Annotated in this window: 57 protein-coding genes (1 of these 57 running past the window's edge); 30 read left to right on the top strand and 27 right to left on the bottom strand. The window is 68.7% G+C overall.

The genetic code is table 11. From position 1 onward, the window contains the following. Window positions 1–1,027: the 3' portion of a sodium:proton antiporter gene (locus tag CXQ96_RS04875; RefSeq protein WP_104116909.1), read on the top strand. It extends 275 nt beyond the left edge of the window; only the last 1,027 of its 1,302 coding nucleotides appear in the window; its start codon lies off the left edge, out of view; the stop codon is at window positions 1,025–1,027. Window positions 1,028–1,031: 4 nt separating this feature from the next. Here CXQ96_RS04875 and CXQ96_RS04870 read toward each other — a convergent pair whose 3' ends face one another. Continuing rightward, on the bottom strand, window positions 1,032–2,219 hold the full coding sequence (locus CXQ96_RS04870; RefSeq protein WP_258058873.1) for a benzoate/H(+) symporter BenE family transporter: 1,188 nt from the start codon (window positions 2,217–2,219) through the stop codon (window positions 1,032–1,034). A gap of 77 nt (window positions 2,220–2,296) precedes the next feature. Here CXQ96_RS04870 and CXQ96_RS04865 point away from each other — a divergent pair, with 77 nt between their 5' ends. Further along, window positions 2,297–2,887: a helix-turn-helix transcriptional regulator gene (locus tag CXQ96_RS04865; protein WP_258058872.1), complete on the top strand. Its 591-nt coding sequence runs from the start codon at window positions 2,297–2,299 to the stop codon at window positions 2,885–2,887. On the opposite strand, the gene CXQ96_RS18330 is transcribed toward CXQ96_RS04865, so the two are convergent. Next, on the bottom strand, window positions 2,888–3,049 hold the full coding sequence (locus tag CXQ96_RS18330; protein ID WP_181036357.1) for a hypothetical protein: 162 nt from the start codon (window positions 3,047–3,049) through the stop codon (window positions 2,888–2,890). A 156-nt stretch (window positions 3,050–3,205) separates the two neighbouring features. On the opposite strand from CXQ96_RS18330, the gene CXQ96_RS04860 reads away from it, so the two are divergent. Continuing rightward, complete coding sequence (locus CXQ96_RS04860) at window positions 3,206–4,195, top strand: LLM class flavin-dependent oxidoreductase (protein WP_104116908.1); 990 nt, start codon at window positions 3,206–3,208, stop codon at window positions 4,193–4,195. A gap of 211 nt (window positions 4,196–4,406) precedes the next feature. Continuing rightward, window positions 4,407–4,610, top strand: coding sequence for a cold-shock protein (locus tag CXQ96_RS04855; RefSeq protein ID WP_026533290.1), 204 nt, complete (start codon window positions 4,407–4,409; stop codon window positions 4,608–4,610). A gap of 130 nt (window positions 4,611–4,740) precedes the next feature. Here CXQ96_RS04855 and CXQ96_RS04850 read toward each other — a convergent pair whose 3' ends face one another. Next, window positions 4,741–8,355: a bifunctional RecB family nuclease/DEAD/DEAH box helicase gene (locus CXQ96_RS04850; RefSeq protein ID WP_104117042.1), complete on the bottom strand. Its 3,615-nt coding sequence runs from the start codon at window positions 8,353–8,355 to the stop codon at window positions 4,741–4,743. 158 nt (window positions 8,356–8,513) lie between these two features. Here CXQ96_RS04850 and CXQ96_RS04845 point away from each other — a divergent pair, with 158 nt between their 5' ends. From CXQ96_RS04845 to CXQ96_RS18975, 3 genes are read left to right on the top strand one after another with little or no spacing between them, the layout of a single operon-like run. Next, window positions 8,514–8,972 carry a DUF3817 domain-containing protein gene (locus tag CXQ96_RS04845; protein WP_104116907.1) on the top strand — a complete coding sequence of 153 codons (459 nt, stop codon included), beginning with the start codon at window positions 8,514–8,516 and terminating at the stop codon, window positions 8,970–8,972. A gap of 10 nt (window positions 8,973–8,982) precedes the next feature. Continuing rightward, the gene (locus CXQ96_RS04840; RefSeq protein WP_258058870.1) at window positions 8,983–9,375 is read left to right on the top strand and encodes a 2-polyprenylphenol hydroxylase; all 393 of its coding nucleotides are present in this window, start codon (window positions 8,983–8,985) and stop codon (window positions 9,373–9,375) included. Next, complete coding sequence (locus CXQ96_RS18975; RefSeq protein ID WP_308662507.1) at window positions 9,368–10,093, top strand: DUF3253 domain-containing protein; 726 nt, start codon at window positions 9,368–9,370, stop codon at window positions 10,091–10,093. The genes CXQ96_RS04840 and CXQ96_RS18975 overlap by 8 nt, the downstream gene beginning before the upstream one ends. A gap of 149 nt (window positions 10,094–10,242) precedes the next feature. Here the strand turns inward: CXQ96_RS18975 and CXQ96_RS04830 are convergent, their stop codons facing one another. From CXQ96_RS04830 to CXQ96_RS04815, 4 genes are all read right to left on the bottom strand, one after another. Beyond that, a complete protein-coding gene (locus tag CXQ96_RS04830) occupies window positions 10,243–11,271 on the bottom strand; it encodes an isopenicillin N synthase family oxygenase (RefSeq protein WP_104116906.1) in 1,029 nt (342 codons plus the stop codon). Between the two features lie 44 nt (window positions 11,272–11,315). Further along, window positions 11,316–11,759, bottom strand: a complete 444-nt coding sequence (locus tag CXQ96_RS04825; protein ID WP_104116905.1) for a YkvA family protein — start codon at window positions 11,757–11,759, stop codon at window positions 11,316–11,318. Between the two features lie 110 nt (window positions 11,760–11,869). After that, on the bottom strand, window positions 11,870–12,508 hold the full coding sequence (gene sigK / locus CXQ96_RS04820) for an ECF RNA polymerase sigma factor SigK (protein WP_104116904.1): 639 nt from the start codon (window positions 12,506–12,508) through the stop codon (window positions 11,870–11,872). Between the two features lie 226 nt (window positions 12,509–12,734). Further along, window positions 12,735–13,037 (bottom strand): helix-turn-helix transcriptional regulator, encoded by a 303-nt coding sequence (locus tag CXQ96_RS04815; RefSeq protein WP_104116903.1) that lies wholly within the window; start codon window positions 13,035–13,037, stop codon window positions 12,735–12,737. 66 nt (window positions 13,038–13,103) lie between these two features. Here CXQ96_RS04815 and map point away from each other — a divergent pair, with 66 nt between their 5' ends. Together map and CXQ96_RS04805 are read left to right on the top strand one after the other, a co-directional pair. Then, window positions 13,104–13,874: a type I methionyl aminopeptidase gene (gene map, locus CXQ96_RS04810; protein WP_104116902.1), complete on the top strand. Its 771-nt coding sequence runs from the start codon at window positions 13,104–13,106 to the stop codon at window positions 13,872–13,874. A gap of 92 nt (window positions 13,875–13,966) precedes the next feature. Further along, window positions 13,967–14,287 carry a putative quinol monooxygenase gene (locus CXQ96_RS04805; RefSeq protein WP_104116901.1) on the top strand — a complete coding sequence of 107 codons (321 nt, stop codon included), beginning with the start codon at window positions 13,967–13,969 and terminating at the stop codon, window positions 14,285–14,287. Here the strand turns inward: CXQ96_RS04805 and CXQ96_RS04800 are convergent. Continuing rightward, complete coding sequence (locus CXQ96_RS04800) at window positions 14,284–14,832, bottom strand: GNAT family N-acetyltransferase (RefSeq protein WP_104116900.1); 549 nt, start codon at window positions 14,830–14,832, stop codon at window positions 14,284–14,286. The genes CXQ96_RS04805 and CXQ96_RS04800 overlap by 4 nt on opposite strands. A 94-nt stretch (window positions 14,833–14,926) precedes the next feature. Beyond that, window positions 14,927–16,726, bottom strand: coding sequence for a bifunctional UDP-sugar hydrolase/5'-nucleotidase (locus CXQ96_RS04795; protein ID WP_104116899.1), 1,800 nt, complete (start codon window positions 16,724–16,726; stop codon window positions 14,927–14,929). Window positions 16,727–16,887: 161 nt separating this feature from the next. Here CXQ96_RS04795 and CXQ96_RS04790 point away from each other — a divergent pair, with 161 nt between their 5' ends. Then, window positions 16,888–17,892 (top strand): alpha/beta hydrolase, encoded by a 1,005-nt coding sequence (locus CXQ96_RS04790; RefSeq protein WP_104116898.1) that lies wholly within the window; start codon window positions 16,888–16,890, stop codon window positions 17,890–17,892. Between the two features lie 59 nt (window positions 17,893–17,951). Beyond that, window positions 17,952–18,341: a tautomerase family protein gene (locus CXQ96_RS04785; protein ID WP_104116897.1), complete on the top strand. Its 390-nt coding sequence runs from the start codon at window positions 17,952–17,954 to the stop codon at window positions 18,339–18,341. A gap of 53 nt (window positions 18,342–18,394) precedes the next feature. On the opposite strand, the gene CXQ96_RS04780 is transcribed toward CXQ96_RS04785, so the two are convergent. The 3 genes from CXQ96_RS04780 to CXQ96_RS04770 all read right to left on the bottom strand — a co-directional run bounded on the left by CXQ96_RS04780 (window position 18,395) and on the right by CXQ96_RS04770 (window position 21,373). After that, window positions 18,395–18,781 carry a hypothetical protein gene (locus CXQ96_RS04780; RefSeq protein WP_104116896.1) on the bottom strand — a complete coding sequence of 129 codons (387 nt, stop codon included), beginning with the start codon at window positions 18,779–18,781 and terminating at the stop codon, window positions 18,395–18,397. Window positions 18,782–18,986: 205 nt separating this feature from the next. After that, on the bottom strand, window positions 18,987–19,859 hold the full coding sequence (locus CXQ96_RS04775; RefSeq protein WP_104116895.1) for an SDR family oxidoreductase: 873 nt from the start codon (window positions 19,857–19,859) through the stop codon (window positions 18,987–18,989). Beyond that, entirely contained in the window at window positions 19,856–21,373 is a 1,518-nt protein-coding gene (locus CXQ96_RS04770) for an NAD(P)/FAD-dependent oxidoreductase (protein WP_104117040.1), read from the bottom strand. Before CXQ96_RS04770 ends, CXQ96_RS04775 begins: the two co-directional genes overlap by 4 nt. On the opposite strand from CXQ96_RS04770, the gene CXQ96_RS18780 reads away from it, so the two are divergent. Next, on the top strand, window positions 21,372–21,500 hold the full coding sequence (locus tag CXQ96_RS18780; RefSeq protein WP_258058868.1) for a hypothetical protein: 129 nt from the start codon (window positions 21,372–21,374) through the stop codon (window positions 21,498–21,500). The genes CXQ96_RS04770 and CXQ96_RS18780 overlap by 2 nt on opposite strands. A gap of 48 nt (window positions 21,501–21,548) precedes the next feature. On the opposite strand, the gene CXQ96_RS04765 is transcribed toward CXQ96_RS18780, so the two are convergent. The 4 genes from CXQ96_RS04765 to CXQ96_RS04750 all read right to left on the bottom strand — a co-directional run bounded on the left by CXQ96_RS04765 (window position 21,549) and on the right by CXQ96_RS04750 (window position 24,754). Further along, window positions 21,549–22,289: a hypothetical protein gene (locus CXQ96_RS04765; protein ID WP_104116894.1), complete on the bottom strand. Its 741-nt coding sequence runs from the start codon at window positions 22,287–22,289 to the stop codon at window positions 21,549–21,551. Further along, complete coding sequence (locus tag CXQ96_RS04760) at window positions 22,286–23,212, bottom strand: ABC transporter ATP-binding protein (protein ID WP_104116893.1); 927 nt, start codon at window positions 23,210–23,212, stop codon at window positions 22,286–22,288. Before CXQ96_RS04760 ends, CXQ96_RS04765 begins: the two co-directional genes overlap by 4 nt. Then, window positions 23,209–23,637: a GntR family transcriptional regulator gene (locus CXQ96_RS04755; RefSeq protein ID WP_104116892.1), complete on the bottom strand. Its 429-nt coding sequence runs from the start codon at window positions 23,635–23,637 to the stop codon at window positions 23,209–23,211. Before CXQ96_RS04755 ends, CXQ96_RS04760 begins: the two co-directional genes overlap by 4 nt. 91 nt (window positions 23,638–23,728) lie before the next feature. After that, complete coding sequence (locus CXQ96_RS04750; RefSeq protein ID WP_104116891.1) at window positions 23,729–24,754, bottom strand: NADP-dependent oxidoreductase; 1,026 nt, start codon at window positions 24,752–24,754, stop codon at window positions 23,729–23,731. A gap of 103 nt (window positions 24,755–24,857) precedes the next feature. Here CXQ96_RS04750 and CXQ96_RS04745 point away from each other — a divergent pair, with 103 nt between their 5' ends. Together CXQ96_RS04745 and CXQ96_RS04740 are read left to right on the top strand one after the other, a co-directional pair. Then, window positions 24,858–25,835, top strand: coding sequence for a YafY family protein (locus tag CXQ96_RS04745; RefSeq protein WP_181036356.1), 978 nt, complete (start codon window positions 24,858–24,860; stop codon window positions 25,833–25,835). Window positions 25,836–25,900: 65 nt separating this feature from the next. Further along, a complete protein-coding gene (locus CXQ96_RS04740; protein ID WP_258058867.1) occupies window positions 25,901–26,881 on the top strand; it encodes a LacI family DNA-binding transcriptional regulator in 981 nt (326 codons plus the stop codon). A gap of 149 nt (window positions 26,882–27,030) precedes the next feature. On the opposite strand, the gene CXQ96_RS04735 is transcribed toward CXQ96_RS04740, so the two are convergent. Continuing rightward, entirely contained in the window at window positions 27,031–28,926 is a 1,896-nt protein-coding gene (locus CXQ96_RS04735) for an adenylyl cyclase (RefSeq protein ID WP_258058866.1), read from the bottom strand. Window positions 28,927–29,151: 225 nt separating this feature from the next. Here CXQ96_RS04735 and CXQ96_RS04730 point away from each other — a divergent pair, with 225 nt between their 5' ends. Further along, complete coding sequence (locus CXQ96_RS04730) at window positions 29,152–29,463, top strand: DUF6457 domain-containing protein (protein ID WP_181036355.1); 312 nt, start codon at window positions 29,152–29,154, stop codon at window positions 29,461–29,463. A gap of 10 nt (window positions 29,464–29,473) precedes the next feature. Here the strand turns inward: CXQ96_RS04730 and CXQ96_RS04725 are convergent, their stop codons facing one another. Together CXQ96_RS04725 and CXQ96_RS04720 are read right to left on the bottom strand one after the other, a co-directional pair. Continuing rightward, window positions 29,474–30,724: an MFS transporter gene (locus CXQ96_RS04725; RefSeq protein WP_104116888.1), complete on the bottom strand. Its 1,251-nt coding sequence runs from the start codon at window positions 30,722–30,724 to the stop codon at window positions 29,474–29,476. Window positions 30,725–30,862: 138 nt separating this feature from the next. Next, the gene (locus tag CXQ96_RS04720; protein ID WP_104116887.1) at window positions 30,863–33,280 is read right to left on the bottom strand and encodes an FdhF/YdeP family oxidoreductase; all 2,418 of its coding nucleotides are present in this window, start codon (window positions 33,278–33,280) and stop codon (window positions 30,863–30,865) included. Between the two features lie 252 nt (window positions 33,281–33,532). Between CXQ96_RS04720 and CXQ96_RS04715 the strand changes: the two genes are divergently transcribed. The 7 genes from CXQ96_RS04715 (at window position 33,533) to CXQ96_RS04685 (ending at window position 41,244) form a co-directional block, all read left to right on the top strand. Next, window positions 33,533–34,102 (top strand): MarR family winged helix-turn-helix transcriptional regulator, encoded by a 570-nt coding sequence (locus tag CXQ96_RS04715; RefSeq protein ID WP_104116886.1) that lies wholly within the window; start codon window positions 33,533–33,535, stop codon window positions 34,100–34,102. An 89-nt stretch (window positions 34,103–34,191) separates the two neighbouring features. Then, a complete protein-coding gene (locus CXQ96_RS04710; RefSeq protein ID WP_104117038.1) occupies window positions 34,192–35,964 on the top strand; it encodes an MFS transporter in 1,773 nt (590 codons plus the stop codon). 131 nt (window positions 35,965–36,095) lie between these two features. Next, window positions 36,096–36,830, top strand: coding sequence for a glutamine amidotransferase (locus CXQ96_RS04705; RefSeq protein WP_104116885.1), 735 nt, complete (start codon window positions 36,096–36,098; stop codon window positions 36,828–36,830). An 87-nt stretch (window positions 36,831–36,917) separates the two neighbouring features. Beyond that, entirely contained in the window at window positions 36,918–37,280 is a 363-nt protein-coding gene (locus tag CXQ96_RS04700) for a hypothetical protein (RefSeq protein ID WP_104116884.1), read from the top strand. 180 nt (window positions 37,281–37,460) lie between these two features. Next, window positions 37,461–38,675, top strand: a complete 1,215-nt coding sequence (locus CXQ96_RS04695) for an NAD(P)/FAD-dependent oxidoreductase (protein WP_104117037.1) — start codon at window positions 37,461–37,463, stop codon at window positions 38,673–38,675. A gap of 126 nt (window positions 38,676–38,801) precedes the next feature. Continuing rightward, complete coding sequence (locus CXQ96_RS04690) at window positions 38,802–40,082, top strand: glycerophosphodiester phosphodiesterase family protein (RefSeq protein WP_104116883.1); 1,281 nt, start codon at window positions 38,802–38,804, stop codon at window positions 40,080–40,082. A gap of 160 nt (window positions 40,083–40,242) precedes the next feature. Further along, window positions 40,243–41,244 carry an acetamidase/formamidase family protein gene (locus CXQ96_RS04685; protein WP_104116882.1) on the top strand — a complete coding sequence of 334 codons (1,002 nt, stop codon included), beginning with the start codon at window positions 40,243–40,245 and terminating at the stop codon, window positions 41,242–41,244. 151 nt (window positions 41,245–41,395) lie between these two features. Here the strand turns inward: CXQ96_RS04685 and CXQ96_RS04680 are convergent, their stop codons facing one another. Continuing rightward, on the bottom strand, window positions 41,396–42,229 hold the full coding sequence (locus CXQ96_RS04680; protein ID WP_104116881.1) for an alpha/beta fold hydrolase: 834 nt from the start codon (window positions 42,227–42,229) through the stop codon (window positions 41,396–41,398). A 95-nt stretch (window positions 42,230–42,324) separates the two neighbouring features. Here CXQ96_RS04680 and CXQ96_RS04675 point away from each other — a divergent pair, with 95 nt between their 5' ends. Then, a complete protein-coding gene (locus CXQ96_RS04675) occupies window positions 42,325–42,903 on the top strand; it encodes a TetR/AcrR family transcriptional regulator (protein WP_104116880.1) in 579 nt (192 codons plus the stop codon). Here CXQ96_RS04675 and CXQ96_RS04670 read toward each other — a convergent pair. Together CXQ96_RS04670 and CXQ96_RS04665 are read right to left on the bottom strand one after the other, a co-directional pair. Next, complete coding sequence (locus CXQ96_RS04670; protein WP_104116879.1) at window positions 42,900–43,229, bottom strand: GNAT family N-acetyltransferase; 330 nt, start codon at window positions 43,227–43,229, stop codon at window positions 42,900–42,902. The two genes, CXQ96_RS04675 and CXQ96_RS04670, sit on opposite strands and share 4 nt — an antisense overlap. Window positions 43,230–43,334: 105 nt before the next feature. After that, window positions 43,335–43,715: an STAS/SEC14 domain-containing protein gene (locus CXQ96_RS04665; protein WP_104116878.1), complete on the bottom strand. Its 381-nt coding sequence runs from the start codon at window positions 43,713–43,715 to the stop codon at window positions 43,335–43,337. Window positions 43,716–43,845: 130 nt separating this feature from the next. On the opposite strand from CXQ96_RS04665, the gene CXQ96_RS04660 reads away from it, so the two are divergent. Continuing rightward, window positions 43,846–44,604, top strand: coding sequence for an SDR family NAD(P)-dependent oxidoreductase (locus CXQ96_RS04660; protein ID WP_104116877.1), 759 nt, complete (start codon window positions 43,846–43,848; stop codon window positions 44,602–44,604). Between the two features lie 126 nt (window positions 44,605–44,730). On the opposite strand, the gene ykgO is transcribed toward CXQ96_RS04660, so the two are convergent. Together ykgO and CXQ96_RS04650 are read right to left on the bottom strand one after the other, a co-directional pair. Further along, a complete protein-coding gene (gene ykgO, locus CXQ96_RS04655; protein WP_058931424.1) occupies window positions 44,731–44,853 on the bottom strand; it encodes a type B 50S ribosomal protein L36 in 123 nt (40 codons plus the stop codon). A gap of 9 nt (window positions 44,854–44,862) precedes the next feature. After that, on the bottom strand, window positions 44,863–45,906 hold the full coding sequence (locus CXQ96_RS04650) for a GTP-binding protein (RefSeq protein ID WP_104116876.1): 1,044 nt from the start codon (window positions 45,904–45,906) through the stop codon (window positions 44,863–44,865). A gap of 173 nt (window positions 45,907–46,079) precedes the next feature. On the opposite strand from CXQ96_RS04650, the gene CXQ96_RS04645 reads away from it, so the two are divergent. Continuing rightward, window positions 46,080–46,733 carry an SDR family oxidoreductase gene (locus CXQ96_RS04645; RefSeq protein WP_104116875.1) on the top strand — a complete coding sequence of 218 codons (654 nt, stop codon included), beginning with the start codon at window positions 46,080–46,082 and terminating at the stop codon, window positions 46,731–46,733. Window positions 46,734–46,829: 96 nt separating this feature from the next. Here CXQ96_RS04645 and CXQ96_RS04640 read toward each other — a convergent pair whose 3' ends face one another. After that, on the bottom strand, window positions 46,830–47,513 hold the full coding sequence (locus tag CXQ96_RS04640) for a DUF2848 domain-containing protein (protein ID WP_104116874.1): 684 nt from the start codon (window positions 47,511–47,513) through the stop codon (window positions 46,830–46,832). 134 nt (window positions 47,514–47,647) lie between these two features. Here CXQ96_RS04640 and CXQ96_RS04635 point away from each other — a divergent pair, with 134 nt between their 5' ends. Further along, a complete protein-coding gene (locus tag CXQ96_RS04635) occupies window positions 47,648–49,006 on the top strand; it encodes an MFS transporter (RefSeq protein WP_104116873.1) in 1,359 nt (452 codons plus the stop codon). A gap of 32 nt (window positions 49,007–49,038) precedes the next feature. On the opposite strand, the gene CXQ96_RS04630 is transcribed toward CXQ96_RS04635, so the two are convergent. Next, window positions 49,039–49,686: a GntR family transcriptional regulator gene (locus tag CXQ96_RS04630; RefSeq protein WP_104116872.1), complete on the bottom strand. Its 648-nt coding sequence runs from the start codon at window positions 49,684–49,686 to the stop codon at window positions 49,039–49,041. 31 nt (window positions 49,687–49,717) lie between these two features. Between CXQ96_RS04630 and CXQ96_RS04625 the strand changes: the two genes are divergently transcribed. After that, window positions 49,718–50,512: a carbon-nitrogen hydrolase family protein gene (locus tag CXQ96_RS04625; protein WP_104116871.1), complete on the top strand. Its 795-nt coding sequence runs from the start codon at window positions 49,718–49,720 to the stop codon at window positions 50,510–50,512. A 31-nt stretch (window positions 50,513–50,543) separates the two neighbouring features. Here CXQ96_RS04625 and CXQ96_RS04620 read toward each other — a convergent pair whose 3' ends face one another. Continuing rightward, on the bottom strand, window positions 50,544–51,281 hold the full coding sequence (locus tag CXQ96_RS04620; protein ID WP_104116870.1) for a FadR/GntR family transcriptional regulator: 738 nt from the start codon (window positions 51,279–51,281) through the stop codon (window positions 50,544–50,546). Between the two features lie 88 nt (window positions 51,282–51,369). Between CXQ96_RS04620 and CXQ96_RS04615 the strand changes: the two genes are divergently transcribed. The 3 genes from CXQ96_RS04615 to CXQ96_RS04605 are packed head-to-tail and all read left to right on the top strand — an operon-like array spanning window position 51,370 to window position 54,388. Continuing rightward, window positions 51,370–52,254, top strand: a complete 885-nt coding sequence (locus CXQ96_RS04615) for a carbon-nitrogen hydrolase family protein (RefSeq protein WP_104116869.1) — start codon at window positions 51,370–51,372, stop codon at window positions 52,252–52,254. A 2-nt stretch (window positions 52,255–52,256) separates the two neighbouring features. Further along, on the top strand, window positions 52,257–53,600 hold the full coding sequence (locus CXQ96_RS04610; protein ID WP_104116868.1) for an APC family permease: 1,344 nt from the start codon (window positions 52,257–52,259) through the stop codon (window positions 53,598–53,600). 8 nt (window positions 53,601–53,608) lie between these two features. Then, window positions 53,609–54,388 (top strand): carbon-nitrogen hydrolase family protein, encoded by a 780-nt coding sequence (locus CXQ96_RS04605; RefSeq protein WP_104116867.1) that lies wholly within the window; start codon window positions 53,609–53,611, stop codon window positions 54,386–54,388. The last annotated feature ends 116 nt before the right edge of the window (window positions 54,389–54,504 follow it).

Raw genomic sequence — 54,504 nt, 5'->3', positions numbered from 1 at the left:
CACCACCTGGCGGCTGCTCGGCATCGCCATGCCGCTCTGCATCCTCGCCCTGACCCTCATGGGGATGTGGATCCTCGGGCTCGGACTCGCATCCGCCCTCCTGGTAGCGGCCGCGCTGGCGCCGACGGACCCCGTGCTGGCGTCGGAGGTCCAGGTGGGCGAGCCCTCCGAATCGGAGGAGGACCTCGAAGCCGAGGACGAGGTACGCTTCGGACTCACCTCCGAGGCCGGCCTGAACGACGGGCTGGCGTTCCCCTTCGTCTACCTTGCGATCCTGCTCAGCACGGTGGGTCTCGCGCCGTCGGCCTGGTTCCCGGAATGGATCCTCCTGGACGTGCTGTGGCGCATGACCATCGGCTGTGCGCTCGGGTTCGGCATCGGCAAGTTCCTGGGCCGCGTGTTCTTCCGCACTCCGCTGAAAAGCGTCCGCCTGGCCAACCACTCGGAGGGCTTCGTCGCGCTTGCGGCCACGTTCCTGACCTACGGGGTGACCGAGGCCATCGAGGGTTACGGCTTCATCGCCGTCTTCGTCTGCGCCGTCACCATCCGCGCAGCCGAGCAGACCCACGGTTACCACGGCGTCCTCCACAGCTACATCGAGCAACTCGAACGCCTGCTGACCGTCGTCGTGCTCGTCCTGCTGGGCGGCGCCGTCGCGCGCGGTCTGTTCGAAGGACTGCAGCCCCTCGAGGTGGTGGTCGCCGTCGCGTTCATCCTGCTGGTGCGGCCGATCACCGCGTGGCTCAGTCTGGCGCGCGGCAAGACGGGCCCCCGGGAGCGCGGGGTACTCGCCTTCTTCGGCGTGCGCGGCATCGGATCCATCTACTACCTCAGCTACGCGCTGTCCAAGGGCGATTTCGCCGCGGACGAGAGTGCGCTGTGGCGCATCGGCGGGCTCGTCGTCGTCCTGTCCATCGTCGTGCACGGCATCACCGCAGCGCCGGTCATCAACGCTCTGGACCGCGCCCGCCAGCGCAAGGCGCGCGAGCAGGGGGACGAGGCACAGGCCCCCAACACGCCGGTCTAGGGCGTCACAGCGCGGATCTGCGCTCGAGCGCGGCCCGAACGGCGAGCCCGCCGACAAGAGCCCAGAACGCTCCGCCGATGCCGGCGATCGACAGGCCCGACGCCGCCAGGAGGAACGTCACGGCGCCACTCATGCGACCGGTCGGGTCGCTGAAGGACGCCGTCGCGGCCGTCGCCATGGTGCTGATCAGGGCGAGTCCTGCCACGGCCTCGACGAGCCCGGCCGGCGCGGCACCCACGACGACGACGAGCGCACCCGACGCCCCGGCCAGGACCAGGTAGGTCAGCCCCGCCGTCAATGCCGCGATCCAGCGGCGATCCCGGTCCCGTCCGGCGCCGTCGCCGGCGGACAGCGCCGCGGACAGTGCCGCGAGATTGACGGCATGGCCCCCGAACGGGGCCGCAATGGCCGTGCCGGCGCCCGTCACCGCCATCGCGGGCCGCCAGGGCGCCCGGTACCCGAACGAAGAGAGGACGGCGACGCCCGGCAGGTTCTGCGATGCCATCGTCACGACGTACAGCGGCAGGGCGATGCCCACGAGCGCGGCCGGCTCCAGCGCGGGAAGGGTGAGGGTGAGCGTCGGGGCGAGGGTGGACGCTTCGATCCTCGTGCCGTCCACTGCGAACTGGAGGGCGATCACGGCCAGGGCGGCGGCGAGTGCGAGCGGGACGGCCCACTTCGGAACGACGGCCGACGCGGCCAGCCAGATCACGATCACCGGGAGCACCAGGAGGGGGATGGTGCCGAGGGCCTGGAACGGAGCCAGGCACAGGGGCAGCAGTACCCCGGCGAGCATCGCCTGCGCGAGGTGCTGCGGAATCCGGGCGACGAGGTGCCCGAGCCAGGGCACCGCGCCGGTGAGGGCGATCATGGCGCCGGTGACGAGGAACGCGCCCACCGCTGCCGGCCAGCCCCCGGCCGGGATGCTCGCTCCTGCCAGCAGCGCGGCCCCGGGGGTCGACCACGAGAGCGTCACGGGGATGCGGTAGCGCAGCGACAGCAGGACGATGCCGAGCCCGACGACGGCGGTCAGGGCGAGCAGTCCCGAAGCTGCCTGTTCCGGCGTCGCGCCGGTGGCGCGGAGCCCGGCGAGCACGACGGCGAACGAGGACGTGAATCCCACGAGCGCCGTGACCACGCCGGCCAGCACGGGTTCGAGCAGGCTGTGCCGCGCGGCCTGATGGGTGTGCACTGCAGCTCTCCGATCCGCAGGGGCCACTGCACCTCGCGTACGTTCTGTTTATGGAACGGCAAGTGTAGGATGCAGGAGTGCCCGAGGACAAGCCTGATCGCAATGCGTCGCTGCGGCTCACCGTGGCACGGCGCATCACGGCGCTGCGCCGGGCACGGGAACTGTCGCTGAGCGCACTCGCCGTGCAGGCCGGTATCGGGAAAGGCACACTGTCCGAGCTCGAGGCGGGGGCTCGCAATCCGACCCTCGAGACGCTCTACGCACTCGCGGGACCGCTGGGCGTCCCCCTGAGCCGACTCCTGGGTGAGGAGACGGGACACAGTGTCTCGGACGGCGTCGTCGATGCCCGGCTGCTGACGGTACAGCGGCACGACGACGGCGGGACCACGGAGGTCTTCTGGCTCACCATCGCCGAGCAGGGTACGCGGGTCTCGCCGGCGCACCAGCCCGGGACCGTCGAGCATCTCCGCGTGGTACGAGGCCTGGCGCGGGTAGGGCCGCTGCACGCCGAACGGCTCGTGCCCGCGGGCGAGGCACACTCCTGGAGCGGCGGCACCGCGCACAGCTACCGCTCGACGAGCGGCATCACGGAGGGGATCCTCACGATCGAGACGCCCCCGAGCGGGATGCAGCCGGACGGTTCGGCGGCGCCGACCGGCGAGCCCTGATCAGGCGTTGCGGACCTGCTCCAGGAACCGCTGCACGGCTTCCAGCTCGTCGCTGAAGGACTGCAGGCGCGCCGTGTTCTGCTCGACGGCGAGTTGGCGGACGAGGTAGTCCTGGCGCTCGCGGAGTTCGGCCTCGGTGGGTTGCTGTTCGCTGATGGGCATGGTTCCAGTCTCGCAGAGGCAGGCGGGCGTCGGCGTGAGATCCGCCACGACCGGTCCGGTCCGTCCCCCTGAGGAAATAGATGCGCTCAGGCAACCGTTCCCTTGAGAGGTCCGCGGCACACCCCGCAGTGGTTCCCGAATCGGAAGGCATACCCCATGACTGTTCCCCTGTCCATCCTGGATCTGGCGCACGTCGCCGAAGGCTCCACGCCCGCGGAGACCTTCGCCGCCAGCGTCTCGCTCGCGCAACACGCCGAGAAGTGGGGGTACCGGAGGATCTGGTACGCGGAGCACCACAACATGGGCAGCATCGCGTCCTCGGCCACGAGCGTGCTGATCGCTCACATCGCCGCTCACACCTCCACCATCCGGCTCGGTTCGGGCGGCGTCATGCTGCCCAACCACTCGCCGCTGACGATCGCCGAGCAGTTCGGCACGCTGGAGAGCCTGCATCCCGGACGGATCGACCTGGGCCTCGGGCGGGCGCCGGGAAGCGACCAGACGACGGCACGTGCCCTGCGGCGGGATCCCATGGCGGCCGACAGCTTCCCGCAGGACGTACTCGAGCTGCAGGGCTACCTCACCGGGGAGACCCGCGTGCCCGGTGTCCAGGCCACGCCCGGCAGGGGCACCAACGTTCCCCTGTACATCCTGGGATCCTCACTCTTCGGGGCGCAGCTCGCTGCAGCCCTCGGACTGCCGTTCGCCTTCGCGTCCCACTTCGCGCCGCAGGCACTGCAGGACGCCGCGAGCATCTACCGCAGGGAGTTCACGCCGTCGGCGCAGCTCGAGAAGCCCCACTTCATCGCCGGCGTCAACGTGATCGCCGCCGACAGTGCCAATGATGCCCATCACGAGTTCCACGAGGCGATGCTGCGCCGCGTGACGCTCCTCCTCGGACGCGGTCAGACCTTCACCAGGGAGGAGTCCGAGGCGATCCTCGCCTCACCCGGTGGACGGCAGATGGCCGATATGGCGCGCTACAGCGCGGTCGGCACGCCGGAGGTCGTCCGGGACTACCTCGAACGCTTCGCGGCGCAGACCGAGGCGGATGAACTCATCGTCGCGACGCAGGCCGGCACCACCGAAACGTGGCTGCGATCGTTCGAATTGCTCGCCGGCGCGATGCTGCCGGTGGCGGCCTGAAGGTTACGGAAACAAGAACCTTTGCGTTCCTGCTTGCCATAACCCTCCAAGGTTTGGTTAAGTGGGTGTCGGTTGTAGTGTTGCGCATTTGTATTTCGCGCGGTTTAGCCCTCGCGGGATAGGCCGCGTCTCTGAAAAAGCGGACAAGCACGCCGCGACTGGGGCGTTCCGAAAGTCGGAATGCGTCTGAGTTTCAGAAGGATAAACAAAAATGGCAACAGGTACCGTGAAGTGGTTCAACGCTGAAAAGGGCTTTGGATTCATTGCTCCCGACGACGGAAGCGCAGACGTGTTCGCACACTTCTCCGCCATCAATGCAAGCGGCTACCGCTCGCTCGATGAGAACCAGAAGGTCAGCTTCGACACCGAGCAGGGCCCCAAGGGTCCCCAGGCGTCGAACATCCAGCCCCTCTAAGGCTCGGATCTTCAACTAGATCTTTTCGTAGGAAGCAGGTCGGACTCCGGTCCGGCCTGCTTCTTCGTTTAACCCTCTGCCTCCGGTCCTGTGGATGCAGGCTGACGTCGGAGCGGTGCCCGGCGCTGGCTCAGGATGAGCCGCCGCACAACCCGATGAAGGCGCCGAGCTCCTCGAGCGCGGCGGGCGTAGCAGGCATGTGGTGCGTCAGCCGGGGCGACCGGACGATGACCGCGCGCCACTGCCCGCGGGAGACCGCGACGTTCATCCGATTGCGGTTGAGGAGGAACCCGATGCCCCGCGGTGCCTGCGCCGCGGAGGAGGCGGCCATGCTGACGATCACGACGGCGGCCTGCTGGCCCTGGAACCTGTCCACAGTCCCCACGCGGACATGCGGGTAGCCGGCGCGGGCCAGCGCCCGGCGGATCAGGTGCACGTGCGCGTTGTAGGCCGCCACCACCAGGATGTCGGCCTGTGCGAGCGGGCGCGGCGCCGCACCTGCCGCATCGACCCAGGGAATGCCCAGATGGCGGGCGACCTGCGTGACGACCTCCGACGCCTCCTCGGGCGAGGACGTGGAATTGTCCGCATGAACGACGCTCACACATTCGATCCCTGGCCGGAGACTCTCCAGCCGTCGCCCGCGGGCGGCGGGAGCGGTGGTCAGGCGTCCGTCGTAGGCGAACAGGGATACCGGGGCACAGAGGTCCGGGTGCATCCGCCAGGTGTCCGCAAGGAAGTACCCGAGTGTCGGAGGCAGGGTCGCACGGCCGTCGGAGAGCCAGCCCAGTGCTGACTCGTCGACAGGCTCGGGGTGGGTGCCCTGGGTGACCTGGGGGAGTTGCTGCGGATCACCCAGGAGCAGGAGCCGCCGTGCTGCCTGCGCCACCGCCATCGTGTTGGCGAGCGAGAACTGGCCAGCTTCGTCGATCACCAGCAGGTCGAGCGAGCCGGCCGCCACCCTGCTGCCGGTCATCGTCCATGCTGTGCCTCCGATCAGGCAGCCGCCGTCCGCGCTGACCAGGCGGGCGACGTCATCATCCGATCTCTGGCTCCACGGTGAGCCGGGGTCCTCCGTCCGTTTCGCTACCTGATGCTCCGGCGCCCCCGCCTCGATCGCCCTGCACAGCAGGTTGTCGACGACGGCGTGGGACTGCGCGACGACGCCCACCTTCCAGCCGAGGCGGACCAGCCGCTCGATCACGTCCGCGCCGACGTGTGTCTTGCCGGTTCCGGGAGGACCCTGGACCGCCAGGTAGGAGTCCGTCAGGAGGTGCAGGGCAGCCGTGATCGCCACCGCATACCCGTCATCCCCTGGAGGGACGGCGGGCAGGGGAACGCCGCCGGCGAGCCGGGGCGGTATTCGTCGGAGCAGGTCGAGCGCCGGACCGGCGGGTACCTCCGGCAGGGAGCGGCCGACGCGGTCGGCGAGATGCACCAATGCCTCCTGCATGGATTTCGTCATGAGGGGTTGGTCGGGAGCGAGAGCCACGGGGAGTTCGGGCCGGGGCGCGGCCCCGCGCTTGAGTTTTTCCCTGAGGAGCACGGTCGTGACTCCGTCGTCGTCCTCCGACAGCTCCGTCACCTCGACGCCGAACCAACCGCCGCGTCCCGTGCCGCTGCTGTCCGTGATGTCGGCACCCTCGGGGACCGGGACGTCGTAGATGGCGAAGTAGGACGAGCCTTCGCGGAAGTCCGCGCCCGGCTGCAGGCGGGCCGTCGCCTTCAGCGTACGCGCGGGGTTGGAGCGTGGTGTCGGTCTGGCCCAGTCCTGCACCACCTCGAGCGTGCGGAACACCAGGACGTCGCGGGACTGCTCCCACTCGTCATCGCCCGCCGAGAGTCGGTCGAAGTGCGACCACCAGAACTGCTTCCGTTCGCGGCGGTGGTACCCGACCGCGGCGGCAACGAGTGCGACGGCCTGCTCGTCAGGGTGCTTCGACCCCTCGGGCGGCAGGGCGGCGAGGTATTCCAGCAGGCGCGCCTCCTCGGGAGCGGGCCCGTAGGACGGAGCAGCACGCTCCCCAGCGGCGGACGGTCCGGCCAGGTTTTCGGCGGTGACCCCGCCGGCAGGGTCTTCCGCCGGTGGGGCGCCCCCTGCAGGAGAGCCTGCCGGCGGGCGACCTTCGGCGAGCCCCAGCAGCCAGTCCCGCAGCCTCAGTGTCGAGAGGCAGTCGTAGCGGTTGTAGCCGCTGATCCCGCCGAGGATCTCCTCGGCAGCGAATGCCTCCCCGGCGTCGCGCGCGGCACAGTAGGCGGCGTATGCCACCACGGAAGCGCCGGCATCCATGACGTCGCCCGAGCGGAGGTCGGTGCCCATGTACAGGGGCTCGAGCTTCTTGATGCTGTAGGAGCGTTCGGAGATGCGCAAGCTCTGCCGCACCGTCTCGTACAGGTCGACGAGGACGCCCTCGCGCAGCAGGGTGTCCACGGCATCCTCGCCGATGACGTGCACCAGGGACAGGCGACGCAGCGCACTCTTCTCGTAGGCCGCGTAGTGGTAGATGTGGAGATCCGGGTATTGCCGGCGGCGCTGCGCCACGTAGTCGAGGAAGCGGATGAACGCCCTGCGCTCCTCCGCGCGGCTGTGCGCCCAGAAAGGGCGGAAGGGCGGCTCCGCCGCATCGTCGTCGGGCTGCTCCACGACGCCGAAGAGGTACTCGATGCCCCAACTGCCATCCACGGGGTCCTGCCACAGCGGGTCCCCCTCGAAGTCGAAGAAGATGTCACCCGGACTCGGCGTGGGCAGCGATGCAAGTGTGTGCTGCGGCAGGACGCGGTAGGACACCGTGTGCTCCCTGCCCTCGGGGTCCACGTAGCCGACACCACCGTCGACCTCCGCCGTGCCCACCTGCAGCCGCGCCTGCTCCTGCAGACGTGCGAGAGTCGGATCTTCCGGGCGTGCCGGCATCGCCGCGAGCTCGTCGATGGTGGTGACGCCCTCGCTCCTCAGCCTCGCCCTGCGTTCACGCGTCATCGAGGCGACGAGCAGGAGATCCCGGGTGAGCTCGACCTGCTCGGCGCAGTAGCCGCACCGTCCGCACGCCTCGAGGCCTTTGGTGTTCCACGCGACGGGCTCTGGCTGACGGCGGTGGGAGTTCACCAGCTCCAGGAAGCGTCCGCGCCGCTCGCGGAACACCGGTAGGAGGTCGGTCAGGCTGTGGGTGCTGCGCGTGCGGTCGCCGAGCACGAGGGTGACAGTCGGCGAGGTGGGAATTCCGGCGGCCAGCAGCTGGTCCCCGTACGCGGCGAGCTGCAGCAGGGCGCCGACCTTGGCATGGCGGGCGAGCTTGGTGTCCCAGACCGCGTAGGAGCCGTCCGCCTGGCGCACGAGGAAGTCCGAGCGGCCGTGGAAGGTCCCGTCGAAGAAGGCCGCCTGGAAGACCACGGAGGCACCGGACCGCAGCGCGCCGAGCGATTCCTCGTGCTTGGCCGCCAGCGTGCCGCGGTCCATGGAGGCAGCCGGTTCGACGTCGTACACGCCGGCGGTGCCGGCCGGCGACCACCGGCCGTACTCGGACACCAGGTCGTCCAGCACGCGGCGCTCGTGCACGTCCCCGAGCACGGCAGCTCGCTCGAGCATCTCGTCCGCGGGGAACTCCGCCCGGGGGGAACGGCCCAGCTTCTCGTCGAGGATGCGCAGGAGCCTGTACCCGCACTCGGACGCCGTGACCAGATCCGTCGCGGAGAAGACGAGGTCCGCGCCGTCAGGGTCAGAGGTGCCGTCGGCGTCGAGCAGGAACATGTGCAGCGGACCTTTCGTCGTACCGGGCGGTCGGTGCCAGTCCATCACGTTTCGCCGACCTTCGTGCACCGGGACGAAGCGTGAGCAGCACGGCCAGACGGCCCCGATGCCGATGGATGGAAGAATTGGGTTCACCGACCACCCGACCAGGAGCGCCCATGAACCCCCGCACGCTATTCCGCACCGTCGCTGTCGCGGAGGCGGTGACGTGGGCCTTCCTGCTGGCGGGCATGTTCCTCAAGTACGTCACCCGGACCACCGAAGCGCTCGTGCCGCCTGCCGGGGCCGTGCACGGATTCGTGTTCCTGTGCTTCGTCGCCACGACCGCCTTCGTCTGGATCAACCAGCGCTGGTCGGTCGTGACAGGCATCCTCGGGCTCGCCTCGGCCATCGTCCCCTTCGCCACGGTCCCGTACGAGCGCTGGATCGAACGGCGTGGCCAGTTGACCGGCGCGTGGCGCCTCGCGCCGGGCGCGGAGTCGCCGCGGAACCCCCTCGAGCAGCTCCAGGCGTGGGTCCTGCGCAGTCCGCTCGTGGCCCTGCTCGTCGCCATCGCCGGAATCTCCGTCGTCTTCACCGTCCTGCTGATCGTCGGCCCCCCTGGGTCCCGGAGCTGACGGAGGTCCCATGGACGACCTGCGGAACACACCTGACGACGAGCGCTTCTTCCTTCACAACGGGCGCCGCTGGCGCACGACCGATCCGTCGCTGCCCGCCGACGTGAAGGCCCGCCTGATGTCCCACCTCGGGCGCGGACGATCCGGTGTGCGCAACAGCGCCAAGGGCGACGACGGCGGTGCGCTGCCCCGTGCGCGACGCATGGTGCAGCTCGCGAAGGAAGGCCTCGGTGAACGGGGTACGCCGTGGTGGGAGCAGTCCGCGGACGAGCGCACGGCACGGTGGACCGCGGCGCTGCAGGAACTCGACGCACTGCACTCCGAGCGGCCGGGCGACGCTACCGGTGAGCGGCCGGCAGGCGCGGTCCGCAGGCGCCCGGACGGCGGGCCGACAGGTGGATGAGCCGGCACCAGAGCACGGCGCGGACGACGAGCTCAGGGCGGAGATCCTGCGGATCGCCGAGCAGCGGGGGAGCGCGAAGACCCTGTGCCCCTCAGATGCTGCCCGCAGCGTCGGAGGGGAGCAATGGCGGGACCTCATGCCGGCGTCGCGCCGCATCGCTTTCGAGCTGGCGGGCGAAGGCCGGGTCGACGTCACCCAGCGCGGAGAACGCGTCGAGCCCGACGCCCGTGGACCGATCCGGATTCGATGGATCGACGCGCCGGCCTGGAGCGGGGGTGTGGACACGACCGCGCGGACGTCGTCTTCTGGCCTTGCTCCGGTGCCCTATGCGTACGCTGCTTCGGTGGATGCAGCATCCCGTCTCGTCTTCGCAGCGGGTGCATGCCCCCTCACCGCCGACGGCGTCGTTGCCGGCGACTCGTTCGCCGCACAGGCGACACGTGCCCTCGAAAACCTGAGCCGTGCCCTCGGGGAAAGCGGCGCGGTGCTTGCCGACGTCGTCCACCTGCGGGTCCTGGTGGCGTCCGCCGATCGCGCGCACCTCGTCGAGGCGTGGAACGCGCTCGCGGCGGTGCTCGGCACCCCCGCTCCGCCGAGCACCCTCATGGGGGTGACCGTGCTCGGCTACCCGGGGCAACTCGTGGAGCTCGAGGCAGTCGCTGCCGTCGGTACGGCGGCTGAGGCGTCGCGGACGCAGGGGCCTATCCTCCGGCCGTGAATCCGGTGATCGGGTCGCGATCCCGGCCTCGCCCGCGGGCCGACGACGCCCCGCGAACCCGCGACGCCCGCTCGCACCACGGCGGCGGTCCGTGCTGACCGCCACCGTCCGGGCGCACCGCACGCCGTCGTCGTTCCTGCTGTTCGCCGCTACTTCGCGAGGAGTTCGGGGTGGTGGAGTTCGGTGACGTCCGGGTGGGCCCGGAGCCGGCCCTTCAGGACGTTCGAGCCGTAGGAGGACAGCATGGGGTTGTCGGGGTCGTCCGAGATCCCGCGCGCCGCTGCCCTGAGGTCGTCGGTGAGTGGCACCGGCTCGATCACGGCGTCGAGGCGCGGCGACCAGAAGAACGGGATGGCGTAGCGGTCGACGCCCGGGGCGGGCGCGGTGACGCGGTGGATGGTGGCGGCGAGGTACCCCTCGGTGGCGACCTCGAGCATCTCGCCGAGGTTCACCACGAGCGCACCGGGGACCGGCGTGACGGGCACCCATTCGCTGGCGCTGTGGGGGAGTACCTCGAGGCCGCCCACCTCGTCCTGCAGCAGGAGGGTGACGAAGCCGTAGTCCGCGTGCGAGCCGACGCCCTGCGAGCCGGCACCTTCGACGACGCCCCCGACGTAGTGGACGAGCTTCGCCATCCATGCCGGTGTCCGCTCGAAGGGCTCGGCGAAATAGTCCTCCGGCAGGTGGAGCGCGACGGCGATGGCAGAGAGCAGCTCCGCTCCGACCGTGGACATCAGGGCGGCCCATTCCATGGCCTCGTGCTCGAGTTCGGGAAGGGCTTCCCGCGGCCACAGGTTGGGCCCCTGGAGCAGCCAGTACGGCTCGTCGGCCGGGTAGTCCGTGATCGGGGCGCGCTCGGGGGAGAAGTCGATCTGCTCCCGGGAATCGGGGCGTCCCCGCGTGATCTCGGTGCCGAGGCCGGCGTAACCGCGGAAGTGCGGCGAGGTGCGGTTGTGGATCTTCAGGCGCTCCTCGAGAGGCAGGTCGAAGAAACGACGGGTGACGTCGAAGAGGTCGTCCACCTGCGTGGGGGCGGCGCCGTAGTTGATGACGTGGAAGAAGCCGACGGTGTGCGCGGCATTGCGCAGTTCCTCGATGAAGCCGGGGTTGAAGGAGCCATCTGCGGAACGTGCGGTGCTGAGGTCAAGGGTGGGGATCGATCCCGTGGAGTGCTGCATGCGGTGGAGATTACGCCCGTTCGAAAGCGCTGTCGGCGTTTCCGTTACGCCGTATTGCGGTCCGGACCGTCAGGATCCGGCCCGCGGACTCCCGCGAGCGCGTGCACGGCTCGGAGACCACCGGCGGAGCCCGGCCAATGCCGCACCAGTGCGTCCGCTCCCGCACTCCGGACGGCCACCCGCAGGACGACGGCGAGCAGCACGACGTCGTCGGCGTAGCCGATCACGGGCAGGAAATCGGGGACGAGGTCGATCGGAAGGATGAGGTAGACCGCGAGCGCCGCGAGCATGAGGCGTGCGCGCAGGGGAACGGCCCGGTCCGTCGCAAGGCGGCGGATCAGCCGCAGGAGATCCGGTCCGAGGCGCAGTGCGTCGCGCAGCGAGACGACCTCGGGGTGCCGCCTGGCGTAGATCGCCAGCCCGCCCAGAAGGAGTAGGTAGGCGCCCAGGGCGATGATGGCGACCTGCAGTACTGCTTCCCACGCCATGCCAGCTCCTTCCCGTTCGTGCCATCCGCGGATATCGTCCCCCTGCGGAACGGGCGTGACCGCCGCGGACCCCGTCGCGGCCCTGGCGGAGGCGGGCGCCGACCCTCAGGCTAGCCGAGCCCCTGATCCGTCAGGCAGGTCCCGAGCTTCCTGATGCCATCCCTGATGCGGGTCTTGGCGGTCGGGATGGGGATCGCGAGGTGCTGGGCGACGTCGGTATAGGTGAGGCCGGTGAAATAAGCGAGCTGGATAGCTTCCCGCTGAGCCGGTGACAGGATGGCCAGGCATGCGGTGACCGAGGCGGCTTCTTCCCGATGGAGGACTGCCTCCGAGACCTGGTCGTACTCGGTTCCGTGGTGGCGTACACCCCAGGCGAGGTCCCGGATACGGCGGGACTGCTCCGACCGGACCCTGTCGACCGCCTTGCGGTGGGCGAGGGTCATGAGCCATGCCATCGGGGTCCCCTTCGCCGGATCGTAAAGGGCGGCATTCGATTGCCAGAGCGCAAGGAACACCTCCTGGGTGACCTCGACGCTCAACTCCGCGTCGACGAGTACCCGGCGTACCAGGCCGTACACGCGGCGGTGGGTGAGTGCATAGAGTTCCTCGAACGCCCTTTCGTCCCTGCCACCGACAGCGCTCAGCAGGACAGAGAGGTCAACCGGCGCGTCGGTTGCAGGAGCCAGCACCGTGGTGTCATGGGCCGGACGGCTCGGGCTGTCAGGGGTGGGTGGGAGTGCGTGGGGCATAGGAGGAGACCTTCAGCGGGAGACGGTTGGAACATCCGCGGTTGCCGTGGTGGCGGGTGTAGGCCTGCTGAGGATGCCACGACCTGTCTAGCAGAGTCCGGACGAATTAGCTAAACAATCTAAGTAAATGACGGTGCTGCACTCTGTCCTCACCGTGGCCGGCGGCGCGCGGCCGCCAGGCGCGGAACAGGGTTGCCTGGCTCTCGGGTTCGCCCTCGGGTCGGGGCTAGGAGGCCAGTTGTCCGCTTTCGTCGACGACGGCGCTTCCTGGTCCGGTCCCGATGTCCGACCGGTTGATCTCTGCCCACACGGCATCGAGGGACAGGTCGAGCACCTCGGCGATCGCCGCAATCGTCGAGAACGCGGGCGTGGCAACCCTGCCGGACTCGATTTTCCGCAGGGTCTCCGGCGAGACCCCTGCGTCGAGCGCGGCGTGGAGCATCGAGCGCTCTCCCCGGGCGGAACGCAGGAGGGCGCCGAGGCGCTGACCGCGTTCGATGTCCGCGGACGTGAGGGGTAGTCGGACCATGATCCCGATTCTAGTACCGGGATACAATTACCGGGATAGTTATTGGAGCACCACGGGAGGCGCCACATGATCGAGATTCTGAGCCCCAAGGAACTGAGGCGAGCGAGGGATACAGGGGCGCTCGTCGGAACCATCCTCCAGACGCTGAAGGATCGCAGCACTGCCGGCACCAACCTCCTCGATATCGACCGTTGGGCGAAGGCCATGATCATTGAAGCCGGAGCGTCGTCCTGCTACGTCGACTACGCACCGTCCTTCGGGCGCGGGCCGTTCGGCCACTACATCTGCACAGCGGTCAACGACGCCGTGCTGCATGGACTGCCCCACGACTATGCGCTCGCCGACGGCGACCTGCTCACGCTCGACCTCGCCGTGTCCATGGCCGGTGTCGCCGCCGATGCCGCGATCAGCTTCGTCGTGGGCGGCGGGCCGTCGCCCGAGAGCGACGCGATGATCGACGCGACCCAGCGCGCACTGAGTGCCGGGATCGCGGTCGCCGGGCCCGGAGCGCGCATCGGTGACATCTCGCATGCCATCGGGTCCGTCCTCAGCGCGGCGGGGTATCCGATCAATACGCAGTTCGGGGGTCACGGCATCGGATCGACGATGCATCAGGACCCCCACATCGCGAATACCGGACGGCCCGGCCGCGGCTACACCCTGCGCCCCGGGCTGATGCTGGCCCTGGAGCCATGGGTCATGGCCGATACGGCGGAACTCGTCACCGACGCCGACGGATGGACGCTGCGCAGTGCGACAGGTTGCCGGACAGCACACACCGAGCACACGATCGCCATCACCGGCGAGGGAGCCGAGATCCTGACGCTGCCTCGGTGATCGCCGTGGCAGCACGGCGCATGCGCCGGATCGCGGGAGCTTATAGGTTGGGAACGTACCCAAGCGCAGCATGTAACGAAAGGCACCATCCCATGATCTTCATCGTCGTCAAGTTCAACGTGAAGCCCGAGTGGAGCGACCGCTGGATCGACCTGACGCGGGACTTCACCGAGGCGACGCGCCAGGAGCCGGGGAACCTCTGGTTCGATTGGTCGCGCAGCGTCGAGGACCCCAACCGCTTCGTGCTCGTCGAGGCGTTCCAGGACGACGCCGCGGAGGCCCACGTGAACAGCGCCCACTTCTCGCAGGCGATGCAGGACATGCCGCAGGCGCTCGTCGAAACCCCGGAGATCATCAGCGAGCGCATCAGCGCCGAGGGCTGGGGCCGGATGGGCGAATTGACGGTCGGCTAGGTCGCCACGCGCACCTGAAGGGACCGCTCGAGGATGAAATCGTCCTCGAAACGGTCACCGAGGCGGAAGCGCTTCGCCCCCACCCTGCGAAAGCCGCTCTTGCCGTAGAAGCGGATGGCTCGGGTGTTCTCCTGGTTGACCCCGAGCCAGACGCCGGGCAGCCCGGACCGGGCGGCGAGTTCCAGGGTCCGCTGCATCAGGGCGGCAGCGGCTCCCCGGCCGTGGTGGTCGGGATGGACGTAGAACTTGCTGAGTTCGACGGCAGGCGCGATGGACAGCGCAGCCAGCACGTCCGCGTCCGAGGGCTGGTCAAGGACGATCATGCTGTACCCCATGATCGTCCCGCCGTCGCGGATGCACAGGATCGTGTGGCCCGGGGCGCTGATCCAGGCGGCGAACCGCTCGGCCGAAAGCTCCGTCTCGAGGTGGTGCTGGATATCCGCGGGCAGCGAGTCCGGAGGGCAGGCCAGCGGAAAGGTGACGGCCGCGCAGGCGGCCAGTGCGACGGCGTCGGTGGCCGACGCCGTCGAGATGTCGATCGTCATGGATCCAATCTAGGACGAACAGCAGCAGGGCGCGGACCGTAGGGTTCGCGCCCTGCTGCTGTAACTGCCGGGTCGGCCCGTGGAGGGCTACCGTTTACTCGACGACGGGCTCGCCGTTGCGGGTGAGCTGCCAGTTCTCCTCGAAGAACGTCGCCGGGTCGATCGTGCCTTCCGCGATCAGGTAGTCGATCAGCAGCTGACGGATCTCCGTGGTCTGGTTGACGAGCACCGGAGCGGTGGCGATGTGCGGGAAGTTGCCGCCGCCTGACTGGCGGTAGTTGTTCGTGGCCACCGCGAAACGCTGGGCCGTGTCGATCGGCGCTCCGTTGTAGCTCAGGTTCGTGATGCGCTGGCCCACCGGCTTGCTGATGTCGATGTCATAGGAGACGCCGGACATCATGTCGTAGTTGTAATCGGGCGTCCCCGCGGCATTGGTGAGCGCCGTTGGGTCCACCGGAGCGCCCGGGGCGCTCTGGTAGAAGTACTTCGCCGAATACTCGAGGTAGTCCTTGACCTGCCCGCCGGTCATCTCGACCCCGAAGAGCGTGTTCGGGAAGACGTAGAGGCCGGCCATGTCACGGATGGTCACGGGACCCTGCGGGATGACCGCTGCACGGTTGAACGGAGCCACGATCGACAGGACGGGCAGGTCTGCGTTGGCCGTTCCCTCGAGTGCCTTGTCGACGGCCTCCGCCTGAACCGTGTTGACGAAGTCCATGACGGCGGTGTCGCGGATGCGGGACTCGGCAGCGGACATCGTCTCGGTCGCCGTGCCGATCGGGGTGTTCACGTAGTCGATGACGCGCTGGTGCTGCTCGGCCGCGATCGCGGAGATCTTCGGATCCGCAGCGACGGTATTGGTGTTGAGCAACTCGGAGTTCGCCGAGATGACGTCCCACTGCCCGCGCACCTTCGTCAGCTCGAAGTCCATCACGGACAGCCGCTGGCCCCAGTTCTTGGGCTCGGTGAGGAGCACCTGGTCGCCCGTCTGCTTGTTGGTGACGAAGCGCTCCGGGATCTCCTGGTGCTCATGCCCGGCGAGGATCGCGTCGATGCCCGGCACCTGCTCGGCGATCAGCGTGGACGCGTTCTCGATCGGCAGGCCACCGCCGTACGAGGACGTACCGGAGGGGCCCGAGTGCGAGCTGACGACCACGACGTCGGCGCCCGCGGCCTTCATCTCCGGGACGTACTTCTGCGCCTGCTCGACCATGCCGAGGAAACGGAGCTCCCCCTCGACGTTGTTCTTGTCCCAGATCGCGCTGCCCGGTGTGGTCAGGCCGAGGATGCCGACTCGGATGGGCTTCTGGCCCTTGAGCTTGACGGTCTTCAGGACGTACGGCGTGAAGGCGTCCGCGCCGGTCTCCCAGTCCTTGACGTTCGCGCCGAGAAGCGGGAAGTCGAGCTGCTCCTCATAGGTGCGCAGGAGCGGCAGGCCGTAGTTGAACTCGTGGTTGCCAAGCGTGGTGGCGTCGTAACCCATGGCGTTCATGGCGGCGGCCATAGGGTGGGTCTCCCCGGTGTCGGTCACCGACTCCACGTTCGCGTAGTAGTCCGTGAGCGAGGTGCCCTGGATGGTGTCCCCGTTGTCGATCAGCAGGGTCGACTCCTCGCCGCGATCGGCCCGGACCTGGTTGACGAGGGTGGAGACCTTGGCGAGGCCGACGTCGTTGTGGGCGGCGTCGTCGTACTCCGCGTTGGTGAAGTAGTCCCAGTTCTCGATGTAGCCGTGGAGGTCGCTGGTACCCATGACGGTGATGGTGACAGCGTCCTCGGGGCCCTTGCCTCCTCCGGGTGCGGCGCTTGCTGCCGGGGCGAGACCGAGTGCTGCGACGCAGCCGAGCGCGACCGCCGCAGCGACGCGGCGGTGCCCCCTGGTGAAACTTTCTGACACGTTGAATCAGCTCCTGTCGTGATGCGGTGGCGCCAGCATACCGGTGACGGGTGACACACTGGTGACGGGGGTCTTGCTGCGGATGAACGATGCCGGCCGGGCCCTCCGCAGGTGCGGTGGCCGGACGAGCGTCCGGCAGGTGAAGGTTTGGGAGGCCCGGAATGACGACGACGGCGGAGCAGCAGGGCACGTATCGGGAGGACGTCCTTGGCCCCGGGTACGAGGCGCGGACACTGCCGTTGCGCCGCGATGACGAGGGCGACGTCGTCGCCACGCTCGTGCGGAGGAGGGTTTCCGGCGGCTCCCGCCGCGCGGTGCTCTACGTGCACGGCTTCGTCGACTACTTCTTCCAGACTCATCTCGCCGATGCCTGGCACGACGCCGGCTTCGACTTCTACGCCCTCGACCTGAGGAAATACGGCCGCTCGCTCCTCGAGCACCAGACGCCGAACTACATCACCTCGCTCGAGGACTACGACGAGGAACTCGACGAGGCCACGCGGATCATCCGGGAGGACGAGCGCCACGAGGTACTGGTGGTCATGGGGCACTCCACCGGCGGCCTGGTCACCTCCCTGTGGGCGCATCGTCGGCGCGGGCAGGGCATCGTGGACGCACTGGTCCTCAACAGCCCCTGGTTCGACCTGAACGCCAGCCTCTTCCAACGCACCGTCGGCACAGCGGCCGTTCATCGGCTCGGTACGCTCCGGCCCCGCGCCGTCGTCGGGAAGCTCGGGACGGCGTACGGCCGCTACCTGCACCGGGAGGGCGGTGGGGAGTGGGACTACGACCTCGCCTGGAAGCCGCACGGCGGATTCCCCGTCGTCGCCGGCTGGTTGCGTGCCATCCGGCGCGGGCACGCGGAGCTGAACCGTGGCCTCGCCATCGACTGTCCTGTGCTCGTCGCGTGCTCGGACGCGACCTCAGATCCGGCGAAGGAACCCGGGCGGATCTCGTCCACGGATGTCGTGCTCGACGTCGCGCACATCGCCGGTCGCGCCCCCCGGCTCGGTCGGCTCGTGACCCTCGTGCGCATCGCGGGCGGTATCCATGACCTCGCACTCTCGCCCGAGCCCGCCCGGTCGGCGTTCTTCAGCGAGCTCGCCCGCTGGCAGGAGGCGTACGTGCCGGACGCGGACGGCGAGGCTGACAGGCTGACGGCCTGACGAACTGACGGGCAGGCGTGCGATTGCCCCGCTGTGATCAGGGCGGTACGGTGGCCGACATGGCGCAGGTCACCGTCTACGGACACCGGGAATCCGTCGAGCAGCGACGTGATGCGCTTTCCGAGGCAATCCACGGGGCAGTCGTGTCCGCGCTGGCGTACCCGCCCGACAAGCGCTTCCACCGGTTCATCGCGCTCGACGCGTGCGACTTCGTCCACCCGCCGGATCGGGGACGGGACTACACGATCATCGAGATCTCGATGTTCGAGGGCAGGTCGGAGGCAGTCCGGCGGGAGCTGATCCGCGAGCTCTTCGTCCGTATCGAAGCAGGAGCAGGAATCGCGCCCCACAGCGTCGAGATCACGATCACGGAGACACCGAAGGTCAACTGGGGAATCCGGGGCGCCAACGCCTCGGACCTTCCGCTCGGCTACACGGTCGACCTCTGATCCGTCCGGCGTCTCCTTAAGATGCAGTCTTCGGAGGGTGCTGAAGCCGCGCCCTACGGACGACGGCGCGACGTCAATCTGCTCGCGAAGGCCTGTTCCTCGCGGAGCGCCGAGTGAGCAAGGGTGAAGACGCGGCCGTCGGACCGCAGCTGGTCGATCAGGCCCCGCGTAGCGTGCGCATCCCGTGCCCCGGGTTCAAGGAGCATGGCCGCCGTCGCCGCGATGCGTCCCGCGCCTGCCGTCGCTGCCGCGGTCCGCAACCCCTGGACCGCGTTCCTCCACGCGTGGTCGTCCGAGCCGTCGACCGTGTGCTCGATGAGGAGTATGCGCTCGTCCAGACGGAAGGTGAAGTCGCTGACCACGGAGGCCGCACGCTCGAACGAACCGAGGTTGGTCACGAGGCGGAAGAAGGCTGCCCTGTCGAGGATCGGCTGCTGCAACGTCAACTCCTTTCACGACGGCGGGGTCCGGTGGCCGCGAGCGGCCACCAGGGATGCGGGCGGCTGAGTCCGGTCCACTGGAATCGCCAGTCTCGCGTCCGAAGGTCAAGGCTGGGCGGAGTGCGTATCGGGGTTTGCTCAAGATCAGTGCAAGGAGCGGCCGCGGGGTCGGAACGCGGAGCCGGCATGGCAGGCCCGTGCCGTCCTATGCGCGGGGCGAATCCCCGCGCCGCCACGCCTTGCCGGCGAGGCGTGCGAGGTGCGCCGCGCGCCGCTCGAGGGTGCCGAAGGCCATCGGCGCAACGCGGGCGACGACGTCGGGAACCTTGGCGGTCAGCCCGATGAGCAGGCGTGGCCTCCGTGCCCTGACCGCCTCGAGTATGAGGCCGGCTGCTCGGTCGGCGGGAAAGGTGAGCAGTTTGTCGAAGTCCTCCTTCGCCCGTTTCACCTCCGCGTCGCTGAGCTCCCCGCCGATACGGGCATTGAGGGCGATGCCCGTCCGGACACCACCGGGGTGAACCGAGGTGATGCCGATGCCGCGGGGCAGCAGTTCGTTGCGGAGGGACTCCGTGAACCCGCGGAGCGCGAACTTGCTGGACGAGTACGCGGTCTGCCCCCTCGGGCCGACGAGTCCGAACACGCTCGAGACGTTGACGATGTGTCCGCCGGGGCCGATGCTCGGCAGCAGGCGGTGTGTGAGCAGCACCGGTGCGGCGAAGTTGATGGCCATGACCCAGTCGAAATCCGCCATGGTGATCTGGTCGAACCGGCCCGCGAGGGCCACGCCGGCGTTGTTGACCAGGAGGTCCACGGATCCGGTCGCGGCACGGAGGTCCACGGCAAGGGCCTCGACTGCGTCACGATCCGATAGATCCGCGACGAACGTCGCGACGGGGCTGTCGGGGAACGACGAGCGGATGGAGGAGGCGACGGCGTCGAGCAGCCTGGCGTCGCGATCCACGAGAAGGAGCGTGCTGCCGCGTTCCGCGAGACCGCGGGCCAGGTGCTCGCCCATGCCACCTGCGGCCCCGGTGACGACGGCAGTGGCACCGGTGAACCGGAAAGGGCGGAGGCTCATGCGTGCATCGCCTGGACGCCCTGGGTGGACGGGGTTCCGGTCGGTAGTGGCGGCATGTCGAACTCCATGTCCTTCGCCAGGTTCCCGAAGAGGGCGGCGGGCGCGTCCAGGAGGTAGTTCTGCCGCATGGTCCACGGTTGCCGGTCACCCTGCTTCGGGAAATCGGAGACGGAGCGCTGGACGTACCCGGATGTCAGGTCGAGGATGGGGCGCGCTGTCATCCGGCCGCTCGGGGCGGGTGACCCGTACCGGTGGCCGTGGCGGTCCAGGTACCTGATCAGGCGGCACACGTAGCGCGAGCTGAGGTCCGCGCGAAGCGTCCACGAGGCGTTGGTGTACCCGACGCAGAGCGCGAGGTTCGGCAGGCCGCTGACCATCAGCCCCCGGTACACCCACGCATCGCCGAGCTCCACCGGCCGTCCGTCCACGGTGAAGGTCGCCCCTCCGAGGGGGAGCATCGAGAGTCCGGTGGCCGCGACGACGACGTCGGCCTCGAGTTCCCGGCCCGACGCCAGCCGGATGCCGTGCGGCAGGAAGGCCTCGACGGTGTCGGTCACGACCGATGCGGTGCCGGACGTCAGCGCCCTGAAGAAGTCGGCGCTCGGTGCGACGCACAGGCGCTGGTCCCACGGGTTGTACGCGGGGGTGAAGTGCTCGGCCACGAGCTTCTCGTCCCCGAGGATCCGCACGGTCTGGGCGCGCATGAGCTTCTTCGCGAGCTCCGGCCGGCGGCGGCACAGCTGGTAGAAGGCCTGCGTGAACAGGACGTTCTTCGCGCGGGCCATGTGGTGGGCCAGGCCGGCGGGCAAGTGGCGGCGCACGGCGTCTGAGAACCTGTCACGACCCGGCACGGCCGTGATGTACGTGGGGGAGCGCTGCAGCATGGTCACGTGCGCCGCTTCCTCGGCCATGGACGGCACCAGGGTCACCGCGGTTGCACCACTGCCGATCACAACCACGCGCTTGCCCGCATAGTCCAGGTGCTCGGGCCAGAACTGGGGGCGGACGATCTCCCCCTCGTACGCATCGAGGCCCGGGAAGGACGGCTCGTGCCCGTGCTCGTAGTTGTAGTAGCCGCTGCACAGGTAGAGGAAGCCGCACGTGAGCCGGCGACGCTCGGTGGCGCCGTCGTCGTCCGTCACGTCCAGGTCGAGGATCCAGCGTGCGTCCTCGGAGGTCCACGCCGCGCTGACCACCCTCGTCCGGAACCGGAGGCGCTCGCGGATGGCCGGGTTCTCGGCCGTCTCGCGGATGTACCGCAGGATCGACGTGCCGTCGGCGATCGCCTTGGCCTCGGTCCAGGGGCGGAAAGGGTACCCGAGGGTGAACATGTCGCTGTCGGAGCGGACACCGGGGTAGCGGAACAGGTCCCACGTCCCACCGATCGCAGTGCGGGACTCCAGGACGGCGAAGCTCTTGCCGGGCAGTTCCGTCGCGACGCGGTGTGCGGCGCCGATACCGGAGAGGCCCGCGCCCACGATGACGACGTCGAGGTGTTCGGTGCTGGAGTCCATGCCTCCATTATTCGGGCTCTTCAGGGAAGCTCCGCCTCCGCTCGACGTCTCCCCGGTCCTGGACGGCTCGAGGTCCGCCATCGGACCCGTCGGCGCGGGCGGTTCGGGCGCCTTCCCGTGGTCCTGATCGACCACACCCGGGTGTGGTCGATCAGGAGGTCACCGCCCCGGACCGTTACGCGGGCATCGTGCGCAGGGTGAGGTAGGAACCGGCCGCGAGGAGCGCGCTGACGAGGACGGCCCACAGTGTCAGGCCGAGGGAGCCCGTGTCGATGAACCAACTCCACACGTCCGGCCATGCCTGCTGCCGGGTCACGAGCGCGGCGAGCCCGACGAGTACCAGGCCGATGCCGAGCAGGACCATCACGAGTCGTGCCGTGCCGAACCGCTTGAAGATCGTGGCGGACCAGAAGCCGATGATGAAGAAGAACATCGTCAGCACGAAGTACGTCAGGCCCGCTGCTAGTGGCCCTGCTTCCCACACCCATTCGAGGTAGGCGAAGTATCCGTTCATGCCGTACCCGTCGGTCGCTCGCTCGAGCAATCCGAGCAGCACGAAGACGACCGCCATTCCGAGGCCGCTGACCCCGGCCGCCGCGAGGGAGCCGATGTAGAACTCGCGGCGCGTGAGGCTCATCGCCTGCGAGAAGGGGAAGGTCATGGTCATGGCCTGGATGCCGACGGCGAGGAAGTACCACAGTGGGGCCTGGGAGCCGCCGCCGATCTTGACGTCGTCGACACCGGCGCCCTGGAGGATCCAGTAGATAAGCATCGTGACGACCCACGCGCCACCGAGTACGAGGGCGGGTACCCAGATGAACGTCTGGGTATTCACGAACTGCAGGCGCACGACGTTGAGAGTGCGGCTGTGTGAGGCAGCAGGGCGGGTGACGTTGCCGGAATCGAGGGCGGTCATCGGGAAACTCCTTCCTGGGTGACGTCCGATGCGGCGAGGGCGTCGTGGTGAGGCGTGCGCTGCTGCGTGCGGCGCACGATGAGTTGTTGCAGTGAGACAGGTGCAAGTTCGAGTCCTGCCGCGGTCAGCGCGGCCCGCTCGGCGTCGTCGAGCCGGCCGAGGAACGTGATCGACGCGACGCGGCCGAGGCTCTCCCTGTGGATGACTTCACGCCCCTGGAGTGCCCGTTCGATCGTCGCCGCATCACCGACGACGTTCGTGGCCTGCTCCCGGGCGTCATCGGTGGATTCGTCCATGATGATCCGGCCCGCGTCGATGACGAGCACGCGCTCGATGAGGTTCGAGACCTCGTCGATGAGGTGGCTCGAGAGCAGGACCGTCCGTGGGTGCTCGGCGTAGTCGGCCAGCAACCGGTCGTAGAAGATCTGCCGCGCAACGGCGTCGAGGCCGAGGTACGGCTCGTCGAAGAACGTGATCTCCGCGCGGGAGGCGAGGCCGATGATGACGCCGACGGCGGAGAGTTGCCCGCGCGAGAGCTTCTTGATCGTGCGCTTGAGCGGCAGTTGGAACTCGTCGATCAGCTCGTCGGCGAGTTCCTGGTCCCACCGCGGGAAGAACAGTCGCGCGGAGGCGAAAGCGTGGCGCGGCGTGGCGTCGTCCGGGTACTTCTGGCTCTCGCGCACGAAGCACATGCGGCTGAGGACGCGAGCGTTCTCGTAGGGATTCTCCCCGAAGACGCGGACCTGCCCGCTCGTCGGTAGATTCTGCGCCGTGAGAATCGACATTGCAGTCGTCTTGCCGGCTCCATTGCGCCCCAGGAAACCGTAGATCGTGTCCTTCTGGATGTCGAAGCTGACGTTGTCGAGGGCGAGCGTGTCCTTGTAGCGTTTCGTGAGGTTCCGGACCTCGATGACAGGGTTCATGATGTCCTTCGGTCTGACGGTTCTAGGGTTGGCGGTGTCGTCGGTGTCGTCGGTGTCGTCGGTGTCGTCGGTTCGGCGCTGACACGGATGAGGTCAGCCACGTCAGCCGGTCCGAGCCCGATCTTGCGCGCCTCGGCCAGCAGGGGCTGTACGTAGCGCAGGGCGAAGAGACTGCGACGCTCGCTGAGGAGTAGATCGCGGGCACCTGGAGAGACGAACATGCCGATGCCCCGGCGCTTGTAGAGCACCCCCTTGTCGACGAGCATGTTCACTCCCTTCGCCGCGGTGGCCGGATTGATGCGGTAGAAGGCGGCGAGCTCGTTCGTCGACGGAGCCTGCGCCTCTTCCGCGATGCTTCCGTCGATAATCGAGTCCTCCACCTCCTCCGCGATCTGCACGAACAGGGGCTTGCCTTCTTCGATCACGCTGCACTCCTGCCCTGTTGGTTAGTTACTGAACTAACGAACCATTAAGCCAGGTCGGAGTCAAGAGCCCGCCCCGCTCTTTTGGCGAGGTTCAGTCGTGCAGGCGCACGAGGACGTTGCCTCGGTAGCGGCCCTCGAGGAGTCCGTCCAAGACGTCCGGGGCCACCGCGAGTCCGCCGTCGACGATCGTGTGCGGAAAGACGATTCTGCCTTCGGCGAGCCACTGACCGTAGTGGGAGCCCCATGCCGCCAGCTGTTCGGGTGTGTGGAGGGTGGAGAAGGGGCGGATGACGAGTTGCTTGACGATCGCCGTCATGATGTCCAGTCGTGGTGCGCTTTCAGTGCCTCCGCCGACCTGGCCGGCCAGCGCGCCGCACAGGGCAAACCGCGCGTCGGGTGCGGCCGCGTGCACGGCTGCTTCGAACTGGACACCGCCGACGGTGTCGAAGAAGACGTCGATGCCCTGGGGTGCAAGCTCCGCGAGCTCCTCCGCGATACGTCCGTCCCTGTAGTTGATCGCGGCGTCGAAGCCGAGGTCGTCGACGAGGTACCGGACCTTCTCGGCGCTGCCGGTGCTGCCGATGACCGTGGAGGCGCCGCGTGCCTTCGCGATCTGCCCCGCCAGGGAACCGACGCCGCCTGCCGCCCCGCTCACGAACACCACGTCGCCGGCACCCACGCCGGCGACGTCGACCATTCCGTGGTAGGCGGTCACTCCCTGGTTGAGGACGTACTCCCTGCCCGGCAGGTACTGGAGGGGTATCGGGTAGAAGACCGGGGCCTCGTCCACGCACTCCTCCTGCCAGCCCTTCATGTGCTGGACGACGGTACCCACCGGCAGGTCGGCCGCGGATTCGGTGACGGTCCCGACAGCACCGCCCCACAACGCCTCGTGCAGGGCGTAGGCGGGCATCGGCAGCCCGGGCTCCTCGCTCATCAGGTCGGCCATGACAGCCGTGACCTGCAGGAACTCGTTGCGGACCCTCACCTGCCCGGGCCGCAGCGGGGACCACGGGCGGTCCTGCAGGTGGACACAGGATGAGGGGAGGGTTCCCGGTCCCGGGCGATGCCGGGCGAGGACGACGTCACGGGTGGGCGCAGCTGGGGAAGACGGCACGAGGGTCACCTTGCTCTAGGGGTACCGGGAAAGTCCGGACGGCACCCACCGTAGGAGCACCAGCGGACAGCTCCTGTCCGATAGGGCGGGCAGGATGGGACCTATGTGGGACACCTCCGAACGGCTCCTGAAACTTCTCTCCCTGCTTCAGCGACACGAGGGCTGGAGCGCCGACGCCCTCTGCGAGGAACTGGCCGTGACGTCCCGCACCATCAGCCGGGACGTCGTCAGGCTGCGCAACCTCGGCTACCCCGTGATCACGGTGAAGGGCATCGGCGGTGGATACACGCTCGAGAAGGGGGCCGTGCTGCCTCCCGTCATGTTCAGCGTCGACGAGGCCACCGCGGTCCTCCTGGCCCTCCGCCACGCTTCCGACGTCGATGCCGGCGCGTCCGGGCACGCTGCAACAGCGCTCGAGAAGCTGCACCAGGTCCTGCCCCGACCGGTCAGGGCCGGAGCGAAGGCACTGGCGGCCCACACCACGACCATCGATCTCGGGCAGCCCATCACCCCGGATGCGCCGACCACCGATGCTTGGATGCTCGTGCTGCTGAGCCGGTCATGTCGCAGCCGTCGGCAGGTCACGTGCACCTACCGGCACCACGGCGGCACCCGCAGGGCACGGCAGCTCGAACCTCTTCATCTGGTCCACACCATGAAGCGCTGGTACCTCCTCGCCTACTGCCTCCAGGACGATGATTGGGCGATACTCCGCGTCGATCGCATGGCCGACGTCGAGCTCACAGCGCTCACGTCCCAGGCACGTCAGCCACCGTCGGAGGACCTCGACGGCTACGTGGGCCGCGCCGTGTCCAGGGGTTGGCAACGGGTAACGGCGACCGTCCGGGTTCATGCGCCCAGAGCCGACGTCGCGCACTGGATCTCACCCGCCTGGGGCACCGTGGTCGAGGAGACACCGCGCACCTGCATCGTGGACGCGGGGGCGGACAGCTACGAATCCATCGCCCGGTGGTTGCTGCTCACCGGACGGGACATCACCGTCATCGCGCCACCGGCGCTGGCACAGGCCTTCGGCGAGGTTGCGGACCAGGCAGCGAGGACAGCGCGCCGCGGCCGCTGAGCCGCCGCCGTCGTGCCCGTCCTACACTGACAGTCACGACGTACAGGCCGGAAGGGTGATCGGTGGTGGGAATCACGAGCGCTGACGTGGCGCGGGAGAGCGGTGTCTCCCGCACCACCGTCAGCTATGTGCTCACCGGGCGCGAGGGCGTCAACATCTCGGAGGAGACCCGACGGCGGGTGCGGGACACCGCCGTGCGGCTCGGCTACGCGCCGTCAGCGGCTGCCCGCGCCCTGCGGACCGGCCGCAGCGACCTCGTGTTGTGCATCCTGCCGGACTGGCCGGTCGGCCCTGTGATCGAGACGCTGCTGGACGAGCTCGCGGATGAGTTGTCAGGCCGTGGCCTGTCCGTCCTCGTGCATCACGGCAGGGGCAGCCGCCCACTCAACGACCTGTGGCGGGCCGTGACACCCAGGGCCGTGATCGGGTTCGCGCCGTTCGACGAGGACGATCTCCTCGCCATGCGCCAGGCCGGCATCCAGGTGCTCGGGACCCTCGGCGAGGAGCACCAGCCGGACCCCGCCCTGCCGGCGGAGAGCCAGCTGGAGATCGGGGCTCTGCAGGTGGGGCGTCTCGCTGGGCGCGACCCGGCGCGGATCGGGTACGCCTGGCCCACGGATCCGCGGCTCGAGGTGTTCGCGCGCGACCGACTTCTGGGCGTCCAGCGCGCCTGCACCGAGCTCGGTCTTGCCGCACCGGTCGTGCTGCCCGTCGCCCTCGACGCTCACGCCGCAGCAGCCTGCGTACGCGAGTGGCGCGGACAGGGGGTCACCGCCGTCGCCGCCTACAACGACGACGTCGCGCTCGCGGTCCTGGCGGGGATACGCGCAATGGGCCTCTCCTGCCCGGGGGACTGCGCCGTGGTGGGCGTGGACGACGTGCCTGCCGCACGGCTCGCGGCGCCTCCGCTCACGACGGTCTCCCAGTCGATCGAGGTGCAGGCCCGCTACCTCGCCGCGCTCGTGCTGGCGGATCTCGATGACTCCATGGTGAAGCCCGAGCACCCCGGCCACGGACTGCGCCTGGTGGAGCGGGACTCGGCCTGACCCCGAGGCCCGGCAGGCGCGTCACGCACGTCGCCAACCCGATGCTTGGGTACCGCCATCGATCGGGAGAGCAGGCAGCCGCTGCGCCCTCGAGCGCAGGAAGGGGCCGGAGCGCCGCCCCGACCCCTTCCCAGCCCTGCTGCCGACGCCTACGGGTAGCGCACCACGTAGCTCGGCGTCCCGGTGTTCGCGTTGCTGACGGGAGCGCCGGTGTCGTTCACCACGTGATCGATCGTGCCGGCACCGAGATTGACCGTCAGCAGGTGGTTCAGCACGACGCCGGGTGTGTTCGGCACCTCGAAGCCACGGGTGGCGTGGATGCTCGGATCCACGTTGGTGAAGACGTACGAGCCACCGCCCCACAGCGTGTGGTTCCGGACGTCGTCCGCTACTTTGTAGCCGGCCCAGCCGAGGACGCCGTCGTGCTGCCATGCCGCCTGGTTGGGCGGGTCGTAGGGGAGTTCGTTCTGGAAGAAGACCGTGCGGCCGTTCTCGCCGTTCCAGATGACGTTGTACTCCTGGTAGTGCTCGACGAACAGGCCCGTGGCCGTCACGTTGTCGCCGTTCACGATCACGCCGTTACGCCCGGTGCTGACATCCCAGCCGAATGAGCCCGGGTTGCCGTGGTCGGCACGCCAGACCCAGGTGTGGTCGATCAGGACGTCGTCGCTGTTGATCTCGAGGCTGACGTCGGCCTTGCCTACGTGCGGGCCACCGATCCGGAAGTAGACGTCGCTCAGTGTCGTCGGGTTCGCGGGGTTGTTGTGCTTGGCGCCGTTGTTCCCGTTCTTCGTTCCGACCTGCAGCAGGACGGGTGAGTTGACGGTGCCGCCGTCGATCGTGACGCCCGCGACGACGACGCCGGGCACGTCGGCTACGCGCATCGGCGTCGCACCGTCCACCGCCGTCAGGGTCGCATGGCCGAGCCCGAGCACCACGGTGTCGGCCCGCTTCACGGCGATGGTCTGGGCGATGTCGTACACGCCCGGCGTGAGGAGGAGGTGCTTGCCGCGGGCCAGCGCGTTGTTGATGGCCTGCACGGAATCGCCCGGGCGTGCCACGAAGAACTCGGACAGCGGGATGGTGCGCCCCGCCGTCGTGCCCTCGTCCCACGAGATGCCGCGCGAGTTCACCTGGGCTGCGGGCACGCGCACGCTGTACGAACCGGCAGCGTCGGCGAACAGATACGGCTTCTCCCGGCTGACCGGCGTCTGGTCGAGCGTCGTGTAGGGGGGAGCGGGGAACGTATCATCCTCGGGGGCGCCCTCGGTGCCGGAGAAGACGGCGTTCCAGACGCCGTTGGACCAGCTGCCGATCTGGCTGTTGCGGGTCAGCCACTGCTGCTGCGACCCGTTGACGATCGTGCCCGCCTTCGAGTCGGCGATGTAGCCACCGCTCGCGAAGTGCGGCCCGGCAGTGCAGTAGTCCATGAGCGAGAGGGTTCCGCCGGTGACGTCGACGCGTCGGAGGGACACGGCCTGCGACACGGCCCAGAAGTTCGCTCCCGCCCGGCAGGCGTCCTGGCCGGCGCCGTTGACCTTCAGGGTCAGGTTCGAGAGCGTCCGCCAGAAATTGTTGAGCGCGATGCAGTTGGCGGTGCCGTTGTTCTCGAGGCAGCGGTTGTAGACCTCGATCTTCCCGTTGATGGTGACATCGGAAGGCGATGCACCGAGTCCGGAGACCTCGGTGTAGTAGCCGACCTTGATCTGGAGCGGTTCGGCATCCGTGCCGTAGGTGCCCGGCAGGAACAGGAGGGCCTCGCGTTCGGTGCCCATCTCGTTGTCGATCTGCCGGGCATTCACCTCGTCGACCGCTGCCTGGATCTCGCTCACCGGCATGCTCGGGTCGAAAATCGTGACCTTGGGGCCGAAGTCCGGCGTTGAGGTGGAGGGTGCCTTCTTCGTGGCGACGGGCGCGGTGCTCGCCGGGTCCAGGGGAGGTGCTGCGACGGCTGAGACTCCCGAGCCGGTGGCCAGGAGCATCGTGACGCCGAGCGCTGCCGCCATGCGGGTGCTTCCGGTCGGCGCGAGGTGGGGGATGGTCATGCTGAACGGTTCCTCTCCGTCGAGGTGGTCCTGCTGCGAGTGCTGGTGAATCGTGTCACCAAGCCGTGAAGGAATTACATCCCCCGAGCGGGACGAAGTCAAGGAAAGCCGAGGAACCCCGTTCGTCACCCGGCTCTTGAAGGCCAACCGGGCCGGTGGTACAGCTTGGAGCAGCGTTGCCGGCACGGCCGGCAGCCAGGACTGCACCCAACCGGAGGAGACACCATGGCAACGCCCGACGACGAAGAGCGCGCCCTCAGCGAGTGGAGCCGGACGCTGGCCCAGGCACTGCAGATCCTCGACCTCGAAGTCGATCATCCGAGGATCGTCGAGCTGGCAGAGCGCTCCACCTACCGCTCGCCCCATGCCGGAGCAATCAGTGCCTTCCTGGTCGGCTACGCGGCGGGCACCGTCACGACGGACGGCCGCGAGGAGACGAGCGCTGCCGTCGAGAAAGCGGTGAAGACGGTGCTGACGGTCATCCGGAAGGACGAGGAAACCCAGGAGGAGAAGGGCTGGACGGGCTCGGCGCAGTAGATTCTTGCCCCTACGCCGGCGCGGGAGTCCGCGACCGGGCTCGGGCCAGGCGCGTCACGGTCCACAGCAGCACGACGGCGACGGGCACCGCTGTCACCAGGCCGAGGCCCGGGTAGCCCAGCAGTACGAGCGCCGGGCCGGCGAGCGCGCCGCCAAGGGCGCCGGCAAGGTTCATGACGAGGTCCGAGGACCCCTGCACGGGCGCGCGCTCGCCGACGTCGACCGCTCCGGCGAGGAGCGCCGAGGCAGAGACTATGACGGCCGACCAACCGAGGCCGAGGAGGATCAGGCTCACCGTCACCCACGCTTCGGATTCCGAGCCACGCCAGGCTATGAGCAGTGCCGCGAGCAGCAGCACCTCCCCGGCCAGGATGCCTTGGGTCCTCCCCGCGCGGTCGGCGATCCATCCGAAAACCGGTGAGAGTGCGTACATCCCGGCCACGTGCAGGCTGATGGTCAGGCCCACGACCGTGAGCCCGGCCCCGTGATCGTGCAGGTGCACCGGCGTCATGGACATCACGGCAACCATCGCCCCGTGACTGACCGCGATGCTCACGACGGCGAAGCGTGCGGCCGGAGTGCGGGCGAGGATGGTCAGCCCGCGCCGCTTCTGCGGAGGAGCACTGCCTGCCGGACGCGCGGCGGCCTGATGCCGCAGGGCGGTCAGCAGCGGGTCCGGGCGCAGACCCAGGAGGTACACGGCGGCGGCCGCGGCCTGCGCAGCGGCCGAGAACACGAAGCCTCCGCTGAGCGGCGGGATCCCCAGGTACCCGGCCACGGCCTCGCCGGGCTCGAAGAGGTTCGGGCCGAGAACGGCGCCCACCGTGGTGGACCACACGACGACGGCGAGGCTGCGTCCGCGGGTCGCGTCCGTTGCGAGGTCGGTGGCCGCGAACCGGGCCTGCAGCCCGGTGGCGGACCCGGCGCCGAGGAGCACCAGGGCGACGAGCAGGAGTGGGAAGAGCGCCAGCGACGCCGCCGTGATGGCGAGCAGTGCCCCGCACCCGGCGAGGAGTGCGCCCGTCGCGAGAGAGACGCTGCGTCCCCTGCGTTGTGCGAGGGACGCGAGGGGAACGGCGGCTGCGGCCGCCCCGAGCGTCGCCATCGTCGCGGCCATTCCGGACCAGGCGCTCGAGCCCGAGGTCTCGGCAGCGAGCAACGCTCCGAGGGACAGTGTCGCCCCCGCACCGACGCCGCCCAGGACCTGGGCGACGACGAGGACCCGGATGACGCGACGCTGCTGGTCCTGTTGCTGATCCATCCGGTCCGCCCCTCGTGGTCGCTGTGACCGGAGCAGTCTACTGGGGCTCCCCACCAGGCCAACGGCGGACGGGCCGGCACCCGAGCGCACGGGCACCGCCCGTCCAGGGGCCGCCTCCGCGGCCCGCGGACCCGAGCATCAGGCGTTCGCGGCCTCCGCTTCCTTCGCCGGTGCCCCGGTGGTCGCGGTCGGGAAGCCGTCCGCTTCTGCGTCCGGCGCGGGGGCGGTCGCTGCGGAGTCGTGCTCCGCGGGCGCGGCATGCGAGCTCGGTTCGAACCGGACGATGATCTGCTTCGACGTGGGTGTGTTGCTGCCCTGCGCCACATGGTCCAGCGGGACGAGGACGTTCGCCTCCGGGTAGTAGGAGGCGGCGCAGCCTCGCGCGGTCGGGTACGAGACGACGCGGTAGGCCCGGAGCACGCGCTGCACGCCGTCGTCGTGCACGCCGTGGATGTCCACGTTCTGGCCGTCCTTGAGCCCCAGTTCCGCGATGTCCTCCGGGTTGATGAACACCACGTGCCGGCCCTTCTTGATGCCGCGGTAGCGGTCGTTGTTGCCGTAGATGGTGGTGTTCCACTGGTCGTGGGCGCGCAGTGACTGCAGGATCAGCGTGCCGGCGGGCCGCTCGAGGTACTCGAGGTCGTTGACGGTGAGCACTGCCTTGCCCGTCGGTGTGTTGAAGGTGCGCGAGTCCCTCGGGCCGTTGGCCAGGATGAAGCCGCCCTTCTGCCGGATCTTCCTGTTGTAGTCCTCGCAGCCCTCGACCACGCGCGAGATGTGCTCGCGGATGAGGTCGTAGTCCTTCTCGAAGCCCTCCCAGTCGGCGTCGATCTTGCCGTCGATCGTCGCCCGGGCGAGCCGGCTGATGATGGCCGGTTCGGAGAGCAGGTTCTCGGACACGGGCTCCACGCTGCCCCAGGAGGGATGCACCGCGCACACGGTGTCCTCGACGGAGACGAACTGCTCGCCCGTCGCCTGGCGGTCGATCTCGGTGCGGCCCTTGCAGGGGAGGATCAGCGCCTCGTCGCCCGTGATGAGGTGGGAGCGGTTGAGCTTGATGGAGATCTGCACGGTCATGTCCGTGTTCTCGAACGCCTTCTCGGCCACCTGGGTATCGGAGATGGCCGCGACGAGGTTCCCGCCGAGCGCCACGAGCACCTTGACCTTGCCGTCCCGCATCCGCCGGATGGATTCGACGGCGTCTGCTCCGTGTTCGCGAGGTGGCTCGAAGTTGAACTCCTTGCCGAGGGCGTCCATGAACGTGGGTGGCATCTGCTCCCAGATGCCCATGGTGCGGTCACCTTGGACGTTGCTGTGGCCGCGGATGGGGGAGGCACCGGCCCCGGGCTTGCCGATGTTGCCGCGCAGCAGCAGGAGGTTGATCATCTCCTTGATGGTGGCGACACCCTTCTTCTGCTGCGTGATGCCCATGGCCCAGGTGATGATCACCTTGTCCGCCGCGAGGTAGCGTGCCGCGAGTTCGTCGATCTCCTCGGTGCGCAGCCCGGTGGCCTCGAGGACGGTCTGGTCATCGAGCGTCAGCAGGTACTCCCGCAGCTCGTCGAGGCCCTCGCAGTGCTCTTCGAGGAACGCGTGGTCGAGCACCGTGCCGGGGTTCTTCGCCTCGGCCTCGAAGACGCGCTTGGACACCGCCTGCAGGAGGGCCATGTCCCCGCCGAGCCGGATCTGGAGGAACTGGTCCGCGATCTCGGTGCCCTTTCCGAGCACGCCCCGGACGAGCTGGGGGTTCTTGTAGCGCTTGAGGGCGGCCTCCGGAAGTGGATTCACGGCGACGATCTGTCCGCCGTTGCGCTTGCACGCCTCGAGCTCGGTGAGCATGCGGGGATGGTTGGTGCCCGGATTCTGGCCCATGACGATGATGAGGTCCGCGTGGGCATAGTCGTCGAACGTGACGGTCGCCTTGCCGATGCCGATCGTCTGGCCCATGGCCCAGCCGGAGGATTCGTGGCACATGTTGGAGCAGTCGGGCAGGTTGTTGGTGCCGAAACCGCGAGCGAACAACTGGTACAGGAAGGCCGCCTCGTTGGACGTGCGGCCGCTCGTGTAGAAAGCCGCCTCGTCCGGCGAGTTCAGGTTCTTCAGCTTGTTGCCGACGATCTTGATGGCTTCGTCCCAGCTCACGGGCCGGTAATGATCCTCGCCGGCCGCCTTGTAGACGGGCTCGACGAGGCGCCCCTGCATGCCGAGCCAGTACTCGGAGCGCTCGCGGAGGTCGCTGATCGAGTGCTCCGCCCAGAACTCGGAGGAGATGACGACGGGAGTCGCTTCCCAGGTCACGGCCTTCGCGCCGTTCTCGCAGAACTCGAACGTCTTCCGCTTGTCCGGATCCGGCCAGGCGCAGCTCGGGCAGTCGAAGCCGTCCTTGTGGTTCATCTTGAGGACGGTCTTGAGGGTCCGCTCGACACCCATGTGCTCGATGGCGGGCTTCATGGAGTAGTAGACGCCGGGAAGGCCTGCTGCCCAGTCCTTCGGCCGTTTCTCGACCTTGAGGTCGTTTTCGTCGACTTCCTCTACACGGGGTTCCTTGCGCGTCATGGCGAACGTCCTCTTCCGCGGCCCGGGTGGGCGCTCCTCAGCAGGTGATCCAACTGCCCTTGTGTATCAGGCCTAACAGGGTATGCGCAGGAACCGCAAGCATTCCACGCAGCGAGCCGGTGGGGTTGACGGTTCTCGAGCGGGCACGATGGCCGGTATCCCCTCCCGATGCCGTTTTACTTAGTTGACCTAACGAAAGGACGAGCGTACAGTTACTTAGAGCAACGAAGTATTCGAGGCCAGGAGTACGGAATGTCGGTAGCGCAGCACACCGCTGCAGAGCTGGTGCACAACATCTTCGACCTGCAGCGGGCTCTGCGGGGGGTCACCGCCGCGGGGACGAAGTACTCGGACCTGGGCCCGGCGCACACCGGCGTCCTGTTCTTCATCGGCGACGGCGGCCCGATGAGGGCGTCGGCCCTCGCTGCCAGGCTCGGGATCGGTGCGTCCGCCCTCAGCCGGCAGCTCGCCGACCTCGAGCAGCACGGGTTCGTCGTGCGTACGCCTGATCCGCTCGACGGCCGGGCCTGCCTCCTGTCCCTGTCGCAGGAGGGCGAGAAGTACCTCGCCGAGACCTACGAGCGCAGGGCGGAGACGTTGCGGGAGATCCTGACCGACTGGACGGAGAGCGAGGCCGAGGCGGCGTCGTCGTCCGTGCAGCACCTGACCGCCGCTCTCCGCTCTGCTGCCGGTCATCCGGCTGCGGCAGCGCAATGCCTCCCGCAGGGCGTCGCGACGCCGCTTCCCACCACCGCACACCGAACGGGCAACGACGGCCGCCACCTGGACCCCGCGTCCGAGACCACGAAGGAAGAACACTGATGGCCATCCATCCCACCAAGGCGGACACCGCCGGGGCGACGACACCGGCAGCGGCCAAAGCCGCCGGTCAGCACCACGGACACGAGCCCATGAGCCACAAGCAGATCCTGCAGGCACTCACGGGACTGCTCGCGGGCCTATTCACGGCGATCCTGAGCAGCACCATCGTCGCGAACGCGCTGCCGACGATCATGAGCGACCTCAACGGCTCCCAGACGGACTTCGCCTGGGTCATCACGGCCGCACTGCTCGCCAACGCCGCGACGACCCCGATCTGGGGCAAGTTCTCCGACCTGTTCGACAAGAAGGTCCTGGTGCAGGTCAGCATCGTCATCTTCGTGGCGGGCTCGGTCCTCGCCGGTTTCGCGCAGACCATCCCCCTGCTCCTCACGGCCCGCGTCATCCAGGGTGTTGCGATGGGCGGTCTGACAGCACTCGCGCAGGCCATCATCGGCACCATCATCGCCCCGCGTGAGCGCGGGCGGTACTCCGGCTACATGGGCGGCGTCATGGCGGTCGCGACGGCGGGCGGACCACTCCTCGGCGGCTTCATCGTCGACTCACCGCTCGGCTGGCGCTGGACGTTCTTCGTCTGCGTGCCGCTCGCAATCATCGCGCTGATCCTGCTGCAGGTGACCCTCAAGCTCCCGGACACGCGCCGCAAGGCGAGGATCGACTGGATCGGGTCGGTGCTCCTGACAGCCGGCGTAAGTCTCCTCCTCATCTGGGTCTCCTTCGCAGGCAAGGAGGGCTACTACGAGTGGTTCTCCCGCGAGAGCGCCCTCATGGTCGGGGGCAGCGTGATCCTCCTGGCGCTCCTCCTCGTGGTGGAGTCCAAGGTGGCCGAGCCCGTCATCCCGCTCAAGATCATCTCCGAGCGGACCACGGCCCTCGCGATCGTCGCTTCCATCGCCGTCGGGATCGCACTCTTCGCGAGCTCGAGCTACCTCGGCCAGTACTACCAGGTGGCCCGCGGTGCCACGCCCACCGAGGCGGGCCTGCTGACCCTGCCGATGATCGCGGGCAACCTGCTGGGGTCCATCGGTGCGGGACAACTCGTCACCAAGTACGGCAAGTGGAAGCGGTACCTGATCGCCGGTGCCCTGTTCCTCATCGCCGGCCTGGGCCTGGCCGGCACCATCGACCACCTGACCGAGCTCTGGCTCGTCGGCATCTACACCTTCGTCTTCGGTATGGGCCTCGGGCTCATGCTGCAGAACCTCGTCCTCGCCGTCCAGAACACCGTGGCGGTCAAGGACATCGGCTCGGCGAGTGCCTCCGTCGCGTTCTTCCGCTCGATGGGCGGAGCTGCCGGCGTCGCCGTGCTGGGTGCGATCCTCGGCACGCAGGTGGAGAACAAGACGACCGAGGGACTTGCCGCGGCGGGCATCCCGACCACCGGTGGTGCGGCGGGAGGAACGCTCGACCTCGTCGACCTTCCCGCTCCCGTCGCCGACATAGTGCGGGCCGCCTACGGTGACAGCACGGCCATGATCTTCCTGATCACGGCGGTCATCGCGGTCATCGGCCTCGCGTGCGTCCTGTTCATCAAGGAAGCGCCGCTGCGCCGCACCGTCGACTTCGTGCAGGCTGCCCCTGCCGGCCCGGCCGGTTCGATGTCACCCGCGGCTACCGGCGCCGCTCCTGCGCTAGCCGGCGCGGACGGGGGCCCTGCTGCCGAATCGGGTCAGGTCAACGGAACGCAGGCGGCGGGGGAGCCCGACGTCGTCGCCGTGCAGCCATCGCACGGCCGGCACAGCGCCGGACCGGTCGCGCTCTCCAGGAGCGACGTCGACCGCGCGGCCCAGGAACTGTCCGAGCTCGACGCCGGTGTGCCGCGCGGAGCGGACGCCGCCCGCTAGCCCGGCTCACGCACGAACCGGAACAGGCCATCGGGGGAGACCCCGGTGGCCTGCTGCCCGTTATCGGTGGAATCGTTTTCCCGTGGCGGACGAGCATCCTTGGGTGAAGGACCAGCCAGTAGCATCGGAGGGTGAAACCGTTCCTCCTCCTGGCCACCCGTGCGGAAGACTATGCCGCCGACGCCGAGTACCGAAGCTTCCTGCGCTACGGGGGACTCGACGAGGCCGGATTGAGGCGCATCCGCCTGGAGGCGGAGCAACTTCCGGACCTGGACCTCGCGGATTATTCGGGGATCTTCCTGGGCGGCAGTCCCTTCAATTCCTCGGATCCGGAGGAATCGAAGAGTGCCGTGCAGGTCCGCGTGGAGCACGAGCTCGGGCGCCTGCTGGACCGCGTGGTCGCCGAGGACTTTCCCTTCTTCGGTGCGTGCTACGGCGTGGGGACCCTGGGCCGTCACCAGGGTGCCGTCATCGACTCCTCCTTTGCCGAGCCGATCGGCGCGGTCGAGATCACGCTTACCGAGGACGGCGTTGCCGACCCGCTCCTCGCGGACCTGCCGTCGTCGTTCGCCGCCTACGTGGGGCACAAGGAGGCGTGCGCCACGCTGCCGGAGAGTGCAGTGCTGCTGGCATCCTCCGCGACGTGCCCCGTGCAGATGTTCCGCGTGAGACAGAACGTGTACGCGACGCAGTTCCACCCGGAACTCGACGTCGACGCGCTCGTGGGCCGCATCAGCACATACCGCCATGCCGGCTACTTCCCGCCGGAGCAGGCGGACGACTACATCGAGCGCGCACGTGCCACGGCGGTCGATCAGCCCGCGGCAATCCTCCGCGCCTTCGTCACCCGCTACGCGCGGAACTGACCAGCCCTTGCCTGCGGCGATCCTGCCGCAACGCTGAGGGTCGGTTGCGTGAAGCCCTGCCTACGATGACGGCATGGGGAATCGACGATGATGAAGTCAGCAGATCCGTTCGGAGTGGCGCGCCGCTCCCGGCAGGACGAGCCATGGGTCGCTGCGGAGAAGGCCGAGCGGCTCCGCGAGGAACTGACCCGGGCCCGGTGCGAGCTCGAGCTGCACCGGCGGCACGGGACGCCGGCCGTTCCCCCGGCCGATGCCGCGGCCGCCCATCGATGCACAGGCCGAGGGCCGCTGCGCAGGAAAGAGCGCGGCGTCGGCGTCGCGGTCTGGTTCGTGACCTTCTATCTCCTGCTCGCCATCCTCGCGAGCCCGGGCCAGGACGCCGCCGGTCACAGCGTCCATCAGCCCGCCGTGGTCGGCGAAGCCAGTACCTCGTACACCTCGGGAGGGTGAGCCCAGGGCAGTGCCGCTGGTTCGAGGGGCATCGTTTCCCTCGTCGGCACGCTGTCCCTGTCCCTGCGTCGGTGCCGGGCGGTAGTGTCGAAGGACAGCACCGCGCAGGACGACACGGAAGAGGTACCCGTCATCGGTTCCAGCAAGAGCACCACATCAGCGGGCCGGGCCGTTCCGGTCATTCCCGCGCCCGGCGAGAAACGCCACCACCAGGTGCTCATCATCGGCGGCGGCAATGCCGGAGTGTCCCTGGCCGGGCGCCTCCGCCGGTACCGGATGAAGGACATCGCCGTCATCGAGCCCCGGGAACGCCACTTCTACCAGCCGCTCTTCTCGCACATCGCAGGTGGAACAGCCGACGCCCTGGAGGCAGTCCGGCTGCAGTCCGCCGTGATGCCGAAGGGTGTCACTTGGATCCAGGACAAGGCGACGGACGTCAGTACGGACACCAACACCGTGCTCCTGGCCTCCGGTTCCGCCGTCACCTACGACCACCTCGTGGTGTGTCCCGGCATCCAGAACGACTGGGCGGTGGTGCCGGGCCTCAAGGAGGCGATGGAGGGTCCGCACGGTGGATCGAACTACGAGTACGAACTCGCTCCGAAGGCCTGGAAACTCTTCAAGGACCTCACCAGCGGGACGGTCGTCTTCACCCAGCCGCCCGGGCCGGCCTCGTGCGACGGCGCCGCCCAGAAGCCCATGTACCTCGCGTGCGACCACTGGCGACAGACTGGGGTGCTCAAGGACATCAGGGTGGTCCTGGCCGTGTCCACGCCGACGATCTTCGGCATGGACATCATCGACGACGAGCTGACCCGGAAGATCAAGGAATACGGGATCGAGGTCCGCTACAGCACCGAACTCGCCTCCGTGGACCCGGACAACCGGTCGGTCGAGCTCAGGAACAGCGTCACCGGCGTCCCGGAGACGCTGTCCTACGACGTCCTCCACGCGGTGCCGCCGCAGTCCGCGCCGGAATGGCTGAAGACCACCGACCTTCCGGCGCGGGGCAACCCGGGCGGCTTCGTCGAGGTGGATCCGGTCATCCTGCGGCACACGCGTTTCCCGGCCATTTGGTCCCTGGGTGATGCCGCGTCCACGCTGAACTCCAAGTCCGGCGCAGCACTGCGCATGCAGACGAAGGTCCTTGCCAAGAACGTCCGGGCGGTCATCAGGGGCAGGAAGCCGACGGCGAAGTACAACCACTACTCGGCCTGCCCCTTCGTGGTGAGCAGGAATACGGTGGTCTTCTCGGAATTCGACGACAAGTATGCTCCCATGCCCACTGTGCCGGGGTGGAAGAACCTCGCCCGGGAGCGGAGGCTGACGTTCTTCCTCGAGCGCATCGTGCTTCCGAAGGTCTACTGGAACCTCATCCTCAAGGGCCGCGCCTGATCCCAGAAGTGGGTGCGCGCTTCACCGGCAATTCATCCGCGGTTGACGGCGGTGTCGGGTAGCGGCGGTTGGATCGTCGAGGCGGTCCAGCCGGTCCCGCCACCGACAGTTCCGAAGGGATCACCCTTGCCAGTTCGCGCCTTCCGCTCTGCCCGCTCCGCCGGAATTCCCCGTTCCAACGGCTCCGCCCGCTCCGTCCGCACCGTCGCCGTCGCCGCCGTCGGACTCTCGCTCCTGGCTGTATCCGCCCCCGCCACGCCGACGCCCGACCTGCGGCAAGCGTCCGTGAAGCGCCCCGCCGCGACGCCGATCCTGGTAGGGCACCGCGGCGCAGGCGGCACTGCGCCGGAGAACACGGTTTCCGCGTTCAAGGACGGACGCGCTTCCGGTGCTGACTTCATCGAGATCGATGTCCAGCTCAGTGCCGACGGCGTTCCGTTCCTCTTCCATGACGACACGCCGGCGCGGACGACCAACGTCGAGGACGTGTTCCCCGGGCGCGCCGCCGATCCGATCACGTCCTTCACCTGGGCGGAACTGCAGCAGCTCGATGCCGGCTCGTACTTCGACCGGCGCTTCACCGGCGAGAGGATCCCCCACCTCGACGACGCCGCCGCCGTCGGAACACGCACGACGGGCGTCTACATCGAGATCAAGTCCCCCTGGAACTCCCCCGGGATCGAGCAGCTGATTGCGGACGAGCTGCACACCAATCCTGCCTGGCAGAAACTGGTCGCAGCGGACAAGGTGCAGGTCATCGGCTTCGATGAGGCATCCAACCGGCGCTTCGCGGAGCTCGCCCCCGAGATTCAGCTGCAGCAGCTCACCGGTGCGGTGCCCCGAGCCGATGTGCTTGCCGCGTGGGCAACGTACGTGGATTCCGTCGGTGCCAACTACCGGGTCGTGAACGCGGAGGACGTCGCCAGGGTGAAGGCCGCCGGACTGGCCATGAGCGTCTACACCGTCAATTCGCCGGAGGCCGTGCAGGCGGTCACGGATCTCGGGGTCGACGCCGTCACCACCGATTTCCCGATCGAGAGCAGCCGCCACCTCCGTGGGTTGCCGGTCTTCCCGGGTGCCACCATCGAGATCAGCGGAGCGGTGAACGACCCGTTGGGCAACGACGTGCAACCCGAGACGGGCGAGTACGTCGCGCTGCGGAACGCGTCCGGAACAGCCGTGGACGTCAGCGGCTACTTCCTGCGGGACGCCGCAAACAACATCCTGGTGGTGGGGGACGGTTACGTGCTGCAGCCGGGCGGTGAGCTGCGTGTCTACACGGGACCGGGCACGAACTCCGCCTCCGCCTACTACAACGGCCAGGGCGCGTCCCTCCTCAACAACACCGGGGATTCACTCGGATTGTGGACGCCGGACCTGCGCCTCGTCGACGTCTTCGCGAACTGAGGTAGTCCTTCTCGGGCATCGCTTCCCGCTACCAAGGACGACGGCAGTACCAGGGACGACGGCGGCACCACCGGTGTCGCCGTCGTCGCTCTCGGGACCCTTGTTCCCGCCCGAACAGCCCCGTAGCATCCGGTCATGGAGATCCCCGTAGCATCCGGTCATGGAGATCATTGAGTATCACCCGCGGCCTGACCAGCTCGTGTACACCTTCGGCGGCAGCGCCCCGGTACTGAGCGTGCGGCCCGGGACTGCGCTGAAGCTCTGGTCGGAGGACGCCTTCAACAACGCACTGACCTCGGTGCACGATGTCTCGGGGGAGAGGGTGGACCTCGCCTTCATCAATCCGCAGACCGGTCCCTTCTACGTGGAGGGCGCCGAACCGGGGGACACGCTGGCCCTGCACATCGCCGACCTGACACCTGCCCGGTCCTACGGCGCTTCTGCCACGGTCCCCTTCTTCGGCGGTCTTACCAGCACGGACCGCACCGCCACGCTGCAGGAACCACTGCCGGACATCACCTGGATCTACCACGTGGACACCGAACGGCGGACGGTCGGTTTCCAGTCCCGGCTCGGGGACTTCGGGGTCGCGCTGCCGCTCGAACCCATGCTCGGCACCGTCGGAGTGGCGCCACCCGGAGGGGAGGTGCGCTCGGCGCTGGTGCCTGAGCGGTTCGGAGGCAACATGGACGCACCGGACGTGAAACCGGGTACGACGGTCTACCTCGGCGTGAACGTCGAGGGTGCTCTCTTCTCGATCGGCGACGGGCACTACCGCCAGGGTGAGGGCGAGGCCTGCGGCACCGCGGTCGAGGGAGCCATGCACTCGACGATCATCGTCGAGCTGATCAAGGGCGGGGCTCCTGCGTGGCCCCGGCTCGAGACCGACTACCACTGGATGGCGGTGGGCTCCTTCCGGCCCATGGAGGACTCGTGGCGCATCGGCCAGTTGGAGATGGTGCGGTGGTTCGGCGATCTTTTCGGGCTGCACCGGCTGGACGCCTACCAACTCCTGACCCAGACCGCGCTGGCGCCGATCGCCAACGCGGTGGACGCCAACTACAGCGTGGTCGTGAAGGCACCGAAGGCCCTCTTCCCGGCCGTCGATGCCTACGGTGGCCTGCACGCGAACCTGCGGCGGCGCGCTGCGGAGCTCCGTTGAGCAGCACCGGAGGCTCGGCCGGCCGGCGCGCAGCGGAGCTCCGCCAGGCGGCGCAAGAGGTTCGGCCGGCCGGCCGCATGCGGCGGAGCTCCGCCCGGCGGCGCATGGCGAAGGGCGCCGGTGGTGGCCGACGCCCTTCGCCTTCGGCGTGCTACTTGGCGAGGAAGCGGAGGAGGATCTCGTTGATCTCGGCGCCGTGCGTCCAGAGCATGCCGTGGGGGGCGTCGTCGATCTCGACGTATTCGGCGGACGGCAGGCGCTTGGTGAACTCACGGCCGGTGGCGTCGATGGGCAGGATGCGGTCGTCGGTGCCGTGGACGATCAGGGCAGGGACGGTGACCTTGTCGATGTCGGAACGGAAGTCGGTGAGCCAGGAGTCGACGACGGCGAAGGAGGCGTACCAGGACGATCCGGCGGCCACGTTCCAGGCGTTGCGCAGTGCTTCTTCGCTGAGGCGGTTGCCGAGGAAGTTGTCGGTGTTGAAGAAGTCGTTGTAGAAGTTCGTGAACCAGGCGTAGCGGTCTTCGGTGGCGGCGGTGCGGATGCCGTCGAAGACGGTGGCTGGAACGCCGGTGGGATTGTCGCCGGTCTGGAGCAGGAACGGCTCGAGGGAGGCGAGGAAAGCGGCCTTGGCGATGCGTGCCTCGCCGTAGGTGCCGATGTAGCGGCCGACCTCACCGGTGCCCATGGAGAAGCCGACGAGGACGACGTCGTGGAGGTCGAGGGTCTCGAGGACGGTGTTCAGGTCAGCGGCGAAGGTGTCGTAGTCGTAGCCCGTGGTGGGCTTGCTGGACTGGCCGAAACCGCGGCGGTCGTAGGTGATGACGCGGTAGCCGGCGTTCAGCAGGGCGTTGGACTGCTTCTCCCACGAGTTGCCGTCCAGGGGGTAGCCGTGGATCAGGACGACGGGCTGGCCCGTGCCGTGGTCCTCGTAGTAGAGCTCGATGTCCGTGGTGTTCTCTGTGCCGACTGTGATGAAGCCCATTGTCCTGGTCCTTGTCTCGAGAGTAGAGAACGGTCGTTTTCTTCGGTTCTCACAGCGTATAGAACGATCGTTCTCATTACAAGTACTATGGGTCCATGAGTTTTTCCGAGATCCGAGAGCGCATCGAGGCGACGGCCGATGATCTGTACAACGCGAGAGGGATCCAGGCGGTGGGGATGGATGAACTCCGCGCGGCCGCTGGTGTGTCGCTGAAGAAGCTGTACCAGGAGTATCCGTCCAAGAGCGCGATCGTCATGGCCGTGCTGGAGCGACGGCACCGGTCGTGGACAGAGGGTCTTGACGGCTTGGTCCGTCAGGCCGAGAACCCGCGCGCGCGGCTGCTGGCGATCTTCGACTACCTGACGCGATGGTTCGGTGAGGACTCGTTCAGGGGGTGCGGGTTCATCAACACGTTCGCGGAACTCGGAGCGGTGAGTCCGGAGGTCGCGGACTATGCCCGGCAGCACAAGGCATCGTTCCAGGACTACGTCGCACAGCTGGTCGCCGACGCAGGAGCGCCGTCGTACCTCGGCCCGCAGTTGTCGATCCTCGCCGAAGGCGCTCAGACCACAGCGGCCATCGCCGGGTCGACGGAGGCGGCCGACCAGGCACGCGCGGCGGCCGAAGTGCTCATCGATGCAGCACTGGGGACGGAGACGCCCGGCGCCGCTTAACCCACCAGGTCCTGGTACTCGGGGTGGTCCTCTATGAAGGCGGCGACGAACCCGCACTGCGGGACCACGGTGAGGGCCTGGGCGCGGGCATCGTCGAGGGCGCGGCGGATCAGGGTACTCCCGATGCCCTGCCCCTCCACCTCCTCGTCCACCACGGTGTGCGTGAAGGTGATGGTGTCGTCCGATCGCTCGTAGGCGGCGATCCCGGCGGGCTCACCCCCGAGGCTCGCGGTGTAGCGGCTCTTCGCTTCGTTGTTGCTGACCTCGACCCCGGCGTTCGCTGCTTCTCCTGCGTTTCCGGTGGTGCCCGTATCTTCGGCGCTCATGCAGTCACCTTGGCACTGCGGCGCGGTGCGGGTCAACGCTGCAGTGCGGTTGCGTCGGCGCTCGCGCCCAGCATCTGCCCGGCGGAACGCGGCCGCGCCCCGAGGCTACCCGGTGCTCGGAGCGGGGGATGCACCGTGCTCTGCCGCAGTGCCCTCCAGGAGCCAGGCCAGGGCTTCGGATTCCGAGGTGAAGAACCGCGTCGGGGTGGGGGAGCGGTGCGAGAACCCGGACAAGACCTCGTCCATGGCGTCCTGACCCACGAGCGCCACCCGGGAATAGCCGCGGTAGGCCGCCATGCCCACGCGCGCCTCCGGCGTGACGCCGGTGATGCCGTGCATGTGCACCAGGAGCGGGAAGGCCGCGGGGCCGTGGAACTCGGCGAGGGCGCGGGCTGCAGCGACGCCGTGCGCGTGCGTGATCTCTACACCGCGCCGCCACCGCAGCCTGAGGAAACCCCTCTCGAAGTGCACACTGAACGGGTCCATGGAGTCCTTCGCGGTGGGCCGGCGGTCGATGGCTGAACAGCTTAGCAAGGGTGGCTCCTCGTGTGACCCCCGAGTCCACAAGTGCACGCCGTCCCCTGGGGTTCGTCGCTCACGCTGTAGCGTCTGGGTCATGACGCTGAGCATCTTGGTGACCGGAGCGAGCCGTGGCATCGGGGCCGCCATCGCGCAGGAGCTTGCCGCGCGGGGGCACCGCATTGCCGTGCATGCCGGGCGGGACGGCACTGCCGCAGCAGCGGTCCACGCTGCGCTGCCCGGCACCGGTCACGCCGTCGTCGTCGGTGACGTCGCGGATCCGGAAGCGTGTGAAAGCATCGTGGCCGACACCGTGGGGCACCTGGGCGGGGTCGACGTCCTCGTCAACAATGCGGGCATCTTCGAAGCGCACCCCATCGACTCGACGCCGTTCGAGCAATGGCAGCAGGCGTGGGGGCACACGCTGGCCGTCAACCTGCTGGGACCGGCGAACCTTGCCTGGCTGGTGGCGCGGCACCTGCTCGATCGCCCGTCCGGACCGGAGGGCGGAAGGCTCGTCAGTGTGGGCTCGCGCGGCGCCTATCGCGGCGAGCCCCTCACCCCGGCCTACGGGGCCAGCAAGGCGGGGCTCCATTCCATGACCCAGTCCCTGGCGGTCGCCCTCGCACCGCACGGCATCCTCGCGGCGGCGGTCGCACCGGGATTCGTCGAGACGGACATGGGCAGGTCGGTCCTCGACGGGCCGGGAGGTGACGCTGTCCGGGCGCAGAGCCCTTTCAACCGCGTGGCGACCCCGGAGGACATCGCGCAGGCCGTCGCGTGGCTCGCCACCGATGCCCCCCTCTGGGTCAGCGGCACCGTGGTCGACGCGAACGGCGCGTCCTACCTCCGCTAGGACGCAGGTCCGCCGCTGCCGTGGGCCGGGGCGTGCAGTTCGAGGGGCGGACGGCGGAGGGGCGTCGTCGTCGCGCCGTAGTGCGCGACGACGACCCCCGGCCCGCGGGTGGCCTTGCCCGTGGTGCTACCCCTGGCGGGCCTTCATGCGTGGATTCTTCTTGTTGATGACGAAGGTCCTGCCGCGGCGCCGGACGATCTGGGCGCCCGGGACCTTCTTGAGGGCGCGGAGGGAATTGCGGACTTTCATGGTGCTCCTTCAGTGATTCTCGCTGGTGGGGTGGGAGTACGCAGGGGACGAGCGAAGCTCGTCATCCGTGAGGGCGCAGGCGTCGAGCAGGCCGGTGATGTCGTCGTCGTCCAGGGCGTCGCCGGTGAGGGCGAGGTGCGTCCCACGGCACCACTCGCCGTGGCGCTCGGCCGCGGTCCATGGGCCGCCGTTGCCGAGCGAGATGCGCGGGCCTACTCCGTGCACGGCGACCCTCGCGTCCGGCATACCCGCGATCCAGACACTGCCGCGGACGAAGCAGCAGCCCTCCGAGACGGCGCCGAGGGCTGTGCGGAAGCGGCCCGGGTGCAAGGGGCGGGTGATGCGGTGCTCGAGGGTGCGGAACGGTGCCGACGCGATCGTGGGTGCGAGGACTGCGCCGGGCAGGCTCCGTGCCTGGGACGCCCCGTAGTCGTGGCGGGCGAGGGTGGCGGCGTCGGCCGCCGAGACGCGGGCGTGCGGAGCGAGCTGACCGATGAGCTGGAGCCCGCGCGCGTCGAGGGCGGCGTCGGTCGGCAGGAGGTCACTCACCGTGGTGAGGACCGTGTCCGCGAACAGGAGCTCACCCATCAGGAACTCGCCCGGCGTCCGCGCGTCCTCGGGAACCGCGGTGTAGCCGGAGGCGAACAGGGTGTGGTGGTCCCACAGCTGGTCCTCCACGTCCTCGGGACGCAGTGCGAGCGCGACGGCGTCCACCACGAAGGCGCCGGGCGCGATCGAGTGGAGTCCGTCGATGGCGTTCTCGGCCGTGGTTCCGGGTGGCAGGCCCACCACGGCACGCTCGACGCCCTCGGACGCGAGACGCAGGAGGGCAGGGGCGAGGTCGAACCGCACGGTGCAACTGAGGCAGCCGTGCTCCAGCACCCTGGACTCGCGCTCCACGATGCGGTCGTTCCGATGGATGCGGCGCGTGACCACTCCGCCGTCGAGGAGGTCGTGCAGGACGACCGGTGCGCCGATGGCGGGGCCTGCCACCAGCGCGGCTGCAGTGTTGCGACTCAGCGCATCGAGGGAGGTGAGGATGACGAGATGCATTGCCCTACTATATAAGAATGGTTCTCAATAACCAAGGATCACCCGTCGGGCACCTGCGGGAATAGGCATCCGCTGCGGGCTGAAGACCGAGGAGCGGGTGGCCAGGGGCAGGTGCGGGTACTAGCGTCGAATCCAAGGCATCCACGCCACCATCACCAGCCAGGAGAGTTCCCATGTCACGCGTAGCCATCATCGGTGGGCACGGAAAAGTAGCCCTGCACCTCACGAAGATCCTCACCAGTCAGGGCCACCAGGTGAGTTCGATCTTCCGCAACCAGGATCATGCCGCCGACGTCGAGCAGGCCGGCGCCACCGCGGTGGTGGCCGACGTCTCGGAGCTGTCCGTCGCGCAGATGGCGAACGTCTTCCGCGGGCACGACGCCGTCGTGTGGTCCGCCGGCGCGGGTGGCAGCAGTCCCGAGGCCACCTACGCCGTCGATCGCGACGCTGCGATCCGTTCGATGGACGCCGCTCAGGAGGCATCGGTCGGGCGCTATGTCATGGTGTCCTACCTCGGTGCCCGGAAGGACCACGGGGTGCCCGAGGACAACGGTTTCTATCACTACGCCGAGGCCAAGGCCGCGGCGGACGAGCACCTGCGGAACTCGGAGCTCGCGTGGACGATCCTCGGTCCGGGCGCGCTGACCACCGACCCGGGCACGGGGATGATCGAGGTGTCGGACACGCCCCAGCGGGACTCCGTCCCACGCGAGGACGTCGCGCACGTGGCGGCCGTCGTGCTCGGGAACCTCGGCACCGTGGACAGGACGATCCAGTTCAACAGTGGCGAGACGCCGATCGCGGAGGCGATCGACGCGGCACTGTAGGGTCGCCGCCGAGCGGGAGGGGCGGCGCGTCCTGCTGCGGCGCCCCTCCCGCAGACCTGCATCAGCCGGGGCGGCGGACCGTCCGGCGCGCGGCTGCTAGCCGATGGGTGCCGGCATCGGCATGACCTCGTACTCCACGCCGATGGCGTGTCCGGTCACCGGATCGGCCATCTCGACGCGCCACCCGGAGGCGAACTGGTCGACACCGTGGATCATGGGGACGGTTCCCGAGATCAGCACCGTGCCAGCCTCGGCGAGACCCATTCCGGCGAGGACGTCGAGCCAGTAGTCAGGGGACAGCAGGGCACCGAGCGTGCTGTCCTGGATGAGCTCCTCGCCGGTGTCCGAGCGCACCCAGGCGCGGAGCGTGATGGCGTCGAGGTGCTCCCGGACGTCGTCGAGCCGCCAGGCCTGGCGCCCGAGGACGTCCGGGCTCGCGTTCTTGCTCCAGGCCACGCCGTGGACCTCCAGTGCCCTGTCGGTGTGATCGCACGCGACGGTCAGGAGGACGCCCTCCGTGGTGATCACGAGGGCCCATTCGGCCTCGCCGGAAGTCTTCTCGTGCTGCACGCTGACCGCACCGATCTGCTGCGCCAGATAGGGAGAGACGGGGTACAGGGCGGGCGTCGTCGACGGAACGGGCACGCCGAGCTCGGCCAGCTCCGCGATGTGCGCCTGGACCTCGTCCTGCTCGCGGCCGGCGTAGCCAGCATTGAGCAGTCGGGTCACCTCGACGTCCTGCTGCGTGCCGTCCGGCAGTTCGAAGGTAAGGGTCGTCATGGGTCGTCCTCCTGTGGTGGCGTGAAGCTCTTACATTCCGGAAACCGAAGTGGTCGCCAATCTACAACATGTATGCGTAATGTATACATCTAACGCCGGTGTGGCGGGAATCACCTTCAGTCTGGAGAATTTCGATGGCACACAACCCTGGTTCGTCCGGCGTTCGCGCGCCCGGCGCCGAAACGCCCCCTCGTCCACCCGGCCTCTACAAGGCCTTCGCTGCGAGCCTCACCGGCACCGCCCTCGAGTGGTACGACTTCGCCGTCTACTCCGCGGCAGCGGCAGTCGTCTTCCCGATCATCTTCTTCCCTGCGTCCGATCCACTCACCGGAACCATCCTCGCCTTCTCCACGTACGCCGTCGGTTACATCTCCCGGCCCGTGGGCGGGATCATCTTCGGGCGCCTCGGGGACAAGATCGGGCGGAAGAAGATCCTCGTCATCACGCTGATGATCATCGGCATCGCCACGGTGCTGATCGGCGTCCTGCCGGGATATTCGTCCATCGGCATCGCCGCCCCGATCATCCTGGTGATGCTGCGCTTCGCCCAGGGTGTCGGCGTCGGCGGGGAATGGGGCGGGGCGGTCCTGCTCTCCAGTGAGTACGGCGATCCCCAGAAGCGCGGATTCTGGGCGTCGGCCGCGCAGGTCGGTCCTCCTGCCGGCAACCTGATGGCCAACGGCGCGCTCGCCCTCCTCACCGTCCTGCTCTCGGAGGAGCAGTTCCTCGACTTCGGCTGGCGCATCGCCTTTTTGGCGTCGGCGCTCCTCGTGGGCTTCGGCCTGTGGATCCGGCTGCGGCTCGAGGACACCCCGATCTTCAAGGCGATCGAAGCGCATGGTGAGCGTCCGGCTGCGCCGATCAAGGAGGTGTTCCGCAACGAACTGCGTCCGCTGATCGCCGCCATCCTGTCCCGCGTGGGCCCGGATGTGCTGTACGCGCTGTTCACGGTCTTCACGCTGACCTACGGCATCCAGGTACTCGGGTTCGAGCGGAACCAGGTGCTCACCGCGGTGCTGATCGGCTCGGGCTGCCAGCTCTTCCTGATCCCGCTGGCGGGGGCGGTCTCGGACCGCATCAACCGCAGGCTGGTGTACGGTATCGCCGCCGTCCTCGGAGCGCTGTGGACGTTCATCTTCTTCGCACTGCTCGACGGCGACAACCAGTTCCTGCTGATCATCGGCATCGTGCTCGGGCTGGCTTCCCACTCCTTCATGTACGGGCCGCAAGCCGCCTTCATCGTGGAGCAGTTCTCACCGCGCCTCCGCGCGACGGGCAGCTCACTCGCCTACACCTTCGCCGGTGTCATCGGTGGTGCCATCGCGCCCCTGATGTTCACCGTGCTGCTGAGCAACTTCGACAGCTGGGTCCCGGTGGCCGTGTATGTCGCCGTCGCCGGGGTGGTCACCCTGATCGGGCTCTCGCTCGGGCGCAACCCGCATGCCACGGAGGACGACGAATACCGGCTGATGCTAGAAGGGTCGAAGACCTGACCCTGGGATCCGCATCCTGCTCCGGGCCGCTGCTAGGCCCGGAGCAGGATGCTGCGCGTCACGGCGAGGTGGCGGCTGATCGCGGTCTCGGCATCGCCGCTCGCGAGGGCGTCGATGATGTCCTGGTGCTCGGCGCACACCTGCTGCCGCCGTCCCTCGACCCTGATCAGGGCTTCCACGCCCACGAGGACCTGCCGGACCTGCAGCTTGCGGTAGGTCTGCGACATCAGTTCATTGCCGGCGGCGTCGACCAGCGCCTGGTGGAAGAGGGCGTCCAGCCGGATGAACTCCTTCACCGAGTCCGCGACCAGTGGGTCCGGCAGGGCGGCCTGCTGGCGCAGGATGTCCTGCATGCTGTCGACCGGCGGAGTTCCGGCCGCGATGGACACACGTGCGGCATGGCTTTCGAGAACTCCCCGGAGGTCCATGAGATCGGAGACCTGCCGAGCGGTCACGATCGGTATGTAGGCCCCGCGCTGGGGGATCAGCTCGACGAGGCCGTCGGCCGCCAGGAGGAGGAATGCCTCGCGCACCGGCGTCCGGGATACCCCGATGCGCTCCGCGAGTTCCTGTTCGTTCAGGAACTGGCCCTGCATGGACCCGTCCGTCAGGACGTTCTCACGCAGGTAGGCGTATGCCTTCTCGCGGCCGGAGACGGCGCCGCCACTAGTTCTTGCCATACATTAGGTATACAACGAAAAGGAGAGACCGATGCGTGTTGCCATCGCCCAGATGACCAGCGGTTCCGATCCCAGTGAGAACCTGGAGCAGGTCGAGCGCCTCACCCGGGAGGCCTCCGCCGGTGGAGCCGACCTCGTCGTGTTCCCCGAGGCGACGATGTGCGCCTTCGGCAACGACCTCTCCGCCGTCGTCGAGCCGCTCGACGGGCCATGGGCGTCACGGGTCCGAGAGATCGCCGTCGGCTCGGAGATCGTGATCGTAGCCGGGATGTTCACGCCCGGCAGCGAGGGGCGCGTGCGGAACACACTGCTCGCCGTCGGTCCGGGTGTCGACACCAGCTATGACAAGGTGCACCTGTTCGACGCCTTCGGATACCGCGAGTCGGACAGCGTGGAGCCGGGCACGCAGGCGGTCACCTTCGCGCTCGAGGGCGCCACGGTCGGCCTCGCGACCTGCTACGACATCCGCTTCCCCGCCCTGTTCGCGGCCAATGCCGGAAAGGGCGCCCAGGTGAACATCGTCTGCGCTTCCTGGGGCGCGGGCGAGGGCAAGGTGGAGCAGTGGTCGTTGCTGGCGCGGGCGCGGGCCCTGGACAGCACCACGTTCGTCGTCGCCTGCGGTCAGGCGGACCCGGCCAGCAGCGGCATGCAGCTGACCGGATCGGCGCCCACCGGCGTGGGGCACAGCGCCGTGGTGTCGCCGCTCGGCCGGGTCATCGCCGAACTGGGGCCCGCGCCGGAGCTGGCCTTCGTCGACATCGACACCGCGGAGATCGACGACGCCCGCGGCAAGCTCCCCGTCCTGGCGAACGCGCGCTCCTTCTAGGGCTGCAGGCCGGCTCACACGCCGACATCGGTCACGCCCGCCGTGCGAGCTCCATGAACATCGTCGAATGCAGGCTGTCGACATGGGCGTGCGCGATGGCCACCGCTCCTGTGACGTCGCGCTTCCGCAGGGCGTGGACCAGGGCGATGTGGTCCTCGTTCGCCCGATGCAGCGCCTCGATGGGGTAGGGGACGAAGTGCCCGTACAGTTCCGCCAGGATCGCCGCATGCACGTCGACCGCGGCGCCGAGATGTGATGCCGCCGCCACCGAGCGATGGAACTCGTCGTCGGCCTGGTGATATTCCGACCAGTCCGTTGCCGAAGCCATGCGGCGGGTCAGGGCCTCGAGCGCCCCGAGCTCGTCGCTCGTGGCGCGAACGGCGGCGAAGTGGGTGACGGCGCACTCGGCCAGCAGGCGCCGGTCGACGAGCTCGTGTACCAGGGCTGCGTCCGTCGAGCCGAGTGACAACCGCTCGAGGGCCGCGGCCGGAGGTTCCGCCGCCACGAAGGTGCCGCCGTCGCGCCCCCTGCGCCGCACCACGATGCCTTCCTCAGCGAGGCTCGCCATCGCCCGTCTCGCGGTCATGGGGCTCACCGAGAGCCCGAGTGCCAGATCTGCCTGGTCGGGCAGTCGCTCGCCGGGCTGCAGGAGTCCGAGGGAGATGGACGTCGCGATGCGGGCGCGGACGGCGTCGATAGCGCTGCGCCGCCCGTGCGGAGGCAGGTCCCGTGCTGCCGTAAGCGGCCCCTGGGCCAAAACATCATCCATTGCTTCCCCCGTCGTAGCACCTTGGCCTTGATATTAGTTCAACCTGAGCTAATATAGCGTGAGCCCCGTCACCCTAGCCAAGGCACCCATGACCCAGCCCCTTCCGCTCCTTGCGGTCCAGTCCGAACCGATCGCCATCGGTGAGCCGTCGTCGGTCTTCGCCGGACAGGTTTCCGACGCCGTCGCCGCACATCCCGAGAGCCGCCTCGTGGTCTACCCGGAGCTGCACCTGTTCGGCGACGGCTACCCGGACCAGCAGCGCACCGAGGCACTGCAGGACGCCGCGCAGCCCCTCGACGGCCCCCTCGTCCGCGAGCTCGCCCAGCTCGCCGGCGATCTCGGGGTCTGGCTCGTGCCCGGCAGCATCTGCGAGCGCGGCCCCGAGGGGCAGCTGTTCAACACCTCGCTCGTGCTGTCGCCGCAGGGCGAGCTCGCGGCGAGCTATCGCAAGATCTTCCCGTGGCGGCCGTTCGAGCCCTACGACCCGGGGGATGCCTTCGTCACCGTCGATCTCGAGGGATACGGCCGCGCTGGCCTATCGATCTGCTACGACGCGTGGTTCCCCGAGGTGACCCGCCAGCTGGCCTGGCTCGGAGCCGACGTCATCCTCAACGTCGTCAAGACCACCACGGAGGACCGCGAGCACGAGCTCGTCCTCGCCCGGGCCAACGCCATCGTGAACCAGGTGTTCATCGTCAGCGTCAACTGCGCCGGCCCCACCGGGCGTGGCCAGAGCATCATCGTGGACCCCGAGGGCGCCGTCCTCGAGGCGATCGAGGACGACGGTCCAGCCGTCATGGCGGCCACGCTCGATCTGCCGCGCGTCGACCACGTGCGCACGCACGGCACCGCCGGCCTGAACCGCATGTGGTCCCAGTTCCGCGCCCATGAAACCCCGATTGAACTGCCCATGTACTCGGGCCGCATCGACCCCGCCACGTGGACGCCCGCGTCCACCGCACGTCAGGACTAGCCATGCAGCACCCGTCCCAGCTCACCCGCACGCTCCGGCTGCCCTCGCTCGTCCTGTTCGGGCTCGCGTACCTCACGCCCCTGATCGTCCTCGCGATCTTCGGTGTCATCGCCGAGGCGACCGGCGGCGCGTCGCCGTCCGCCTACCTCCTCGCGCTCGTCGCGATGCTCTTCACCGCGCACAGCTACGGACGCATGGCCGTCGCATTCCCGGTGGCCGGATCGGCCTACACGTACGTGCGGCGGACCATCGAAGCCCGCGTCGGGTTCCTCGTCGGGTGGGCAGTCCTCCTGGACTACCTCTTCCTGCCCATGGTCATCTGGCTGATCGGCGGGTCCTACCTCTCGGCGCAGTTCCCCGGTACGCCGATCGGAGTGTGGATCCTCGCGTTCGTGGTGGTGACCACCGTGCTCAATATCGTCGGTATCAAGGTCGCCGAGAAGGCCAACTACCTCCTCATGGCGTTCCAGCTGCTGGTGATCGCGATCTTCGTGGCGCTGACGATCGGCACCCTCGTGAGCACGGGCGGTGCAGGTGCGCTCGTGAGTTCCGAGCCCTTCATCAACCCGACGGCGAACCTCGGCACGATCGCGGCCGGCGCGGCCATCGCCGCCTATTCCTTCCTCGGGTTCGACGCCGTCACCACCCTCACCGAGGAGACGGTCGAGCCCCGGAAGACCATGCCGCGGGCCATCATGCTGATCGCGCTGATCGGCGGCGCCATCTTCGTCTCCGTGTCCTACGTGACCCAGCTGATCCGGCCCGGGGGCACCTTCGAGAACTCGGCCTCCCTCGCGTCGGACATCGCCCTGCAGATCGGCGGCCAGCTCTTCGGTGCCATCTTCCTCGCGGGCCTCGTCGTCGCGCAGTTCGCCTCGGGTCTTGCCGCGCAGGCGAGCGCCTCGCGCCTGCTGTACGCGATGGGGCGCGACGCCGTGCTGCCGCCGAAGGTGTTCGGGTTCCTGCATGCCCGTTTCCGCACCCCGGTGACGAATATCGTCATCACCGGCATCGTGGGCCTCGTGGCGGTCTTCCTGGACGTCGCCACCTCCACGTCCTTCATCAACTTCGGCGCCTTCACCGCGTTCACCCTGGTCAACGTCGCGGTCATCGCGTACTACCTGCGCGAGAAGCGGACCGGCCGGCGGCTCAACCCGGTGTCCTACGTCGTGATCCCGGCGGTCGGCGCGCTGGTGGATGCCTTCCTGCTGACGCAGCTCGACTCCACCGCCATCATGCTCGGCCTCGGCTGGCTCGCGATCGGCATCGTGGTCCTGGCCGTGATCACGCGTGGGTTCCGCAAGGCCCCACCCGAGCTGGCGTCCGTGGAGAAGGAAGCTGTCTGATAGGAGGCATGCGCGTAACCCTCGGCCAGCTGGCGTCCGGCACGGACACGTCGGCGAACCTCGCCCGGATGGACACCGTCGCCGCAGCGGCGTCGGTTGCGGGTTCGCGGCTCGTCGTGTTTCCGGAGTACGCGACCTACGAGAAGAGCCGCGTGGACAGTTCCTTCGTCGCTGTGGCGCAGCCGCTCGACGGCAGCGTCGTGCAGGCCCTGGCGGGTATCGCCAGGCGGCACGGCGTCACGGTCGTCGCCGGAATGGTGGAGACCTCCGACGAGCGGAACCGCGCCTACAACACGATCGTCGCGCTCGACGACGGCGGCGAACTCGTCGCCGCCTACCGCAAGATCCACCTCTTCGACAGCCGGGGCTTCCACGAGTCGGGCCACATCAAACCCGCGCCCGACGTCGCGCCGGTCACCTTCACCCAAGACGGCACCGTCTTCGGCTTGCTCACGTGCTACGACCTCCGCTTCCCCGGGGTTGCGCAGTCGCTGCGCGACGCGGGGGCGCAGGTGGTCCTCGCCCCGTCGTCGTGGGTGCCGGGCGCGGGCAAGGGGGACCAGTGGGACCTCCTCACCAGGGCGAGAGCCCTCGACAACGGCGTGATCGTCGTCGCGGTGTCGCAGGCCGAGCCGGTCTCCATCGGCCGGAGCGTGGTGGCAGGACCGCTCGGAGAGGTCATCGGCAGGTGCGGTGCGGGGGAGGACCTCCTGACGGTGGACCTGCCGCTCGATGCGGTGCGGGACGCGCGGTCCCAGTTCCCGCTGCAAGCGCAGCGACGCGTCTAGCAGAGGGCAGCCGCTGGAGCGCGCGAAGGTCGCGCGATGCCTCGTGCGACGGCGTACGACGCGTTGGCCGTGCGACGGAGTACGACGCGACGTCGTCGGCGCGACGTTGTCCGGCG

It is taken from the genome of Arthrobacter sp. B1805, assembly GCF_002929745.1.
In the GTDB taxonomy this organism is placed as follows: Bacteria; Actinomycetota; Actinomycetes; order Actinomycetales; family Micrococcaceae; genus Arthrobacter_D.
Note: the sequence above shows the minus strand (reverse complement) of the source record. Positions and strands in the feature narration are given on the sequence as shown.

Coding starts and splice junctions, on each gene's coding strand:
- CXQ96_RS04665 (WP_104116878.1), bottom strand. CDS start 43,715: ATGGACCCGTTCAGTGTGCACTTCGAGAGGGGTTTCCTCAGGCTGCGG.
- CXQ96_RS04800 (WP_104116900.1), bottom strand. CDS start 14,832: ATGACGATCGACATCTCGACGGCGTCGGCCACCGACGCCGTCGCACTG.
- CXQ96_RS04745 (WP_181036356.1), top strand. CDS start 24,858: ATGTGGGACACCTCCGAACGGCTCCTGAAACTTCTCTCCCTGCTTCAG.
- CXQ96_RS04855 (WP_026533290.1), top strand. CDS start 4,407: ATGGCAACAGGTACCGTGAAGTGGTTCAACGCTGAAAAGGGCTTTGGA.
- CXQ96_RS04725 (WP_104116888.1), bottom strand. CDS start 30,724: ATGGATCAGCAACAGGACCAGCAGCGTCGCGTCATCCGGGTCCTCGTC.
- CXQ96_RS04620 (WP_104116870.1), bottom strand. CDS start 51,281: ATGGATGATGTTTTGGCCCAGGGGCCGCTTACGGCAGCACGGGACCTG.
- CXQ96_RS04760 (WP_104116893.1), bottom strand. CDS start 23,212: ATGAACCCTGTCATCGAGGTCCGGAACCTCACGAAACGCTACAAGGAC.
- CXQ96_RS04790 (WP_104116898.1), top strand. CDS start 16,888: ATGACGACGACGGCGGAGCAGCAGGGCACGTATCGGGAGGACGTCCTT.
- CXQ96_RS04615 (WP_104116869.1), top strand. CDS start 51,370: ATGACCCAGCCCCTTCCGCTCCTTGCGGTCCAGTCCGAACCGATCGCC.
- CXQ96_RS04825 (WP_104116905.1), bottom strand. CDS start 11,759: ATGGCGTGGGAAGCAGTACTGCAGGTCGCCATCATCGCCCTGGGCGCC.
- map (WP_104116902.1), top strand. CDS start 13,104: ATGATCGAGATTCTGAGCCCCAAGGAACTGAGGCGAGCGAGGGATACA.
- CXQ96_RS04715 (WP_104116886.1), top strand. CDS start 33,533: ATGTCGGTAGCGCAGCACACCGCTGCAGAGCTGGTGCACAACATCTTC.
- CXQ96_RS04645 (WP_104116875.1), top strand. CDS start 46,080: ATGTCACGCGTAGCCATCATCGGTGGGCACGGAAAAGTAGCCCTGCAC.
- CXQ96_RS04610 (WP_104116868.1), top strand. CDS start 52,257: ATGCAGCACCCGTCCCAGCTCACCCGCACGCTCCGGCTGCCCTCGCTC.
- CXQ96_RS04730 (WP_181036355.1), top strand. CDS start 29,152: ATGGCAACGCCCGACGACGAAGAGCGCGCCCTCAGCGAGTGGAGCCGG.
- CXQ96_RS04660 (WP_104116877.1), top strand. CDS start 43,846: ATGACGCTGAGCATCTTGGTGACCGGAGCGAGCCGTGGCATCGGGGCC.
- CXQ96_RS04860 (WP_104116908.1), top strand. CDS start 3,206: ATGACTGTTCCCCTGTCCATCCTGGATCTGGCGCACGTCGCCGAAGGC.
- CXQ96_RS04765 (WP_104116894.1), bottom strand. CDS start 22,289: ATGACCGCCCTCGATTCCGGCAACGTCACCCGCCCTGCTGCCTCACAC.
- CXQ96_RS04685 (WP_104116882.1), top strand. CDS start 40,243: ATGGAGATCATTGAGTATCACCCGCGGCCTGACCAGCTCGTGTACACC.
- CXQ96_RS04850 (WP_104117042.1), bottom strand. CDS start 8,355: ATGTTCCTGCTCGACGCCGACGGCACCTCTGACCCTGACGGCGCGGAC.
- CXQ96_RS04675 (WP_104116880.1), top strand. CDS start 42,325: ATGAGTTTTTCCGAGATCCGAGAGCGCATCGAGGCGACGGCCGATGAT.
- CXQ96_RS04845 (WP_104116907.1), top strand. CDS start 8,514: ATGAACCCCCGCACGCTATTCCGCACCGTCGCTGTCGCGGAGGCGGTG.
- CXQ96_RS04770 (WP_104117040.1), bottom strand. CDS start 21,373: ATGGACTCCAGCACCGAACACCTCGACGTCGTCATCGTGGGCGCGGGC.
- CXQ96_RS04735 (WP_258058866.1), bottom strand. CDS start 28,926: ATGACCATCCCCCACCTCGCGCCGACCGGAAGCACCCGCATGGCGGCA.
- CXQ96_RS04710 (WP_104117038.1), top strand. CDS start 34,192: ATGAGCCACAAGCAGATCCTGCAGGCACTCACGGGACTGCTCGCGGGC.
- CXQ96_RS04830 (WP_104116906.1), bottom strand. CDS start 11,271: ATGCAGCACTCCACGGGATCGATCCCCACCCTTGACCTCAGCACCGCA.
- CXQ96_RS04700 (WP_104116884.1), top strand. CDS start 36,918: ATGATGAAGTCAGCAGATCCGTTCGGAGTGGCGCGCCGCTCCCGGCAG.
- CXQ96_RS04605 (WP_104116867.1), top strand. CDS start 53,609: ATGCGCGTAACCCTCGGCCAGCTGGCGTCCGGCACGGACACGTCGGCG.
- ykgO (WP_058931424.1), bottom strand. CDS start 44,853: ATGAAAGTCCGCAATTCCCTCCGCGCCCTCAAGAAGGTCCCGGGCGCC.
- sigK (WP_104116904.1), bottom strand. CDS start 12,508: ATGCCCCACGCACTCCCACCCACCCCTGACAGCCCGAGCCGTCCGGCC.
- CXQ96_RS04815 (WP_104116903.1), bottom strand. CDS start 13,037: ATGGTCCGACTACCCCTCACGTCCGCGGACATCGAACGCGGTCAGCGC.
- CXQ96_RS04640 (WP_104116874.1), bottom strand. CDS start 47,513: ATGACGACCCTTACCTTCGAACTGCCGGACGGCACGCAGCAGGACGTC.
- CXQ96_RS04720 (WP_104116887.1), bottom strand. CDS start 33,280: ATGACGCGCAAGGAACCCCGTGTAGAGGAAGTCGACGAAAACGACCTC.
- CXQ96_RS04635 (WP_104116873.1), top strand. CDS start 47,648: ATGGCACACAACCCTGGTTCGTCCGGCGTTCGCGCGCCCGGCGCCGAA.
- CXQ96_RS04840 (WP_258058870.1), top strand. CDS start 8,983: ATGGACGACCTGCGGAACACACCTGACGACGAGCGCTTCTTCCTTCAC.
- CXQ96_RS04625 (WP_104116871.1), top strand. CDS start 49,718: ATGCGTGTTGCCATCGCCCAGATGACCAGCGGTTCCGATCCCAGTGAG.
- CXQ96_RS04775 (WP_104116895.1), bottom strand. CDS start 19,859: ATGAGCCTCCGCCCTTTCCGGTTCACCGGTGCCACTGCCGTCGTCACC.
- CXQ96_RS18780 (WP_258058868.1), top strand. CDS start 21,372: ATGCCTCCATTATTCGGGCTCTTCAGGGAAGCTCCGCCTCCGCTCGAC.
- CXQ96_RS04650 (WP_104116876.1), bottom strand. CDS start 45,906: ATGCATCTCGTCATCCTCACCTCCCTCGATGCGCTGAGTCGCAACACT.
- CXQ96_RS04680 (WP_104116881.1), bottom strand. CDS start 42,229: ATGGGCTTCATCACAGTCGGCACAGAGAACACCACGGACATCGAGCTC.
- CXQ96_RS04805 (WP_104116901.1), top strand. CDS start 13,967: ATGATCTTCATCGTCGTCAAGTTCAACGTGAAGCCCGAGTGGAGCGAC.
- CXQ96_RS18330 (WP_181036357.1), bottom strand. CDS start 3,049: ATGCCCATCAGCGAACAGCAACCCACCGAGGCCGAACTCCGCGAGCGC.
- CXQ96_RS04785 (WP_104116897.1), top strand. CDS start 17,952: ATGGCGCAGGTCACCGTCTACGGACACCGGGAATCCGTCGAGCAGCGA.
- CXQ96_RS04670 (WP_104116879.1), bottom strand. CDS start 43,229: ATGAGCGCCGAAGATACGGGCACCACCGGAAACGCAGGAGAAGCAGCG.
- CXQ96_RS04630 (WP_104116872.1), bottom strand. CDS start 49,686: ATGGCAAGAACTAGTGGCGGCGCCGTCTCCGGCCGCGAGAAGGCATAC.